This is a genomic window from Streptomyces sp. NPDC004610, assembly GCF_040609715.1.
Classification (GTDB): domain Bacteria; phylum Actinomycetota; class Actinomycetes; order Streptomycetales; family Streptomycetaceae; genus Streptomyces.
In genome coordinates this window covers 57243-113591 of the sequence record NZ_JBEXLA010000028.1, presented here as the reverse complement: position 1 = coordinate 113591, position 56349 = coordinate 57243, and the positions used below count along the sequence as shown (strand labels likewise).

General features: G+C 72.6%; 56 protein-coding genes (2 of these 56 running past the window's edge). 21 read left to right on the top strand and 35 right to left on the bottom strand.

Translation table 11 applies throughout. From position 1 onward, the window contains the following. Positions 1-224, bottom strand: partial view of an AAA family ATPase gene (locus ABZX40_RS28245; RefSeq protein ID WP_355736045.1) — the beginning only. Its footprint begins 1858 nt before the window's first position; 224 of the gene's 2082 nt are visible here — the first part of the coding sequence; its start codon is at positions 222-224; its stop codon lies off the left edge, out of view. 105 nt (positions 225-329) lie between these two features. Further along, positions 330-746, bottom strand: coding sequence for an ATP-binding protein (locus ABZX40_RS28240; RefSeq protein WP_355736042.1), 417 nt, complete (start codon positions 744-746; stop codon positions 330-332). Between the two features lie 120 nt (positions 747-866). Between ABZX40_RS28240 and ABZX40_RS28235 the strand changes: the two genes are divergently transcribed. From ABZX40_RS28235 to ABZX40_RS28220, 4 genes are all read left to right on the top strand, one after another. Further along, positions 867-1811 carry a helix-turn-helix transcriptional regulator gene (locus ABZX40_RS28235; protein ID WP_355736039.1) on the top strand — a complete coding sequence of 315 codons (945 nt, stop codon included), beginning with the start codon at positions 867-869 and terminating at the stop codon, positions 1809-1811. Continuing rightward, positions 1768-1893 (top strand): DUF397 domain-containing protein, encoded by a 126-nt coding sequence (locus tag ABZX40_RS28230; RefSeq protein ID WP_355736037.1) that lies wholly within the window; start codon positions 1768-1770, stop codon positions 1891-1893. The genes ABZX40_RS28235 and ABZX40_RS28230 overlap by 44 nt, the downstream gene beginning before the upstream one ends. A gap of 259 nt (positions 1894-2152) precedes the next feature. Beyond that, positions 2153-2965, top strand: coding sequence for a hypothetical protein (locus ABZX40_RS28225; protein ID WP_355736034.1), 813 nt, complete (start codon positions 2153-2155; stop codon positions 2963-2965). Between the two features lie 25 nt (positions 2966-2990). After that, positions 2991-3647, top strand: coding sequence for a DUF433 domain-containing protein (locus tag ABZX40_RS28220; protein WP_355736032.1), 657 nt, complete (start codon positions 2991-2993; stop codon positions 3645-3647). A gap of 93 nt (positions 3648-3740) precedes the next feature. Here ABZX40_RS28220 and ABZX40_RS28215 read toward each other — a convergent pair whose 3' ends face one another. The 4 genes from ABZX40_RS28215 to ABZX40_RS28200 form a co-directional block, all read right to left on the bottom strand. Continuing rightward, the gene (locus tag ABZX40_RS28215) at positions 3741-4409 is read right to left on the bottom strand and encodes a thioredoxin domain-containing protein (RefSeq protein ID WP_355736029.1); all 669 of its coding nucleotides are present in this window, start codon (positions 4407-4409) and stop codon (positions 3741-3743) included. Further along, on the bottom strand, positions 4406-6460 hold the full coding sequence (locus tag ABZX40_RS28210; RefSeq protein ID WP_355736027.1) for a cytochrome c oxidase assembly protein: 2055 nt from the start codon (positions 6458-6460) through the stop codon (positions 4406-4408). Before ABZX40_RS28210 ends, ABZX40_RS28215 begins: the two co-directional genes overlap by 4 nt. Beyond that, a complete protein-coding gene (locus tag ABZX40_RS28205; protein ID WP_355736025.1) occupies positions 6450-7097 on the bottom strand; it encodes a copper resistance CopC family protein in 648 nt (215 codons plus the stop codon). The genes ABZX40_RS28210 and ABZX40_RS28205 overlap by 11 nt, the downstream gene beginning before the upstream one ends. Positions 7098-7183: 86 nt before the next feature. Next, positions 7184-7831 carry a hypothetical protein gene (locus ABZX40_RS28200; RefSeq protein WP_355736022.1) on the bottom strand — a complete coding sequence of 216 codons (648 nt, stop codon included), beginning with the start codon at positions 7829-7831 and terminating at the stop codon, positions 7184-7186. Between the two features lie 529 nt (positions 7832-8360). On the opposite strand from ABZX40_RS28200, the gene ABZX40_RS28195 reads away from it, so the two are divergent. Beyond that, positions 8361-12407 carry a hypothetical protein gene (locus ABZX40_RS28195; protein WP_355736020.1) on the top strand — a complete coding sequence of 1349 codons (4047 nt, stop codon included), beginning with the start codon at positions 8361-8363 and terminating at the stop codon, positions 12405-12407. Between the two features lie 203 nt (positions 12408-12610). On the opposite strand, the gene ABZX40_RS28190 is transcribed toward ABZX40_RS28195, so the two are convergent. Next, a complete protein-coding gene (locus ABZX40_RS28190) occupies positions 12611-14491 on the bottom strand; it encodes an ABC transporter ATP-binding protein (RefSeq protein ID WP_355736019.1) in 1881 nt (626 codons plus the stop codon). A 105-nt stretch (positions 14492-14596) separates the two neighbouring features. Between ABZX40_RS28190 and ABZX40_RS28185 the strand changes: the two genes are divergently transcribed. Continuing rightward, positions 14597-15202 carry a TetR/AcrR family transcriptional regulator gene (locus ABZX40_RS28185; RefSeq protein WP_355736017.1) on the top strand — a complete coding sequence of 202 codons (606 nt, stop codon included), beginning with the start codon at positions 14597-14599 and terminating at the stop codon, positions 15200-15202. 167 nt (positions 15203-15369) lie between these two features. Further along, complete coding sequence (locus tag ABZX40_RS28180) at positions 15370-15591, top strand: DUF4287 domain-containing protein (protein WP_355736015.1); 222 nt, start codon at positions 15370-15372, stop codon at positions 15589-15591. Between the two features lie 24 nt (positions 15592-15615). On the opposite strand, the gene ABZX40_RS28175 is transcribed toward ABZX40_RS28180, so the two are convergent. Genes ABZX40_RS28175 through ABZX40_RS28160 form a run of 4 tightly spaced genes read right to left on the bottom strand, consistent with a single transcriptional unit; the run spans position 15616 to position 19232 of the window. After that, positions 15616-16416: a class I SAM-dependent methyltransferase gene (locus ABZX40_RS28175; protein WP_355736013.1), complete on the bottom strand. Its 801-nt coding sequence runs from the start codon at positions 16414-16416 to the stop codon at positions 15616-15618. Between the two features lie 52 nt (positions 16417-16468). Continuing rightward, positions 16469-17479 carry a transporter gene (locus ABZX40_RS28170; RefSeq protein WP_355736010.1) on the bottom strand — a complete coding sequence of 337 codons (1011 nt, stop codon included), beginning with the start codon at positions 17477-17479 and terminating at the stop codon, positions 16469-16471. Then, positions 17476-18696 carry an ATP-binding cassette domain-containing protein gene (locus ABZX40_RS28165; RefSeq protein WP_356162719.1) on the bottom strand — a complete coding sequence of 407 codons (1221 nt, stop codon included), beginning with the start codon at positions 18694-18696 and terminating at the stop codon, positions 17476-17478. The genes ABZX40_RS28170 and ABZX40_RS28165 overlap by 4 nt, the downstream gene beginning before the upstream one ends. Then, complete coding sequence (locus tag ABZX40_RS28160; protein WP_355736007.1) at positions 18693-19232, bottom strand: GntR family transcriptional regulator; 540 nt, start codon at positions 19230-19232, stop codon at positions 18693-18695. Before ABZX40_RS28160 ends, ABZX40_RS28165 begins: the two co-directional genes overlap by 4 nt. A gap of 363 nt (positions 19233-19595) precedes the next feature. Between ABZX40_RS28160 and ABZX40_RS28155 the strand changes: the two genes are divergently transcribed. The 6 genes from ABZX40_RS28155 (at position 19596) to ABZX40_RS28130 (ending at position 25751) form a co-directional block, all read left to right on the top strand. Next, positions 19596-21485 carry an NAD-binding protein gene (locus ABZX40_RS28155; protein ID WP_355736005.1) on the top strand — a complete coding sequence of 630 codons (1890 nt, stop codon included), beginning with the start codon at positions 19596-19598 and terminating at the stop codon, positions 21483-21485. 507 nt (positions 21486-21992) lie between these two features. Further along, the gene (locus tag ABZX40_RS28150) at positions 21993-22511 is read left to right on the top strand and encodes a hypothetical protein (protein WP_355736002.1); all 519 of its coding nucleotides are present in this window, start codon (positions 21993-21995) and stop codon (positions 22509-22511) included. Between the two features lie 98 nt (positions 22512-22609). Next, positions 22610-23452: a DUF4097 family beta strand repeat-containing protein gene (locus tag ABZX40_RS28145; RefSeq protein ID WP_355736000.1), complete on the top strand. Its 843-nt coding sequence runs from the start codon at positions 22610-22612 to the stop codon at positions 23450-23452. Between the two features lie 41 nt (positions 23453-23493). After that, a complete protein-coding gene (locus tag ABZX40_RS28140; RefSeq protein WP_355735997.1) occupies positions 23494-24510 on the top strand; it encodes an ATP-binding cassette domain-containing protein in 1017 nt (338 codons plus the stop codon). Beyond that, the gene (locus tag ABZX40_RS28135) at positions 24507-25298 is read left to right on the top strand and encodes an ABC transporter permease (protein WP_355735994.1); all 792 of its coding nucleotides are present in this window, start codon (positions 24507-24509) and stop codon (positions 25296-25298) included. The genes ABZX40_RS28140 and ABZX40_RS28135 overlap by 4 nt, the downstream gene beginning before the upstream one ends. 129 nt (positions 25299-25427) lie before the next feature. Beyond that, positions 25428-25751, top strand: coding sequence for a DUF6191 domain-containing protein (locus ABZX40_RS28130; RefSeq protein WP_355735991.1), 324 nt, complete (start codon positions 25428-25430; stop codon positions 25749-25751). Positions 25752-25770: 19 nt separating this feature from the next. Here ABZX40_RS28130 and ABZX40_RS28125 read toward each other — a convergent pair whose 3' ends face one another. Beyond that, positions 25771-27636 carry a prolyl oligopeptidase family serine peptidase gene (locus tag ABZX40_RS28125; RefSeq protein WP_355735989.1) on the bottom strand — a complete coding sequence of 622 codons (1866 nt, stop codon included), beginning with the start codon at positions 27634-27636 and terminating at the stop codon, positions 25771-25773. Positions 27637-27853: 217 nt separating this feature from the next. Between ABZX40_RS28125 and ABZX40_RS28120 the strand changes: the two genes are divergently transcribed. Next, positions 27854-28654 carry an SURF1 family protein gene (locus ABZX40_RS28120; RefSeq protein WP_355735987.1) on the top strand — a complete coding sequence of 267 codons (801 nt, stop codon included), beginning with the start codon at positions 27854-27856 and terminating at the stop codon, positions 28652-28654. A gap of 31 nt (positions 28655-28685) precedes the next feature. Here the strand turns inward: ABZX40_RS28120 and ABZX40_RS28115 are convergent, their stop codons facing one another. The 7 genes from ABZX40_RS28115 to ABZX40_RS28085 all read right to left on the bottom strand — a co-directional run bounded on the left by ABZX40_RS28115 (position 28686) and on the right by ABZX40_RS28085 (position 35859). Then, positions 28686-29729, bottom strand: coding sequence for a hypothetical protein (locus tag ABZX40_RS28115; RefSeq protein ID WP_355735985.1), 1044 nt, complete (start codon positions 29727-29729; stop codon positions 28686-28688). Between the two features lie 134 nt (positions 29730-29863). Further along, positions 29864-30535, bottom strand: coding sequence for a SigE family RNA polymerase sigma factor (locus tag ABZX40_RS28110; protein WP_355735983.1), 672 nt, complete (start codon positions 30533-30535; stop codon positions 29864-29866). A 1085-nt stretch (positions 30536-31620) separates the two neighbouring features. Beyond that, positions 31621-32688, bottom strand: coding sequence for an aspartate-semialdehyde dehydrogenase (locus ABZX40_RS28105; RefSeq protein WP_355735980.1), 1068 nt, complete (start codon positions 32686-32688; stop codon positions 31621-31623). Then, a complete protein-coding gene (locus tag ABZX40_RS28100) occupies positions 32685-33962 on the bottom strand; it encodes an aspartate kinase (RefSeq protein ID WP_355735978.1) in 1278 nt (425 codons plus the stop codon). The genes ABZX40_RS28105 and ABZX40_RS28100 overlap by 4 nt, the downstream gene beginning before the upstream one ends. A gap of 218 nt (positions 33963-34180) precedes the next feature. Continuing rightward, positions 34181-34843 carry a DUF5063 domain-containing protein gene (locus tag ABZX40_RS28095; RefSeq protein ID WP_355735975.1) on the bottom strand — a complete coding sequence of 221 codons (663 nt, stop codon included), beginning with the start codon at positions 34841-34843 and terminating at the stop codon, positions 34181-34183. Next, on the bottom strand, positions 34836-35435 hold the full coding sequence (gene recR / locus ABZX40_RS28090) for a recombination mediator RecR (protein WP_355735972.1): 600 nt from the start codon (positions 35433-35435) through the stop codon (positions 34836-34838). The genes ABZX40_RS28095 and recR overlap by 8 nt, the downstream gene beginning before the upstream one ends. 85 nt (positions 35436-35520) lie before the next feature. After that, positions 35521-35859: a YbaB/EbfC family nucleoid-associated protein gene (locus tag ABZX40_RS28085; protein WP_355735970.1), complete on the bottom strand. Its 339-nt coding sequence runs from the start codon at positions 35857-35859 to the stop codon at positions 35521-35523. A gap of 235 nt (positions 35860-36094) precedes the next feature. Here ABZX40_RS28085 and ABZX40_RS28080 point away from each other — a divergent pair, with 235 nt between their 5' ends. Next, positions 36095-36880 carry an SLATT domain-containing protein gene (locus ABZX40_RS28080; RefSeq protein WP_355736321.1) on the top strand — a complete coding sequence of 262 codons (786 nt, stop codon included), beginning with the start codon at positions 36095-36097 and terminating at the stop codon, positions 36878-36880. A 68-nt stretch (positions 36881-36948) separates the two neighbouring features. On the opposite strand, the gene ABZX40_RS28075 is transcribed toward ABZX40_RS28080, so the two are convergent. The 4 genes from ABZX40_RS28075 to ABZX40_RS28060 all read right to left on the bottom strand — a co-directional run bounded on the left by ABZX40_RS28075 (position 36949) and on the right by ABZX40_RS28060 (position 39842). Further along, the gene (locus ABZX40_RS28075; protein WP_355735968.1) at positions 36949-38385 is read right to left on the bottom strand and encodes a M28 family metallopeptidase; all 1437 of its coding nucleotides are present in this window, start codon (positions 38383-38385) and stop codon (positions 36949-36951) included. A 68-nt stretch (positions 38386-38453) separates the two neighbouring features. Then, positions 38454-38699 (bottom strand): GntR family transcriptional regulator, encoded by a 246-nt coding sequence (locus ABZX40_RS28070; RefSeq protein ID WP_355735966.1) that lies wholly within the window; start codon positions 38697-38699, stop codon positions 38454-38456. Between the two features lie 43 nt (positions 38700-38742). After that, positions 38743-39225, bottom strand: coding sequence for a MarR family transcriptional regulator (locus ABZX40_RS28065; RefSeq protein ID WP_355735964.1), 483 nt, complete (start codon positions 39223-39225; stop codon positions 38743-38745). Then, positions 39222-39842: a type 1 glutamine amidotransferase family protein gene (locus ABZX40_RS28060; protein ID WP_355735962.1), complete on the bottom strand. Its 621-nt coding sequence runs from the start codon at positions 39840-39842 to the stop codon at positions 39222-39224. Before ABZX40_RS28060 ends, ABZX40_RS28065 begins: the two co-directional genes overlap by 4 nt. A gap of 199 nt (positions 39843-40041) precedes the next feature. Between ABZX40_RS28060 and ABZX40_RS28055 the strand changes: the two genes are divergently transcribed. The 3 genes from ABZX40_RS28055 to ABZX40_RS28045 all read left to right on the top strand — a co-directional run bounded on the left by ABZX40_RS28055 (position 40042) and on the right by ABZX40_RS28045 (position 43550). Further along, positions 40042-41418 carry an aspartate aminotransferase family protein gene (locus ABZX40_RS28055; protein ID WP_355735959.1) on the top strand — a complete coding sequence of 459 codons (1377 nt, stop codon included), beginning with the start codon at positions 40042-40044 and terminating at the stop codon, positions 41416-41418. Positions 41419-42022: 604 nt separating this feature from the next. Further along, a complete protein-coding gene (locus ABZX40_RS28050; RefSeq protein ID WP_355735957.1) occupies positions 42023-42724 on the top strand; it encodes a GntR family transcriptional regulator in 702 nt (233 codons plus the stop codon). A 175-nt stretch (positions 42725-42899) separates the two neighbouring features. Further along, entirely contained in the window at positions 42900-43550 is a 651-nt protein-coding gene (locus ABZX40_RS28045; protein ID WP_355735954.1) for a hypothetical protein, read from the top strand. A 9-nt stretch (positions 43551-43559) separates the two neighbouring features. On the opposite strand, the gene ABZX40_RS28040 is transcribed toward ABZX40_RS28045, so the two are convergent. From ABZX40_RS28040 to ABZX40_RS28015, 6 genes are all read right to left on the bottom strand, one after another. Further along, complete coding sequence (locus ABZX40_RS28040; protein WP_355735952.1) at positions 43560-43829, bottom strand: hypothetical protein; 270 nt, start codon at positions 43827-43829, stop codon at positions 43560-43562. Continuing rightward, positions 43829-44098, bottom strand: a complete 270-nt coding sequence (locus ABZX40_RS28035; protein WP_355735949.1) for a hypothetical protein — start codon at positions 44096-44098, stop codon at positions 43829-43831. The genes ABZX40_RS28040 and ABZX40_RS28035 overlap by 1 nt, the downstream gene beginning before the upstream one ends. 187 nt (positions 44099-44285) lie before the next feature. Further along, a complete protein-coding gene (locus ABZX40_RS28030; protein ID WP_355735947.1) occupies positions 44286-44477 on the bottom strand; it encodes a DUF397 domain-containing protein in 192 nt (63 codons plus the stop codon). A gap of 12 nt (positions 44478-44489) precedes the next feature. Beyond that, on the bottom strand, positions 44490-45341 hold the full coding sequence (locus ABZX40_RS28025; protein ID WP_355735944.1) for a Scr1 family TA system antitoxin-like transcriptional regulator: 852 nt from the start codon (positions 45339-45341) through the stop codon (positions 44490-44492). A gap of 47 nt (positions 45342-45388) precedes the next feature. After that, positions 45389-45577, bottom strand: a complete 189-nt coding sequence (locus tag ABZX40_RS28020; RefSeq protein WP_355735941.1) for a DUF397 domain-containing protein — start codon at positions 45575-45577, stop codon at positions 45389-45391. 173 nt (positions 45578-45750) lie between these two features. Continuing rightward, positions 45751-47034 carry an adenylosuccinate synthase gene (locus ABZX40_RS28015; RefSeq protein WP_355735938.1) on the bottom strand — a complete coding sequence of 428 codons (1284 nt, stop codon included), beginning with the start codon at positions 47032-47034 and terminating at the stop codon, positions 45751-45753. Positions 47035-47220: 186 nt separating this feature from the next. On the opposite strand from ABZX40_RS28015, the gene ABZX40_RS28010 reads away from it, so the two are divergent. Then, entirely contained in the window at positions 47221-48117 is an 897-nt protein-coding gene (locus tag ABZX40_RS28010; RefSeq protein ID WP_355735935.1) for a diacylglycerol kinase, read from the top strand. A gap of 72 nt (positions 48118-48189) precedes the next feature. On the opposite strand, the gene ABZX40_RS28005 is transcribed toward ABZX40_RS28010, so the two are convergent. Beyond that, positions 48190-48711 (bottom strand): MarR family transcriptional regulator, encoded by a 522-nt coding sequence (locus ABZX40_RS28005; RefSeq protein ID WP_355735932.1) that lies wholly within the window; start codon positions 48709-48711, stop codon positions 48190-48192. Positions 48712-48824: 113 nt separating this feature from the next. On the opposite strand from ABZX40_RS28005, the gene ABZX40_RS28000 reads away from it, so the two are divergent. Together ABZX40_RS28000 and ABZX40_RS27995 are read left to right on the top strand one after the other, a co-directional pair. After that, on the top strand, positions 48825-49721 hold the full coding sequence (locus ABZX40_RS28000) for an ABC transporter ATP-binding protein (RefSeq protein ID WP_355735929.1): 897 nt from the start codon (positions 48825-48827) through the stop codon (positions 49719-49721). Next, positions 49718-51376 (top strand): ABC transporter permease, encoded by a 1659-nt coding sequence (locus ABZX40_RS27995; RefSeq protein ID WP_355735926.1) that lies wholly within the window; start codon positions 49718-49720, stop codon positions 51374-51376. Before ABZX40_RS28000 ends, ABZX40_RS27995 begins: the two co-directional genes overlap by 4 nt. Positions 51377-51392: 16 nt before the next feature. On the opposite strand, the gene ABZX40_RS27990 is transcribed toward ABZX40_RS27995, so the two are convergent. The 5 genes from ABZX40_RS27990 to ABZX40_RS27970 all read right to left on the bottom strand — a co-directional run. Further along, positions 51393-52622: a cytochrome P450 gene (locus tag ABZX40_RS27990; protein ID WP_355735923.1), complete on the bottom strand. Its 1230-nt coding sequence runs from the start codon at positions 52620-52622 to the stop codon at positions 51393-51395. 160 nt (positions 52623-52782) lie between these two features. After that, entirely contained in the window at positions 52783-53448 is a 666-nt protein-coding gene (locus tag ABZX40_RS27985) for a response regulator transcription factor (protein WP_355735920.1), read from the bottom strand. Continuing rightward, a complete protein-coding gene (locus ABZX40_RS27980; RefSeq protein WP_355735917.1) occupies positions 53445-54821 on the bottom strand; it encodes a histidine kinase in 1377 nt (458 codons plus the stop codon). Before ABZX40_RS27980 ends, ABZX40_RS27985 begins: the two co-directional genes overlap by 4 nt. A gap of 212 nt (positions 54822-55033) precedes the next feature. After that, entirely contained in the window at positions 55034-55714 is a 681-nt protein-coding gene (locus ABZX40_RS27975) for a hypothetical protein (protein ID WP_355735914.1), read from the bottom strand. A 309-nt stretch (positions 55715-56023) separates the two neighbouring features. After that, positions 56024-56349, bottom strand: the 3' portion of a protein-coding gene (locus tag ABZX40_RS27970) for a response regulator transcription factor (protein WP_355735911.1). Its footprint extends 349 nt past the window's final position; 326 of the gene's 675 nt are visible here — the last part of the coding sequence; the start codon falls outside the window, past its right edge; it ends in the stop codon at positions 56024-56026.

Here is a 56349-nt window from a genome sequence, read left to right as displayed (position 1 = left end):
AGGTCGACGGAGCGGACGCCGTCCGCGAAGCGGTCCCGCAGGACCCGGGCGAGCAGCCGGGCCAGCTCCGTCTTCCCCATGCCCTGCGGCCCGCTGAGGGTCACCATCAGCGGTCTGGACGATCCAGAACGTCCCGTCCACTCGTCCACGGCCCGCAGGACCCGGTCCCGCTCCTCGTACCGGTCCACGAAGTACGCCGGTTCCGGCGGAAGCTCCACCCTCATATGACCCGACTCGCCCTCTCTGCCTCGAACCGATCCGGACTCCAAGTCCAACCAACCATGCACCATGGACGATCGGTTGGCGGTCGGATCAGCCGGACCCCGACGTCATCCGGCGGCCAGGTCCAGTTCCGCCCACACCGTCTTCCCCACGGGATGCCGTGGCACCGACCCCCACCGCAGCGCCAGCGCGTCCACCAGCAGCAGTCCCCTGCCGGACTCTCCCTCCGGGTGCGCGGTCGGCGCCACCGTGGGCAGCCGCTTCTCGGCAGCGGCGTCCGCGACCTCCACGCGCAGCACGCCCTTGGCCGGGTCGAGCGCCAACCGCAGACCGCACGCGTGGCCGGGCACCCGTCCGTGTTGTACGGCGTTCGCCGTCAGTTCCCCGACGACGAGCGCGACCGCGCACGACGCGTCCGACGCCTTCGGGTGACCCTGCTCCGCCATCCACAGGACGGCCAGCCGCCGGGCCCTCCGGGCGCCTCGCGCGGAAGAGGGGAATTGCAGGGTCGTCTCTGTCAACACGGCTTGCCCGTCGCCTTCCGTCGAGTCGTCACGTTCCGTACTCAAGAGTCGACGCAGCGCCCTACGCTCACCAGGTGACACAGCATTAACGCTCCGCTCGTAAGGAACGGAAGTGACGCTTTGGCCAAGGAAATTGACACGAGTGTGTCCCTAGCCGTGCTCTTCGGCAGGCGGGTGTACAAGCTCCGCAAAGCGGCGGGACTGACACAGGCCGAGTTGGGCGCGCTGGTTCATGTGGTGAGCACGCGGATCACGCAGATTGAGCGGGCGTCCGGCGCGAAGCCCACGCTGGAGCTGACCCGGGCGTTGGACTCCGTCCTGGGCGCCGATAACTTGCTGATTGAGTTGTGGCCTTATGTGCATCGGGAGTCGTTCCCGGACTGGTCGCAAAAGTACATCGCTGAGCAGAGACGGGCACGGGTCATCCGGGAGTACGCAGCTCATCTGGTGCCGGGTCTCTTGCAGACCGAGGCGTACGCGCGAAGGGTGCTGAGTGCCGGTGACACGCTCACCAGCGAGAAGCATCTGGAAGAGCGGGTCGCCCTTCGTCTGGGACGGCAGCTTCGCCTCACCATGCCCGATCGACCGAAGCTCTGGGTGATCCTGGACGAGGCCGTGCTCAGGCGTCCTATTGGTGGTCTGACCGTGATCCGTGAGCAGATGACCCGGCTGCTCGAAGCGGCGGAAGAGCCTCACATCACCCTCCAGGTACTGCCGTTCGAGCAGACGGCGCACGACTTCTTCGGCGGCTCGCTCTCGCTGCTCGACCTGCCGGATGACTCCGAAATCGCCTACACCGAGAGTTCGCACTACGGCCACCTCATCGAGGAGCCAAAGGAGATCCGTTCCTTTGCCCTGTCCTACGATCGCCTGAGAGCGGTGGCTCTGCCCCCACGCATGTCTCTCGACATGATCCGATCCGTGCTGGAGGTCAATCACCGTGGTGTGAGAATCCCCAGCCCAGTTGAACGACGCCGTCTGGCGAAAGAGCAGTTACAGCAATCGGGAGGGCTGCATTTGCGTGGAGGTCGCCATCGGAATCCCGACCGTCGTCCCCGCCCGTGACAGCAAGGTCCCCAACGGCCCTGCGCTCCACTTCTCCGCCCTCACCTGGGCCGCATTCATAGGCGAGTTGAAGAACAACTAGCAATCCTCCGCCGCCGGACCCCCGTCCACGAGGGTCCGGCGGCCCCCCAACCCCCTTAAAGAACTGGGGTAAAGAACTCCCGCCCACCCACCCTCCCCCGCCCCGCCGCGAGGCGCCGTCACCCGTTTGTGTGACCCGCTTGCGAGTTTGGGACACGGACCGTTACGTTCACCGCAACAACCTCACACAAAGACGGCCCCCGCCGGGACTGGCATCCCGAACGAGGGCCTGACCGCTCAGGAAGAAGTCGAGCTTCCCGATGGCTGAATCGCAGTCTAACGCGCCCTCGCGCGCCCGCGCCGGTGCTCCGACCTCCGGCGTCATTCACATCCGCACCCGGCTGACCGCCGATTTCACGGTGCTCTCCAACGCCCTCGCCCAGCGGCGCGGCAGCGCGGTCACCATCGGTGTCGCCGCGTACATCTCCTCCCTCCCCGACGGGGCTCCCGTCTCCATCACCGCCCTCTGCGCGCACTTCAGCGAGGGCGAGATCCTGATCTCGCGGGCACTGCGGGAACTGGAGGCCGCCGGGTATCTGGAGCGGCGGCGCGAGCGCCTGCCCTCCGGGCAGATCCGTACCCGTACGTACTTCTACGACGTTCCCGGCGGCGGCGATCCCGAGCCGGACGGGCCGACGCCGGAGCCGCCGTCCCCGCCCCCGGCGCGGAAGCCGGACGCGCCCGGAGAGCGGGCGCTCGCCGATGCCGACCCGCAGGCCATCGCCGTACTCGCCTCCCTCCGCCGGGTCGATCCACGGCTCATGCTGTCCGAGCGGGAAGCGGCACGGCTGGTGCCCGGCGTGTGCCAGTGGCTCGCGGCCGGGGTCACGCCCCACCAGATCACGGCGACACTCACCGACCGGCTCCCGGATCACTTCCTCGGCCGCCCGGCGGGCATCCTCGCCTTCCGGCTCCGTGAGACACCCATGCCAGCCCCGCCGCCCGCCCCGCCTCTCTCGGAACGGCCGCCCGTGGTTCCCCTCCAGACCTGCGACGGGTGCGAGCGTGCCTTCCGGGCGCCGGTGGCGGGGCGGTGCCGGGACTGCCGGGAACCTGTGCGGGCCAGCGCGTGAGCCGGTGATGGCGGGATCAGCGGAGGTGAGCGAAAGGTTCACCGAAGGGCTTCTGACGCCTACAGAAACGGCCTCCTACCTGGAGATTCCGCAGTCGACCCTGGCCTCGTGGCTGAAGGTCAGGGCCGCCGGGGCACCTCTGGTTCATCAGGTCGAGCCGGTCCGCAAGGGGCAGCCCTCGGTGCCGTTCATCGCGGTGGCCGAGGCGCATGTACTCCGTTCCCTGCGTTCGCTGGGGCTCCGGATGAGTGAGATCAGGGAGGCGGCGGCAGCCATACGGGACGCGTTCGCCACGCCGTACGGCCTGGTGTCGAAGCGGATCGCGACGGACGGGGTGGGCATCCTCGTCGAGCACGGGCTCGGGGATCTCCGCAGAGCCCGGGATGGTCAGGCGCCCATCCACGAGGTGGTTTCCGACTGTCTCCGCCATCTGAACTGGGAGCCCGACGACGACTTCCCCACCAGCCTTCGGCTCAGGCAGTACCCGGAGTCCGTGCCCGTGGTGATCGATCCGAGGTTCGGGCAGGGGAGGCCCGTAGTGGCCGCGAATCGGGTCACGGTCAAGGCCATCACCGACCTCTGGGAGGCCGGGGAGAGCGTCGAGGACATCGCGTACGACTTCGAGATGACTCCGGAGCAGGTGGACGCGCTGTGCGAGGCAGTGGTGCGCCTTGCCGCCTGAGTTCTTGGGCGGGGGGCCGTGCTCTTCTACCCGGACCGGGCCAGGCTCAAGGCCCCGGCCCCGGCCCCGGCCCCGGTCAGACCCTCCCCGCCCTCACTCCCCCAACCCCTCCTCGATCACCGCCGCGAACTCCTCATAAGACCCCGGATTCGCGATCTTCTCCCCGTCCACGAAGAACGTCGGCGTCGAGTTCACCCCCAGCCCCACCCCGTCCTCCTGGTCCGCCAGGACGCGGCCGGCGGTTTCCGGGTCGGCTAGGTCGGCGTCGAAGCGGGGCATGTCCAGGCCGAGATCGGCGGCGTAGCCGCGGAAGACGTCCTCCTTCCAGTCCTGGGACTCGCCCCACTCCTTCTGCGTGGTGAAGAGCTTGTCGTACATCTCCTCGAACTTGCCCTGGCGGGCCGCCGCCTCCGCCGCGCGGGCGGCGAGTTCGCCGTTGCGGTGGCCCGGCATGGGGAAGTAGCGGGCGACGAAGGTGACCCGGTCGCCGTACTCCTTCTTCAGTTGTTCCACGGCGGGGTAGTAGGCCGCGCACGCCTCGCACTCGAAGTCGAGGAATTCCACGACCGTCAGTTCGCTGCGTTCGGGGGTGGTCATGCGGTGGCTGGAGGGGCGGACCGGCTCCGCCTCGGCGGCGGGGCGGACGTCCAGGGTGGTGGTGCCGGTGCCCTCGGGGGCGAGGAGGAGATAGACGCCGTAGGCCGTGGCGAAGCCGACGATCAGTACGGCGGCGGCGATGAGGTTCTTCTTCAGCTTGGTCATGGGGTCTTCCGGTCGGGGGAGTGGGCGGGTCGGTGGTCTCGGGCGTGCAGGCTCGCCAGGTAGGCGTTGTAGGCGGTCAGGGGGTCGTTGCCGTCGCCCCGCTCCAGGCCCCGGTCGATACGGCGGTCGATGCGGCGGGCCTCGCGGCGGTCCGCGCGGATCCACTGGGCGGCCAGGACGACCGTGGTGAGCAGGACGGGGATGTCCCCGGTGGCCCAGGCGATCGCACCGGCGTCGTACTGGTCGTCCAGTGGCTCGGTGACCCAGGGGCGGTCGAGGGCGTTCCACCAGCCCGCGCCGATCAGGGTGCTGGAGCTCATCAGCGAGATGCTGAACCAGGAGTGGAACGGCATCGTGAGGATGAGGGCGAAGAGGCGGCCCAGATAGGGCGGGCGGCGCGGGCCCGGGTCGATGCCGATGACCACCCAGAAGAACAGCAGCCCGACGGCCAGGAAGTGCACCAGCATCACCACATGGCCGAGGTGACTGCGCATCAGCGTCTCGAAGAGCGAGGTGTAGTAGACGGCGTAGGCGCTGCCGATGAACAGGATGCTCGCCACCACCGGATGGGAGATCAGCCGGACGTAGCGGCTGTGGAGGAGGGTGAGGAGCAGTGCACGGGGGCGGGCCCTGGGCAGGGCGCGCAGGGCGAGGGTCGCGGGGGCGCCCAGGACCAGGAGCAGCGGGACCGTCATGGCCAGGATCATGTGCTGGCCCATGTGCACGCTGAACAGGACTTTTCCGTAGGTCGACAGGCCGCTCATGGTCGCCAGGACGGTGACCGCGAGACCGGCCAGCCAGGCCGTCGTCCGGCCGGGCGGCCAGCGGTCGCCCCGGCGGCGGAGGGTGCGGACACCGGTCAGATAGAGGGCCGCCGCAGCCGCCGTGCCGAAGGCGAAGAGGGGGTCGAAGTGCCACTCGGTGAACAGGGGGGTCCAGGGGAAGTTCCCCAGGGGTGGGGGCATGGGGAAGCCGAGGAGTTCCTCGGTGCGGGTGAGGGGGGTGGTCGTCCCGCCGGGGGGCGGGGTGCGGGAGAGGGCCACGGCGAGGCCGGTCGTCGCGGCCATCAGGAGCAGTTCGGCGGCGGCGAGGCGGAGGAAGGGTCTGCGGCTGCCCGTCCGCAGGGCCGGGAGCGTCCGGCGGCGGTGCCACGCCCCCGCCGCCGCCAGCCCGCCCAGCGCCACCACCTTGCCCAGCAGCATCAGGCCGTAGGGGGTGGTGAGGAGATCGGTGAAGGAGGGGAGGCGGACGGCCGCGTTGACGATGCCGCTCGCCGCGACCGTCAGCAGCGCCCCGCCCGCCAGCGCCCCGAAGCGGCGTACGGCGGTCTCCGTCCCCTCCTCCCGCCGCACCGCCACCACCAGCACGAACAGCAGCCCGCCGACCCAGACCGCCGCCCCGGCCAGATGCAGGGCGAGGCTGGTGACGGCGGTGTCGTGGTTGCCGGAGGCGGCGGAGTGGCCGGTGAGGGCGGGGGGCAGGAGGCCGGTCAGGGCGAGCAGCAGCGCGGTGCGGGCCCAGCGGGCGGTGGACAGGCCGATGGCGAGGGTCGCGACGAGTGCGGCGACGGCCGCCGTCACGGCGTACGCCCTGCCTCGGGCGTCGGTGGCCACGAAGTCGGCGACCACCTCCGGGGTGAGGAGCCCGGACCCCAGCAGCGGGCGGGCGAAGAGGTCGGAGAGGGAGAGGAGGAGGGTGGCGAGGGACAGCAGGGCCCAGGCGGCGGCGGACGCGATCACCCAGTCGACGTACCGGAGCTGGGCCGCGCCGAGCCGTCGGCCGCCCGGCAGCAACACCGCCACCAGCAGCAGCGCCCCTACGGTGGTCACCCCGGCGGCATCGGTGAGCACCCGCGCCACCGGCAACGCCCACGCGGTGAACGGCCCGGCGTCCTCGATCCCGGGGACGTTGCCCGTCCGGGCCCCGCCGCCGGCCCAGAGGGCGACCAGGGTGACGGCCACGGCGGTGACGGGGGCTGCGGCGAGGAGGAGGGGGAGGGGGAGGGGGAGCGTCAGACGCCGGTCCCGGGCCCGGTTCGGGTCAGTGGGCATCGTCGCCGCCCCCGGTCCGTCCGCGCCGCCGCCGACGTACGCCGTACGCGAGGGCCGCCGCCCCGCCGACCACGGCGAGCGCCGCGCCCCCGGCGAGGAGGGGGGTCCCTGGGCGGCCGGGCTCCGCCGCGACCGGCGAGGGGGAGGGCGATCCCGCCTCAGACGCCTCCGCCTCCGGCGCTTCCGACGGCTCCGACGCCTCCGGCGGTGGAACCGGTGTCGGCGCAGCCGCCGCCCCCTCCACCACAAACACGTACGACCCCGCCACCGGATGCCCGTCCTCCGACACCACCCGGTACCCGACCGTGTACCGCCCGCCCTCAAAACCGTCACCCCCGGTGGCGAGCGCGAGGGACACCGTCCGGCCGTTCACCCGCGGAGCGCCCCGCCCCACGGATGTGCCGTCCTCGGCGGTGACGGCGAGTTGTGCGTAGGTCTCGCTCATCTCGTCGGTGAAGGTGAGTGTGATGTCCGGGGGCGGCGCGGTGAGGGTGGCGTCGGCGGTGGGGGTGCTGGTGGTGAGTTCGGTGTGGGCCGCGGCGGGTGGCGCGGCGGTGGCCAGGACCGCCAGTGCGGCGGCGGGTACGGCGAGGGCGCGGGCCGTCGTACGGACGGCACGCCTGTCGGTGATCTGCATGATCGATCGGGCGCTCTCTGCGGGCCCCGGTGCGGGGCGGGAGGGACCGGCGCGCGCCGCACGGCACGGCCCTCGGGGCACGCCCGTCAGGGCAGCGCGGGACCGCCGATCGGCATCGGCCGGAAGGGGATCGGGTGAGTGAGGTCGGCACCCCACGACCCCGGGGGCGCCCGCCCCGCAGGTCGCCGTACCCGCGTCGCCGACCGCAGCGGTGTCGTCTCCTCGACGGCGACGACCCGCGGCCCGTTCCCGTACCCGGGGGCGAGGCGGGGCCACACGAACACCAGCAGCCGGTGGACGGCGGCCAGTACCGGCCCGCTCTGCCACAGCAGCCGTTCGCCGAGGCCCAGCAGCCGTGCCGCGAGAAGGGCGGCGACCAGATGCCCGGCGAACAGCACCCCGGAGGGCGGCCCGCCGCCGTGCTCCAGCAGCGCGGCCGAACCGTCACCGCCGGGCAGCGCGTACGCCGAGTGCGCGGCGATCTGGGCGGCGGCGAGGGCCCCGATCACCTGGGCGTCCGTCAGCCGCCGCCGGGTCAGCAGCAGCGCCCCCGGCACGGCCACGCCCGCCACGGCCGCGACGATCAGCCAGCCCGGCGCATGGCAGCGGGCCAGCACATGCCCCATCAGCGGCAGCAGCACGCACACCGCCGCCAGCACCCCGGCCCGCAACCCCCGCAGCACCCCGGACGCCGGTGAACCGCCTCCGGCGGAACGGGCGGCGGGCGGCTTCATGGGCGGGACCTCGGGGACCTTCGGGACGGGGGTACGTTCCGGCAGCGTACCGAGGCCCTTCCGGGCCGGTGTGCGGTACCCCGTCGCCCGGCACCGGTCCCTCCCCACGTGGAGACCGGTGCCGAGCGACGTGTCTGGAGGGACCCGGGGCCCGGGGGCGGGCGGGGCGGGTCCGGGGGTGGGGTGCGAGGGAGGTGGGTGGGGTGGGGCGGGGGCCGAGAGCCGGGTTCTAGGGTGCTGTCGCCGGGCCGGTGCTGTGCGCTCGTACCGCCTGCTGAAGTTGACCCAGAACGTGCGGCGTCATCAGGTGCCTCTCCGAGCGCTGTGCTGGTGACCTGCCCTGGCTGCGCACGGGGGGTGCGCCGTTGGGTCGTGATCCTGCCAGTCGGGGCCGCCCGCGGAGGAGGTTCCGGACTTCGCGGAACCGCTTCGTCGCAGGTCAGCCATATAAGGTGAGTTTTCCGGTCCGGACGGACCCGGGGTGAACCGGAAACAGGCGAGTGGTGAAGGACCGGCGGAGGAGGGCGTGGTGGGGGCCGATTCCGAGGCGCGCGCGGCGTTCGCCGAGCGGCTCGCGCTGCTCTACCGGGAGGCCGGGAACCCGCCCCTGAAGAGCGTGGCCGAGGCCGTCGTCCGGTTGCAGCGGGTCGATGAGCGCGGGCGGCCGGTCCGGGTGTCGGCGCAGCGGATCAGCGACTGGCGGCGGGCCAGGAACGTTCCCGCGCAGTTCGCCGCGCTCGCCGCCGTGCTCCAGGTGCTGATACCCGCCGCCCGGCGGGCCAGGCCCGCCCCCGTCTCCGCCGGGCTCTACGACCTGCCCCAGTGGCAGCGGCTGTGGGAGCTGGCCGTCGCCGATCCGGTCGCCTCCCGGGCGCCCGCCGAGGACGCCGCCGCCGAGGTGCCCAGCAGTCTGTGTCCCTATCGCGGGCTCGCCTCCTACCGGCAGGAGGACGCCGGGTGGTTCTTCGGGCGGCGGCGCTCCACCGAGACCCTCGTCGACCGGCTCCGGGACTCCGAGCGCACCGGCGGGATCGTGATGCTGGTCGGTGCCTCCGGCGCCGGGAAGTCCTCCCTGCTCAACGCGGGGCTGCTGCCCGCCCTGGAGAGCGGGGTCCTCGGCGGGGAACGGGCCGTCATCCGGCTGGTGCCGGGCAGTGATCCGCTGGGGGAGCTGGTCCGGGGGGTGCCCGATCTCCGGCCGTTCCTGCGCGACGGCACGGCCGAGCTGCCGGAGCTGATCGGTGTGGTGGGCGGGGGGCAGGACATGGGCGATATCGCCGGTATGCCGGGTACGTCTCGTCCGCCGCGAATAACCGGGGCGGCCAACACCGCCGACACCGACAGATCATCCGACGCCGACAGTTCCTCCGACGCCCCCGCAACACCACCCCTGCCTCCCGTTCTCATCGTCGATCAGTTCGAGGAGATCTTCACCCTCTGCCCGGACGACGACATCCGCCGCGCCTTCGTGCGGCTGCTGCACACCGCCGCCTCCCCGCCGGCCGGTGGCGGGCCCGCCGTGCTGGTCGTGCTCGGGATACGGGCCGATTTCTATGAGCGCTGCCTGCGCCACCCCGAGCTGGCCGACGCCCTCCAACACCGGAGCATGGTCCTCGGGGCGCTGACCGCGGCGGAGTTGCGGGACGCCGTGACCGGGCCCGCCAAGGCCGTCGGGCTGGAGCTGGAGCCGGGGCTCGCGGAGCTGATCGTGCGGGAGGTGAGCGCCGACGGGCCGGGCGGCGCGCATGACGCGGGGGTGCTGCCGCTGCTGTCGCACGCGCTGCTGGCCACCTGGCAGCGCAGGAAGGGCGGGCGGCTCACCATCGGCGGGTACCGGGCCGCGGGCGGCATCCAGGGGGCCGTCGCCGCCACCGCCGAGCGGGCCTGGTCGGGGCTGGACCCGGCGGCCCGGACCGCCGCCCGGCTGCTGCTGCTGCGGCTGGTGCGGGTCGGCGAGGACACCGCGGCCACCCGGCGCCGCGGCACCCGGCGGGAACTGGCGGCGGAGGCCGCCGATCCGGGCAAGACCCAGGAGTCGCTGGAGGCGCTGGTCCGGGCCCGGCTGGTGACGCTGGACGCGGAGAGCGTGGAGATCACCCATGAGGCGCTGCTGCACGCCTGGCCCCGGCTGCGCGAGTGGATCGACGAGGACCGCGGCGGCAATCTGCTGCGCCAGCGGCTGGAGGAGGACGGCCGGGCCTGGGAGGTGGGCGGCCGGGACACCGCCCTGCTGTACCGGGGTTCCCGGCTGGAGCAGGCGCACGGCTGGGCCGGGACCGTCGGGGACACCGCCCTGACCCGGGCCGCCGTGGACTTCCTGGCCGCCTCGGTGCGGCTGCGCCGCCGTACCGTCTGGCTCAGCCGGGGCGCGGTGGCCGCGCTGATGGTGCTGGTGGTGGTCGCGGTCGGCGCGGCGGTGCTGGCCTGGCAGGAGCGCGACGACGCGGTGTTCGCGCAGGTCCTCGCGGAGGCGGACCGGGTGCGCGACTCCGATCCCTCGCTGTCCGCGCAGATCGACCTGGTCGCCCACCGGCTGCGCCCGGACGACAAGGACACCTGGAACCGCCTCGTCTCGATCGTGAACGCCCCGCTGGCCACCTCGCTCGCCGGGCACACCGGCGCGATCTATCTGACCAGCTTCAGCCCCGACGGCCGCACCCTCGCCACCGCCGGGTACGACCGGACCGTACGCCTGTGGGACGTGTCCGACCGGCACCGGCCGAAGGCCCTGGGGACGCCGCTGACCGGGCCCGAGAGCTGGGTGTCCACCGCGGTCTTCAGCCCCGACGGGCGCACCCTCGCCACCGCCTCCGACGACGGCACCATGCGGCTGTACGACGTCACCGACCCGGCCCGCCCCCGCCCCCTCGGCCCGCCCTGGACCAAGCAGGACGGCACGGTCTATCTGCTGGCCTTCAGCCCGGACGGCCGTACCCTCGCCGCCGCGACCGAGGAGCGGGTGGTGCGGCTGTGGGATGTGGGCGAGCCGGACCGGCCCCGGTCGCTGGGGGTGCTCGAAGGGCACACCGCCGCCGTCCGCTCCCTCGCCTTCAGCCCGGACGGGCGCACCCTCGCCTCCGCCGGGGACGACCGCTCGGTACGGCTGTGGGACCTGGCCGACCGGCACCGGCCCGCCCCGCTCGGCACCGCCCGCACCGCGCACCGGGCGCTGGTGCACTCCGTCGCCTTCAGCCCCGACGGGCGCACCCTGGCCAGCGGCAGCGCGGACGACACCGTCCAGCTGTGGGACGTCTCGGACCGGGCCCGCGCCCGGCCGATCGGGATGCCGATCATCGGGCACACCGGGCCCATCTGGTCGGTGGCGTTCAGCCCGGACGGCTCGCTGCTCGCCGTGGCCAGCGCGGACAGCACCGCCACCCTGTGGAACGTCAGCAACCCGGCCCACCCCTCCCAGGTCGGCGAGCCGCTGGCCGGGAGCAGCGGGGAGATGTACGCGCTGGGCTTCAGCCCGGACGGCCGCACCCTCGCCACCGGCACCGGGGACGGCCGGGTCCGGCTGTGGTCGCTGCCCACCTCCGACATGGTGGGCCGGATCGGCGCGTTCCGCCCGGACGGCCGGGTGCTCGCGACCGCCGCCCGCGACCAGAGCCTGCGGCTGTGGGACGTACGGCGGCCCGGCCGTCCGGTGCGGCTGAGCGAACCGTTCCGCCCGGCCGGCGACGAGGTGAAGTCCCTGGTCTTCTCCCCCGACGGCACCACCCTCGCCGTGCTCGCCGGGCCCGACGCGGTGCAGTTGTGGGACGTCTCCGACCCCGCCCGGCCCGTCCCGCACGGCCCGCCGCTCACCCTGCACACCCGGTACGCGGGCCCCGACGCCCTCGCCTTCAGCCCCGACGGCACCACCCTGGCCACCGCCTACGACGACCGCACCATCCGCCTCTGGGACGTCACCGCCCCGGCCCGCCCCCGCGCCCTCGGCGCACCCCTCACCGGGCACACCGGGTACGTCAACACCCTCGCCTTCAGCCCCGACGGCACCACCCTGGCCAGCGGCAGCGCGGACACCACCATCCGGCTGTGGGACGTGTCCGACCCGGGGCGGGCGACCGGTGGGCGCGAGGCGTTCGCCGGGCATCGCGGCGCGGTCAACGCCCTCGCCTTCCGCCCCGACGGGCGGACCCTGGCCAGCGGCAGCGACGACAACACCGTACGGCTGTGGGACACCGCCGGGGCGGGGCGGGCGGAGCCGCTGGGCGGGGAGCTGACCGGGCACACCGAGGCGATCGTGTCGCTCACCTTCAGCCCCGACGGGCACACCCTGGCCAGCGGCGGCAACGACGACACCGTACGGCTGTGGGACGTGGGGCGGCCGGAGGCGGCCGTGTCGCTCGGGCAGTCGATGAGCCCCAACGCCAAGACCGGCAATTTTCTCTCCTTCAGCCCCAACAGCCGGATGCTCGGGGTGTCCAGCGGCTCGGGCACGGTCCGGCTGTGGGACCTGGACGTGGAGGCGGCCGAGCGCCGGATCTGCGCGGCCACCCGATCCGTCCTGACCAGGGAGAAGTGGGACGAGTACCTGCCCCGGCTGGACTATGAACCGCCCTGTGGGCCGTAGCCGCGCGCCCGGCGCCGCCCCCCTCCACTACGTGATCCCGGTCACACACCGGCGCCACTCCCGAGCAGTCGGTCCCCATGGTGGCAACCGGCTTGTTAGGCTTGGCCATAGCCCGATCGCTGGTGCATCCCCCGTCGCCAGCGATCGGGTTTTTCTTGTGCCCTCGGCCGTGTCCTCGGCCATGTCCTCGGCCGTGCCTTCCCTTATGCCCGGGAGGGTGTCCCGGGCTCCCTCTCCATCTCCGGCTCCGGCTCGGACTCCGGCCCCGGCTTCGGCTCCCGCTCCGGTGCCGCCAGGCGCAGGGCCGCCACCATGTCCCGGTAGAGACCGTCCGTGGTGAGCAGTTCGGCGTGTGTGCCCGTCGCCCGGACCCGGCCCTTCTCCAGCACCACGATCCGGTCCGCCTCCACGACCGTGGACAGCCGGTGCGCGATGGTCACCACCGCCGCCCGGTCCGCCCGGTCCCGGATGAAGGACTGCACGGCCGCCTCGGTCAGCCCGTCGAGCTGGGCCGTCGCCTCGTCCAGCAGCAGGATCTCCGGGTCGGCGACGAACGCCCTGGCCAGCGCGACCCGCTGACGCTCGCCCCCGGAGACGGTGGCCCCGGCGAGCACGGTGTCCAGCCCCTCGGGCAGTTGCTCGGCGCGGCCGGTCAGCCCGACCGCGTCCAGCGCCGCCCACAGCTCGGCGTCGGTGGCGGCGGGGCGCAGATAGCGGAGGTTGTCGGCGAGGGTGCCGGGCAGCAGCGGGGTGTCCTGCTCGACATAGGCGATCCGGCGGCGGGTCTCATAGGCGGGCCACTCCTCCAGCGGATGGCCGTCCAGGACCAGTCGGCCGGTGTCCGGGCGCAGGAACTCCAGCATCAGGGAGAACGCGGTGGTCTTGCCCGCGCCGGAGGGGCCGACGATCGCGGTGTGCCCATGGCGCGGCACGGCGAAGGAGACACCGTCGAGCACCGGGGGGCCGTCGGGGGCGTAGCGGGCGGTGACCTCCTCGAAGGCCAGGACATGCGGGGTGGGGCCGGAGCGCGGCGCGGCCGGGTGGGGTACGGCGACGCGGGTGTGGCCCTCCTCCATCTCCAGCTTCTGGATCTCCGCGATCCGGGCCGCCGCCGCGATACCGGACTGGAGCTGGGAGAACTCCTGGGCCAGTTCGGTGGCCGGGCCGAGCAGCTGGAAGGCGTACAGCAGGAAGGCGATCAGGCTGGAGACGGCCAGTGCGCCCGAGTCCACCCGGAACGCGCCGATCGCCAGGATCAGCAGGATCGCCAGTTGCACCCCGGCCAGGGTGATCGTCCAGACGGTGGCGTCGATACGGACCGCCTTGACGCTGTGCGCCGCCGACGCGTCCGCCTCGGCCACGATCCGCTCGGTCTCCCGCTCCTCGGCGCGCGCCGACTTGACCGTACGGATCGCCCGCAGCGCCCCGTCCAGGGCCGCGCCGAGCCTGCCCACCGACTCCTGCGCGGCGCGCTGGGTCTTCGCCAGCCGGGGCATCAGCAGCGCGACCAGCACGCCGACCACGGCGAGGCTCGCGAAGGTGACGGCGAACAGCACCAGGTCCAGCAGCGCCATCATGACCAGCGCGCCGACCAGCCCGATCGCCCCGTTGACCAATTGGGTCAGGCTGGACGCGGCGGCCTCGCGCATCAGCACGGTGTCGGAGGTGACCCGGGTGACCAGCTCGCCGCCGGACCGGCCGCCCAGCGCGCCGATCTTCAGCCGGAGCAGCCGCCGGACCATGGAGCGCCGGGCGTCGCGCACCACGTACTCCCCCATCCGCCCGAGCAGGATCCACTGGACGTACTGGGTCACCGAGCCCACCACGATCAGCGTGGACAGTGCGACGACCGCCGGGGCGATCGAGCGCGACGCGGCGAGTCCGTCGAGCACCCACTTGGTGGCGAGGGGGGTCGCCAGGGTGGTGGCGGTGACGAAGAGGCCGAGGAACAGCCCGGCGGCGAGGGTGCGGCGGTGGGGGCGGACGAAGGACCAGAGCAGACGGAGGTTGGGGAGGGTGGGGGGCGCCTTCTGGGGCGCCTTCTGAGGCTCCTTCTGGGGCTCCTCGGTTTCGATGTTCGGCACAGCGGGCTCTCCCCCTGGGATTGCGTAACTTACTTTTGGGACACTCACGTCCCATTTTCGAGTATGCAGATTTCATAGTGAGGTGTCCAGCGATATATTCGGCACATGAGCACGACGTCCCCCGCCACCGAGTCCGGCACCCGCAACCGCACCCGGCGCGCGATCCTCGACGCCGCCGCGGCGGTGCTGGCCCGGGACCGCCGGGCCACTCTCGCGGAGATCGCCAAGGCCGCCGAGGTGGGCCGCAGCACCCTGCACCGCTACTTCCCGGACCGCGATCGGCTGCTGCACGCGGCGGTGCTGGACTCCCTGGAGATCATCGACCGGGCGGTGCACGACGCCGCCACCGAGCAGGGGCCGCCGGACGAGGCGCTGCGGCGGCTGGTCACCTCGGTGGTCGGGGTGGGCCACCGGATGCTGTTCGCCTTCGGCGAGACCCAGCTCTTCGAGGAGGCGACCGCCGGGCAGCCGGACGGCGAGGACGACACCGAGCGGCTGGTCCTCGCGCTCATCGAACGCGGCCAGCGCGACGGCGTCTTCGACGACGGGGTCTCGGCCACCTGGATCATGCAGGTGCTGTGGTCCCTGACGTACGCGGGCGCGGAGGCGGCACAGCTGGGCACGGTCCCGGCGCCGGGGGTCGCCGCGCATGTCGTCCGGACGCTGGAGGGCGGGGTACTGGCCCGGGGCGGCGGCGGCCGGGAGGTGTGACGGCGGCGGCCGGGAGGTCTGACGGCGGTACCCGGGAGGTGTGACGGCGGCGGCAGCCCGCAGATGTGACGCGGGGCACATTCGGCCCGCGATCACTTCCCGCACGTCAGGGCGTCTATCCCTCTGACAGACATCGCCGTACGCATGAGCATGAAGGAGCCGTCGTCATGGCCGACGCCGTCGTCAAGGGTCCCGCCAGCTACTTTCCCGCGATCGAGAAGAAGTACGGGCGGCCGGTCTCGGAGTGGCAGGAGCTGATCCGGGCCGCGCTGCCGGCCAAGCACATGGAGCTGGTGAAGCTGCTGAAGGAGGAGCACGGGGTGGGGCACGGCCACGCCAGCGCGCTCGTCGCCCACACGCTCGCCGAGCAGAGCGGTGGGCGATCCTGAGCGCGGGCTCCGGGGCGCGGCGGGTCAGCCGGGCAGCGGGCTCCGGCTGACCCGGATCTTCGACTGGCCGTGCGGACGCGTCTCCCAGTCCGCCATGAACCGGGCGTGCAGCCCATGGCTCTCCGCCAGCTTCAGCAGGGTCTCGGTGCGGTAGTAGAAGTCCTCCCGCAGGACCTGGTGCTCGGTGCCCTCGGTGCGGTCGAAGGTGAAGTCGAAGAAACCGTCCGGCGTCAGCACCCGCCCGACATGGGCGAGGCACTGGTCGATCATCCCCAGCGGCGAGTGCGAGAAGACACTGTGGGCGTGGACGACGTCGAAGTGCGCGTCGGGCAGGAAGTCCAGGGTGAGATCGCCGGTGATGGTCAGATGCGGCAGCTTGTCCTGGAGGCCGCGCTCGGTGAGGGTGCGCTTGGCGGCGACCAGGATGTCCGGCGAGATGTCGATGCCGTAGTAGCCGCCGGTGCCGAGATGGTCGATGAACCGCCAGCCGCCGCGCAGATTGCCGCAGCCGATGTCCAGCATCCGGTGCCCGGGGCGCAGCCCGTGCTCGACGAGATAGTCGAACTGCATCTGCCCGAGGGCCAGCCAGCGGTCATGGGTCTTGCTGCCGACGGCGGCCTCGGGGCTGCGGCGGGTGTCGGAGGCCATGACCGCGCGGTAGTAGCCGACGTGGTCGGGGTGCTTGACGCGCAGCCAGGCGTCCCGGGTGGCCCGCCGGACATAGGGCACGACCTTGGCGGGGTGGCGCAGCGCGTAGCCCGCCTTGTGGGTGAGGGAGGCGCGATTGCTGCGCAGCTTCTTCGGTGACGTGGCGTCCGCGGGCATGACGGGATGACCTCCGTGCGGTGAGGTGAGGGGGATGGGAGGGAAAGGGGTTCTACGCGGCCCGGCGGCGCAGGATCAGCACCGTCGCCAGGGTGAGCAGCAGGGCGGCGCCGGCCAGGATGCCGGTGTCGAGCCACTGGAACGCCCAGTAGTCGGAGGGCGGATTGGCCTGGTAGAAGCGGGAGACATAGCCGTTCTCGGCCATGCACCGCCGCAGTTCGGCGCCGGACGGGTAGGGGCAGCTCATGACATCGTCGCGGCGGCCGTCGGCGGTGATCAGTCCGTAGGTGCCGGTGGACCACTTCTCGCCCATCGGCGGCTTGGGGCTGCTGCCCGCGCTGAGGTAGGACCGCGGGGGCACCAGCGCCCGGGTCTTGTGGGCGAGTTCGAGCAGGACGACGGTCAGCCCGGTGGCGAGCAGGGTCAGCCCCATCGCCGCCAGCACCCGGCGGGTGAGCAGCCCGATGAGGGTACCCACCGCGAGACCGAACAGCGCCGCGGCGGCGACCCGGGGCCCGGAGCCGCTGAGGGCGCTGGTCTCGTACCAGAAGAGGCCGTAGTTGCGGTCGGCGGCCGGTTCCCGCCACCAGGCGAACAGCCAGGAGAGCAGCCCGGCGCCGGTGACCGCGCAGACGGCGGCGAGGCCGTAGCGGGCGGTGAACCACTGGGCGCGGCTGATGCCCTGGGACAGCACCAGGCGGTGGGTGCCGAGTTCGAGGTCGCGGCCGAGCAGCGGGGCGCCCCAGAAGACGCCGATCAGCACGGGCAGCGCGATGTTCAGCAGGCCCAGGTACTGGAGCGGGGCGATGTCCAGCAGCAGCGGGAGCCCGTCGCCGGGGCGGGAGCAGTGCAGGGGGCCGGTCTCGCAGTGGTCGAAGCGTCCGCTGGCGAGGTCGTCGAGCATCCCGGCCCGGGAGTACGCGGCGACCGCGGCGGCGACGAGGAGGACGGCGACGCCGACCACGATCGGCACCCGGGCCTGCCGCCAGGCCAGCCACAGGGCGCCCCGCGCGGTGTGCCGCCGGACGGCGGAGGCGCTCGGCCTCAGGTCGAGGGCGCTCACGCGGCCACCTCCGCCGGGGTGCCGGGGACGGGGCCGGGATCGTCGTCGCGGAGGTGGGCCATCAGGACGTCCTCCAGCCGGGGCCGTTCGACATGCCAGCCGCCGGGCAGCGGACCGCACCGCCGGATCAGCGCGGTGAGCTGCCGCCCGCTGGTGCTGCGCCGGACGACGATGTGGTCGGCGAGGTCCTCGGCCCGGTCGGCACGGCCGGTGACCAGGACATGCGCCTCGCGCAGCGCGTCGGCGTCCTCGCACAGCGCCGCCCGGCCGTCCTGGAGGAGCAGCACCCAGTCGCAGGTCTGCTCCAGCTCCGGCAGGACATGGGAGGAGAGCACGATGCTGGTGCCGTGCTCGGCGGCCTCGGTCATCAGCGCCGCCATGATCTGGCCGCGCACCACCGGGTCCAGGTCGGCCATCGGCTCGTCCAGGAGCAGCAGTTCGGGGCGCTTGCCGAGGGCGAGGGCGAGGGCGACGCGGGTCCGGCGGCCGGGCGACAGCTCGCCGAGCCGCGCGGTGAGCGGGATGTCCCCCTCGGCGACCAGGCGTTCGGCGGCGGCCGGATCCCAGAGGGGGTTCAGCCGGGCGCCGAGCCGCAGGGTGTCGGCGACGGTGAAGCGCGGGTAGAGCGGCTTGTCCTGGGTGACCAGGGCGACCCGGGTCCGCGCGGCGGTCGTCCCGGGTACGGCGTCCAGCACCCGTATCTCTCCGGCGCGGGGCCGCAGCAGGCCGCCGGCCAGGTGCAGCAGGGTGCTCTTGCCGACACCGTTGCGGCCGACGAGGGCGGTGATCCGGCCACGGGGGACGGTGAACTCGCAGTCGCGCAGGGCCCAGGGGGCGGTGCTCTGGCCGCGCGGGCTCGGGTGGTCCGGGTGGCCCGGGTGGCTCGGGTGGTCCGGGTGGCCCTGGTACCCGGGGTGGCCCGGGTGGCCCGGGTGGTCCGGGTGGCTCTGGTGGCCCGGCTGGCCCGGCTGGCCCGGCTGGCCCGGCTGGCCCGGCTGGCCAGGCTGGCCAGGCTGGCCAGGCTGGCCAGGCTGGCCAGGCTGGCCAGGCTGGCCAGGCTGGCCAGGCTGGCCAGGCTGGCCAGGCTGGCCCCGATGGCTCGGGCGACTCAGGGGGCTCCAGTTGCTCCAGGTGCTCCAGTCGCTCCAGTTGCTCCGGTAGCGGAATCCGAGTCCCGTGGCGCGCAGGGCGGTGGCCGGCGCGTCGGGCGCGGTCATGCGTCCTCCTGGTGGCGTGCGGGGTGGGGCTGTCGTGGGGGGCGGGGCCCGCGCGCGGCGGGGGTCTCGCGCGGGGACGGGCCGGGGGCGTGGGCGGCATGGGCTTCCGGGGCGGCTGCGGGCCGCGCGGAGGTGTCATGGCCGTCATGGGCGGCCTGGGCGTCGTACGCGTCCAGCGCCGCCGTGACCAGGGCGAGCACATCGGCCCGCTCCAGTCCGGCCCGGCGGGCGCGAGCCGTCCAGTCGGCCAGCTCGGTGCGGAGCGGGGAGTCGTCCTCGGCGCCGGGCCGGGCGAGCGACCGGGTCACAAAGGTGCCGAGGCCGCGGCGCAGCTCCACCAGCCCGGCCGCCTCCATGTCGCGGTAGGCCCGCAGCACGGTGTTGGGGTTGACGGCGGTGGCCGCGACGACCTCCTTGGCCGTCGGCAGCTTGTCGCCGACCTTCAACGTGCCCATGCGCAGGGCCCGTTCGGTCTGCTCGACGAGCTGCACATAGGCCGGGACGCCGCTGCCACGGTCGATCCGGTACTCGACCACGTCACCTTCGCTTCTTCCGTAGTTCCATTAATGAATTAGCACAAGCATGGAAGGGGGGCGGGACAGATGTCAAACCAGGGCCGGGCCACCCCGGGCCACCCGGGGGCGCCGCACCCGCTCCCCTCCGGGGCGCCCCCTGGAACCGGCGTTCCGGCTGCGGCAGTCTGAGACCTTGTGGCGAGCATTCCGGGACAGGGACAGGCACACGGATCGGGCACGGGGTCGGGGTCGGGGTCGGGAGCAGGCACGGGGCCCTGGAGTCCGGGTCCCGGAAGCCCAGGCCCGTGGACCCCGAGTCCGTGGAGTCAGGGTCCGGTGAGCCCTGGGCCGGGAAGCCCGGGTCCGGGACGGGCGGGCCCGCCGATGATCGTCTGCGGGGACGACGGGCTGGCCCACCGGCTGGCCGCCGAGCTGCGCGGGGTCTACGGCGAACAGGTCACCCTGGTCGTCCCGCCCACCGGACCCCGGGTGCGCCCGCCGGTGGTGGGCCGGGCGCGGGCCGCGTCGGCGGCGCTGCTGGACCGGGTGGGCGCGGCGGTCGGCGGCCGTTTCCCGGTGACGGCGGCGGGGGTGGTGGCCGGGGCCGGTGACGGCGGCGGGGAGCGGGTGGTGGAGGCCGCCGAGCCGACCGAGGCCGTGCTCGCGGAGGCGGGGGTGGACCGGGCGGCGGCCCTGGCGCTGGTGTACGACGACGACGAGACCAATATCCGCGCGGCGCTCACCGCCCGCCGTCTCAACCCCCGCCTGCGGCTGGTCCTGCGCCTCTACAACCGCCGTCTCGGCCAGCACATCGAGGAACTCCTCGACCAGGCATCGGCGCTGGCGACCGGCGCGGACGGGACGGCGGCCGGGGCGGAGGCGACGACGGTGGTCCTCTCGGACGCCGACACGGCGGCGCCCGCGCTGGCGGCGACGGCACTCACCGGCACCAGCAAGGTGGTCCAGACGGACGGGCTGATGCTGCGGGCGGTGGAGCGGCACCCACCGGCCCCGGGCCAGGTCGCCGACCCCGGGCTGGCCACCCTCGCGCTGCTCTCCTCCACCAGCAACGACCCGGCGGGCGCGGACGGTTCGGACGCGAGCGGTGAGCAGGGACCGCAGCTCCTGCCGGACGCGGCGGCGGTCCGGGCGGCGACGGGCCGGGCGACGATCGTGCTGGAGCAGGTGTCGTACTCGGGCCCCCAGCTGTCCACGGCCCGCACCGGCGTCCCGCTGGCCTCGCTCTTCTCCCGGCGGCTGCGCTGGTCGCTGGCGGGGCTGGTGGCCTGTGTGATCGCGCTGGCGGTGGCGCTGATGGTGGTGACGGACGATCACCCGCTGCACGCCACGTACATCACCCTCCTGGACCTGTTCGCCATCAACGAACCGGCGGTCGAGGCGTCCGTCGGCGAGCAGATCCTGCAACTCCTCTCCGGCCTGGTGGGGTTGCTGCTGCTGCCGGTGCTGCTGGCGGCGGTGCTGGAGGGGCTGGGCACGTTCCGCACCGCGTCCGCACTGCGCAAGCCGCCGCGCGGGCTGAGCGGTCATGTGGTGCTGCTGGGCCTGGGCAAGATCGGTACGCGGGTGCTGACCCGGCTGCGTGAACTGCACATCCCGGTGGTGTGCGTGGAGTCCGACCCGGAGGCGCGCGGGATGGCGACGGCCCGGCGGCTGCGGGTCCCGGTCGTCCTCGGCGATGTCACCGAGGAGGGCGTCCTGGAGGCCGCGAAGATCCACCGCGCGTCCGCGCTCCTCGCGCTGACCAGCGCCGACACCACCAATCTGGAGGCGGCCCTGTACGCGCGCTCGCTCCGCGCCCAGCTCCGCGTGGTGCTGCGCCTGTACGACGACGGCTTCGCCACCGCCGTCTACCGCACCCTGCGCGCCGCGCACCCCGACGCCCCGACCCGCAGCCGCAGCGTCTCGCACCTGGCGGCCCCGGCCTTCGCGTCGGCGATGCTCGGCCGGCAGATCCTGGGCGCGATCCCGGTGGAACGGCGGGTGCTGCTGTTCGCGGCGCTGGAGGTGGGCGGCCGACCCCAGTTGGAGGGCCGCACGGTGGCCGACGCGTTCCGCGCCGGGGCGTGGCGGATCCTGGCCCTGGACACGGACGCCTCGGGCCGCCACCGCACGGGCGACGGCACGCCCCTCCCGTCGGGCCTGGTCTGGGATCTGCCGGACACGTATGTCCTGAACTCCGGCGACCGGGTGATCCTGGCGGCGACGAGGCGAGGGCTGGCGGAGCTGCTGGGGCGGGGGGCGTCGAGGGGGTAGGTAGGGCGGGGGGCGTCGCCGGTGCGGTGCGGCGCGGCACTGGTAGGCGCGGCGCGGCGCGAGTAGGCGCGGCCCGGCGCAGTGCGGCCCCGGATAGGCGCGGCCCGGCGCGGTGCGGTGCGGCCCGGATAGGCGCGGCGCGGCGCGGCCCGGATAGGCGCGGCCCGGCGCGGTGCGGGGAGTGATGAGCCGCCGCCCCTGCCCCCTTGGCTCCGCCCCCGACCCCCTTGGCTCCACCCGCCCCCCGTCGGCACGCCCCTCACCCCCCTTGGCGCCATCTGGCGCCACCCCCACCCCCACGGCGCCAGTCGGCCCCACCTGGCGCCACCCGCACCCCACCACCGGACATTTCCGACCCCCACCCGCACCCCACTCCACCCGGCGCCACCCCCACCCCCACCATTTTCCCCGCATAAGCCCAGCTCACCGCACCCCCCACCCACCCGGCGCCCCCTTCGGCGCCAATCAGGGTTGCGCATGGCGCCATGACGGTGCCATGATGACGTCATGAACCTCACCCCGTACGTCGACACTCTCCACCGGGAACTCACGGTGGCAGCGCAGGCCGATGGGGACGATGTCCGCGAGCTGGTCGAGCGGCTCATCGCGCCCCTGGAGTCGGCGACCCGTCTGAGCATGCTCAATCTGCTCTCCGCCGCGATGGACGAGATCACCCGCGAACTGGCCCCCGGCTCCGTCGAGGTTCGGCTGCGCGGACTCGACCCGGAGTTCGTGGTGACGCCACCCGCCGGTGACGGTGGCGCCATCGCCGCCGAGGCGGAGACGGTGGCCCCCGTGCTGTACCTCGCCGACGGCGACGACAGCACCCCCGCCCGCGTCAATCTGCGGATGCCCGGCCGGCTCAAGGCCCGCGTCGAGGAGGCCGCAGGCCGCGAGGGACTGTCCGTCAACGCCTGGCTGGTGCGGGCCGCCTCCGCCGCAATCGACGGCAGTGGCGCCACCCGGCCCAGGACGCCCGAGCGCCCCCGAAGCATCGGACACACCTTCACCGGCTGGACGCGCTGACCGCGACCCAGCCCCTCCCCCTTCCCCTCTCCCTCCCCCTTCCCCTCCCCCATCCCACGCACATCGACGGCTCGCCGAGCCGAGAGGACGGAACCGCCATGCCTTCTTTCGACACCCCCACCGCCATCTCCGTCACCGCCCATGTGGAGGCCGGTTCCCTCCAGTTCACCGCCGGGGACCGCACCGACACCGTCGTCCGGGTCACGCCCCGCGACCCGAAGAAGGACATCGACACCAAGGCCGCCGCCCAGACCGAGGTGAGCTACGCCGGGGGCGCGCTGACCGTGCGGACGCCCAAGGCCGGGCTCCTCGGGCGGACCGGGGTCGTCGATGTCACCGTCGAACTGCCCACCGGGTCGGCCGTCGAGCTGACCGGCGCCTGGACGCAGATCCTCGGCGAGGGGCGGCTCGGGGAGGTCCGGGTGAAGACCTCCTCCGGCGATGTCCGGCTCGACACCACCGGCCCGCTGTGGCTGACCGCGTCGCACGGCTCGATCGCCGTGGAGCGGGTCGAGGGCGCGGCCGAGATCGGCACCAGCTCCGGCAGCCTGCGCGTCGGCACCGTCACCGGGGACGCCGTCCTGAGCAACTCGCACGGCACCACCACCGTCGGCGCCGTCACCGGCGAACTGCGGGTGAAGGGCGCCAACGGTGACATCGACATCACCCGCGCCGCCGCCTCCGTCACCGCCACCACCGCCCACGGCACCCTGCGCGTCGGCGAAGTCGCCTCCGGGACGGTGGAGTTGAAGACCCAGTACGGCGCCATCGACGTAGGGGTCAGGCACGGCACCGCCGCCTGGCTCGACATCGACGCCGGCTCCGGCCAGATCCGCAACTCCCTCGCCGCCTCCGGCGCCCCGGAGCAGAGCGAGAAGACCGTACGCGTCCACGCCCGCACCCGGCACGGCAACATCGACGTCCGCCGCGCCCGCGTCTGACCTGCCTCTCCCGACCGACTCCCCTGAAACGGAACCCCGTCATGCCTTCAGCCGCCCGCGCCCGCCACCACCAGGACAGCGGCCCCCGGTCCGCCCTCGCCGTCTCCGCCACCGATCTGCGCAAGTCCTACGGCGACAAGACCGTCCTCGACGGCGTCGACCTGGCCATCCCCACCGGCTCGGTGTTCGCCCTGCTCGGCCCGAACGGGGCCGGCAAGACCACCGCCGTGAAGATCCTCTCCACCCTGATCCGGGCCGACGGCGGGCAGGCCATGGTCGCCGGTCACGATCTGGCCCGCGCCCCCCAGTCCGTACGGGCCGCGATCGGGGTCACCGGGCAGTTCTCCGCCGTCGACGGGCTGATCACCGGCGAGGAGAACATGCTGCTGATGGCCGATCTGCACCATCTGGGAAAGGCCGAGGGCCGCCGGGTCACCGCCGAACTCCTCACCCGCTTCGATCTCACCGCCGCCGCGAAGAGGCCCGCCTCCACCTACTCCGGCGGGATGAAGCGGCGCCTGGACATCGCGATGACCCTGGTCGGCGACCCGAAGATCATCTTCCTGGACGAGCCGACGACCGGGCTCGACCCCCGCTCCCGGCACAACATGTGGCAGATCATCAAGGAACTCGTCAGCGGCGGGGTGACGGTCTTCCTCACCACCCAGTACCTCGAAGAGGCCGACCAGCTCGCCGACCGGATCGCCGTCCTCAACAACGGGAAGATCGCCGCCGAGGGCACCGCCGAGGAGCTGAAGCGGCTCATCCCGGGCGGCCACATCCGGCTCCGCTTCACCGACCCCGCCGCCTACCGCGCCGCTGCCGCCGCCCTGCGCGAGGTCACCCGCGACGACGAGGCCCTCGCCCTGCACCTGCCCAGCGACGGCACCCAGCGCGAACTGCGCTCCCTGCTCGACTGGCTCGACTCCGCCGGTGTCGAGGCCGATGAACTCACCGTCCACACCCCCGACCTCGACGACGTCTTCTTCGCCCTCACCGCCACCACCACCGACATCCCCGGCCCGGCCGCCGGTCACGACAAGGAGAACGCCCGATGAGCAGCTCCCTCACCCTCGCCCTGCGGGACTCGTCCACCATGCTCCGGCGCAACCTCCTGCACGCCCGGCGCTACCCCTCCCTCACCCTCAATCTGCTGCTCACCCCGGTCATGCTGCTGCTCCTCTTCGTCTACATCTTCGGCGATGTGATGAGCGCCGGCATCGAGGGCGGCGTCGACCGCTCCGACTACCTCGCCTATGTCGTCCCCGGGATCCTGCTGCTCACCATCGGCGGCACCACCATCGGCAGCGCGGTCTCCGTCGCCACCGATATGAACGAGGGCATCATCGCCCGCTTCCGCACCATGGCCATCCATCGCGGGTCCGTCCTCATCGGGCATGTCCTCGGCAGTGTGATCCAGTGTGTGATGAGCGTGCTCCTGGTCGGCGCGGTCGCCGTCGCCATCGGCTTCCGCTCCACCGACGCCACGGTCCTGGAATGGGTGCTCGCAGTCGGACTCCTGGCCCTGATGGCCTTCGCCCTCACCTGGATCGCGGTCGGGATGGGCCTCGGCAGCCCCAACGCCGAGGCGGCCAGCAACAGCGCCATGCCGCTGATGATCCTGCCCCTGCTGTCCAGCGCCTTCGTGCCGGTCGACGCCATGCCGGGCTGGTTCCGGCCCATCGCCGAGTACCAGCCCTTCACCCCGGCCATCGAGACCCTGCGCGGCCTGCTCCTCGGCACGGAGATCGGCAACAACGGCTGGATCGCCGTCACCTGGTGCCTGGCCCTGGCCGTCCTCGGCTACTTCTGGTCCAAGTCCCTGTTCCACCGGGACCCGAGCTGATCCCCGGGACCCCAGCTGATCCCCGGGGCCCTCCCCGGGGGCCCCACCCCCACCCCCTCCCCGCACCCCAGTTCGACCACTTCCCCCAACCCCCTCCCCCCGCGGACTCCATGGGCGCACACTGGCCCCATGGAGTTCGCCGTTTTCGTCACGCTTCCGGGGCTGGTCATCCTGCTCACGGTCATCGCCTTCGTGGACCAGCTGCTGCTCAGGATGGGCCGGGCCGGGCTGCTGCCATGGCGCAACGGGGCCCGCGCCGGGCAGGTGTCCGCCACCGGGTTCGAGCAGTTGCACGGCGCGCTCTCCCCGGGCAAGGCGCACGAGCTGAAGGAACGCCAGTCCTCGCTGCTGATGCGGGACGACGAGGAGGACGGGGCGCCCCCGAACCGCACCCGTGTCGATCTGGAGAACGGCGTGGCGGTGGTCCGGCTGCCACCGCCACCCGCCGGCTAGGCGCGCGGAGCGCGGAGCGTCAGCCGACCTTCACCGCGCCCGGACCCGCGCCCGCGCCCCGCACCCCCTCCAGGTGCCGCCGGGCGAAGTCCAGCTCCAGCCGGACCTGCTTGATCCGCTCGTCGACCACCAGCGAGCCGTGCCCCGCGTCGTAGCGGTACACCTCGTGGTCGGCGCCCCGGGCCTCCAGCCGCTTGACGTAGTTGTCGATCTGGCGGATCGGGCAGCGCGGGTCGTTGACCCCGGCCGAGATGTAGACCGGCGCCTCGACCTCCTCCACATAGGTGAGCGGCGAGGACGCCTCGAAGCGGTCCGGGACCTCCTCCGGCGTACCGCCGAGCAGGGTGCGGTCCATGGCCTTGAGCGCTTCCATCTCGTCGTAGTACGCGGTGACGTAGTCGGCGACCGGCACCGCCGCGATGCCCACCGTCCAGGACCCCGGCTCGGTGCCCAGGCCCAGCAGGGTGAGGTAGCCGCCCCAGGAGCCGCCGGTCAGGATCAGCCGGGCCGGGTCGGCGAGCCCCGAGGTGACCGCCCACTCGCGGACCGCCGCGATGTCCTCCAGCTCGATCAGGCCCACCCGGTGCTTGAGGGCGTCCGTCCAGGCGCGGCCGTAGCCGGTGGAGCCCCGGTAGTTGACCCGGACCACCGCGTAACCGTGATCCACCCACGCCGCCGGGCCCGCGGCGAAGGCGTCACTGTCGTGCCAGGTCGGGCCGCCGTGGATCTCGAAGACCGTCGGCAGCGGACCGGTCGCGCCCACCGGCTTCTGCACCAGCGCGTGGATCCGCCCGCCCGGCCCGTCCACCCACACGTCCTCCACCGGCACCGACCCCGGGGACTTCATCCCGGGCGGGTCCAGCACCACCGAGCCGTCCGTGGAGCGCACCGCCGGCGGCTCGGCCGCCGACGACCACAGGTACTCCACCGACCCGTCGGGCCGGGCCGTCGCCCCCGACACCGTCCCCGGCGGGGTCGGTACGCGCTCCAGCGCGGCGCTCGCCAGGTCGTACCGGAAGAGTTCGCTGCGGGCCTCGAAGCTGTGCACGATCAGCAGTCCCGTGCCGTCCGGGTACCACTCGGCGCTGACATCGCCGGGCAGCTCCAGCGACAGGTCCGTCTCCGTGCCCGCCGCCACGTCCCACACCAGGGGCTCCCAGCGGCCCCGCCGCTGATGGCCGATGAGCAGCCGGGTGTCGCCGTCCACCGGGGCGAAGCCCAGCACCTCCAGGCCCAGTTCCTCGGTGCCGCCCTTGGTGTCGTCCAGCTCCGCGACCGTGGTGCCGTCGGGGCGGACCACGCGCAGCGCGGAGTGCATCGCGTCCCCGTGCTCGGTGTGCTCGATGGCGATCAGCGCCCCGTCGTGCGAGAGGTCGCCGACGCCCGCCGACTCGCGGTGCCGGTAGATCAGCACCGGTGCCTCGCCCGAGCGGGCCAGATGGATGCTCGTGCCCTCGTCGTCCGTCGAACGGCCCACCACCGCCGTCCGCCCGTCCCGGCCCAGCGCGAGGCCCGCGGGGTAGGAGGGGTCCAGGCCCGGGGTCGCCGGGTCGTCGGGACCGCCCTCGAAGGGCTGGCGGCGCCATACCCCGAACTCGTCGCCGTCCTTGTCGTCGAACCACCAGACGAAGGCGCCGTCCGGGGAGAGCACACCGTCCGTGGTGCCGTTCGGCCGGTCGGTGACCTGGCGCTGCGCACCGGTCGACCGGTCCCACGCGTACAGCTCGTACGTCCCTGTCGCATTGGAGACGAACAGGGAGCGGTCAGGCGCGTCCTCCGCCCAGTCGGGCAGGGACACCCGGGGCGCCCTGAAGCGCTTCTCCCAGTCCGGCATGGACACACGTTGCTGATGATCCGGCGAGACGGACCCGTTGCTCTCAGTCATGGCCCCATAGTGCCCGTCCGGACCGACATCGCGCGCCCGAGCCCCTCAGCCTGTGGATAACTTTGCCCAACCACTCACCGACCTCACACCTTGCCGCCCCGGCCGGGCCGTCCGCACCCGCCCCACCGGCCCCGGCAGCCCCACCCGTGCCCCCCACCCGTGCCCCGCGACCGACCCCCGCGCCCGGACCCCCGCCCCGCCCCCGTACCGTGGGGGCGTGTACCGGTTTCTGCTGACTCCCCGCTGGTGGGGGATCAACGTCTTCGTCGTGCTGGCCATCCCCTTCTGCGTCTTCATGGGGTCCTGGCAGCTGAGCCGGTTCGAGGAGCGGATGGACACCCACCGCTCGGCGACCGAGGAGCCCACCGGCGAGAGCACCGGCGCGGCCCGGCCGCTGACCGAGCTGCTGCCGGTGGACAAGGAGACCTCCGGCGACCGGGCCACCACCAGCGGTGCGTACGCCGAGCAGTTCCTGGTCCCGGACCGCCCCCTGGACGAACAGCCCGGGTACTACGTCATGACCCTGCTGCGCACCGACGACGGCCGGGCCCTCCCGGTGGTCCGCGGCTGGCTCCCCGGCACCGCCGACGCCGCGAAGGCCCCCGCCCCGCCGTCCGGCGAGGTCACCGTCACCGGCGCGCTCCAGGCGTCCGAGACCCCCGGCAGCAACGGCGTGCCCGCCCTCAGCGGACTGCCCTCCGGCCAGACCGGCGCGATCAGCTCGGCCTCCCTGGTCAATCTGGTGCCGTACGACCTCTACGACGCCTGGATCACCCTGGACGAGGGCGACTCCGGGATGCGTGCGGTGCCCGCGGCGGCTGCCGCCGACACCGGCCTCGACCTCAAGGCGTTCCAGAATCTCGGCTACACCGGTGAGTGGTTTGTCTTCGCGGGCTTCGTGGTCTTCATGTGGTTCCGGCTGCTGCGCCGCGAGGTGGAGTCGGTACGGGACGCGCGGATGGGCCTCGCCGACGCCCCCGAGGAGCACCGGGAACCGGCCCCGGCCGCCGCCCCCTAGGCGCCCCCCGGGCGCCCCTGGGCGGGACGCGCTACGACCCCGCCAGCACCCCGGTCCGGTACACCGTCCCGACGCACGCGTCCGGCACCACGACCGACACCGACTCCGAACCCGCCTCCGGGGTGTACGACACCTGGACGCTGCCGTCCGCCGTGCCGTCCTCGGTGAGCAGTTGGGTGCTCGTGCCGGTGTCGCCGCCGCCCGTGGTGCCACCGGTCGTCGTACCGGGGTCGGAGCTGGGGGACGGATCGGGGGACGGGCCGCCGGTGCCGCCCGTGCCGCCGCCCTCGACGGGGCAGGTCTCGGCGGGCACCCAGGCGAACCGCACCTCGTAGGCCGCGCCCGGCAGCAGCACCAGCTGACCGGTCTCGGTGGACGGGTCGGGGAGTTCCGCGGCCACATCGCCCGAGGCGTGCTGGGCGACGGAGATCCTGGCCGGGTCGGCGGCGCCCTGCGGGATCGGGGTGACGGTGCCGGGACCGGTGACCGTACAGCTGTCGCCGGAGACATTGCTGATCCGGAACATGCCGTAGACCGTACCGGCCGAGTCGGGGACGTCGGCGGCGGCCGTGCCCCCGCCGAGCTGGGCGGCCGTGCACACCGGGGTGGTGGGGACCGCGGAGGGCGACGGGCCGCCGGGCGGGGCCCCGGGGGTGGTGCCGGGGCTGCTGCCGCCGCTGGGACCGCCCTCCTGGTCGCCCTCGTGGCCGGTGGCGGGGCCGCCCCCGGTGGAGCCGCCGACGGTGCCGGAGCCGCCGTCGGGGCCCGCGCCCTCGCTGGCGCCGCCCGTGGCGTCCTGGCCGAGCCCGGCGATCGAGGGGTCGGCGCTGGAGCCGTCGGAGCCGGAGACATGCACCAGGGCGGGCACGGCGGTGCCGAGGAACAGAGCCGCCGCCGCCACCCCGACCGCGGCCTGCCGCTTGCGGGCGCGCCGCGCGGGCACCGCCCGGCGCAAATGGTCCAGGGTGCCGTCGCGGGGCTCGATGTCCTGCACCGCCTGGTGCAGCAGACCGCGCAGCTCCAGCTCGTCCGAGTCGAGCCCCCCGGGGCCCTGGTCGTCGAGAGGGTCGTTCACGGTGGCGCTCGTTCCGTTCCCAGTGTGCCGGTGCTCATGAGGGTGTTCCGGGCCGGACGAGGGCGGCTCCCCGGGCACCTGGAGAGGGCGCCGCTCCCGGCCCCCGCTCTCCCGGCCCTCGCTGCCGTCGCCGCTCATACGGGTGCCTCCATCGCCAGCCGCAGGGCCGCGATACCGCGCGAGCCGTACGCCTTGACCGAGCCCAGCGATATGCCGAGCGACTCGGCGACCTGCGCCTCGGTCATATCGGCGAAGTAGCGCAGCACCAGCACCTCGCGCTGGCGGCGCTGGAGGCCCTTCATCGCCTTGATCAGGGAGTCCCGCTCCAGCTGGTCGTAGGCGCCCTCCTCGGCACTCGCCATGTCCGGCATCGGCTTGGAGAGCAGCTTCAGGCCCAGGATGCGGCGGCGCAGCGCGGAGCGGGAGAGGTTGACGACGGTCTGGCGCAGATAGGCGAGCGTCTTCTCGGGGTCACGGACCCGTTTGCGGGCCGAGTGGACCCGGATGAACGCCTCCTGGACGACGTCCTCGCAGGAGGCGGTGTCGTCGAGGAGCAGGGCGGCGAGACCGAGCAGCGAGCGGTAGTGCGTGCGGTAGGTCTCGGTGAGGTGGTCGACCGTGGTCCCCGCGGCGATGTCCTCGGTGGACTCGCGCTGGCCGGGGATGGGCGTGGGCTGCGCTGCGGGCATGGGCGCGATCACCGGCATGCCACCGGGCCCGCCGCCCGTTCTGGGCCGACGGCGCGGTACGGGCGGTCGCAGTGCGGTGCCGCGCGCCGCCGATGTGAAGTCGAGTACCTCTGCCACGCCAGTTGGACACGCCTGCCCCCATGAGGGTTGTACGTGCCGGGCGTCACTTTTGCGCCGTGGTGCGCGGCCGACATCGTTCTCTCGCCGGACTGCACAGCTGACGGTGCCTCAGTTGACCACATGCGTCCCGCTCTTCCCCTATGTCCACCTGAAGCGGGCGTCCCCACGCCCGCGGCACGGCGTCCCCACGCCGGTCTACACGCGTCTCCACGCCCGGTAGGGCACGGATAAAAGCCCGGACGGGCGACCGCATAGACGCTTACCGCCCTTCGCGCGGTTGCGGAGGGCGGGAGGAAATCTTCGAACGGCACAGCCCACCGGTTCAAGTGGTCAGGACCATTACCCGGCTCACACGCCGAACACAGATCCTACAAACCGATCCGGCGAACGCCAGGACAAATATCGGTCCCGACCCGGCCGGGCCACCGATTCCCCACCTGGGAGCGCGCCCAGCACTCCGCGCCTCGCCCGGTCCTGCCCTGCCTTGCCCTGCCCTTCCCTGCCGGGACAACAGCGGCGCGGCCCTGCGCGGCCCGACGCGACCCGGCGCGGGGCCGTCACGAACACTCCGCCCGCCTGTGCCCCGCCTTACGCCCGTGGCCCGCCTTTACGCCCGTGACCGCCACCCGGCACGACCGGCACCGCCGCCTGGCACGACCGGGCACCACCGCCCGGCGCCACATCCCCGCGCGCTTGCCGCGCCCGCACCGCTTGCCCGGACAGCCGCGCGCCTGCGCTGGGGCGGCTGGGAGGGCTGACGGGCGGTGCCGGACGGCACCACAACGCTCCCGCGACACCCCTCCCGCCTCCGCGCCAACCCCCACACCACCGCCGGGACGGCCCGCGCGGCCCGCCAGGACAGCGCCACACCACCGCCACACCACCACCCCCACACCACCGCCGCGACAGCCCCGCAAGCCCTGCCCCACCCCGTACCGCCACCACTCCGCCAGCCGCACCCCGCCGGAACGGCCCCCGCCGAGACGGCCCCGCCGGGATCAGCGCTCACCGGCACGGCATCCGGCATCACCGCTCGCCCGCACGGCATCACCGCTCACCGCTCACCGCTCACCGGCACAGCATCAGCGACTGCCCGCGGCCCCCGACTCCGCCGCCACCAGTTCCGCGATCTGCGCCGTGTTCAGGGCGGCGCCCTTGCGGAGGTTGTCGCCGCAGACGAAGAGTTCGAGGGCGGTCGGGTCGTCCAGGGAGCGACGGACCCGGCCGACCCAGGTGGGATCCGTGCCGACCGCGTCGGCGGGGGTGGGGAACTCCCCGGCGGCCGGGTTGTCGACCAGGACCACACCCGGCGTGGTGGCGAGGATCTCGCGCGCCCCGGCGACGGTGACCTCGCGCTGGAAGCGGGCGTGGACGGTGAGGGAGTGGACGGTGACCACCGGCACCCGGACGCAGGTCACGGCGACCGGCAGCGCGGGCAGGCCGAGGATCTTGCGGGACTCGTCCCGCACCTTCATCTCCTCCGACGACCAGCCGTCCTCGCGCAGCGACCCGGCCCAGGGGACGACGTTCAGCGCGACCGGCTCCGGGAACGGCCCCGTGCGCTCGCCGACGGCCCGGCGCAGATCGCCCGGCGCGGTCCCCAGCTCCGTACCGGCCACCAGGGCGAGCTGTTCGCGCAGGGTGTCCACCCCGGCCCGCCCGGCCCCGCTGACCGCCTGGTACGAGGAGACCACCAGCTCGCGCAGACCGAACTCGGCGTGCAGCGCGCCCAGGGCGACGATCATGGACAGGGTGGTGCAGTTGGGGTTGGCGACGATGCCGCGCGGGCGCATCCGGACCGCGTGCGGATTGACCTCGGGGACGACCAGGGGGACGTCCGGGTCCATCCGGAAGGCGCCGGAGTTGTCCACGACCACCACGCCCTTGGCGGCGGCGATCGGCGCCCACTGGGCGGACACCTCGTCGGGCACGTCGAACATGGCGATGTCGACACCGTCGAACGCCTGCTCGCTCAGTGCCACGACCTCGACCTCCTCGCCGCGCACGGCCAGCTTGCGGCCGGCCGAGCGCGGGGAGGCGATCAGACGGATCTCACCCCAGATGTCCGCATGCTGGGACAGGATCTGGAGCATGACCGTGCCGACGGCCCCGGTCGCTCCCACGACCGCGAGCGTCGGGCGGGCGGTCATCGGCCGGTGCCCCCATAGACGACGGCCTCGTCGCTGTCGGAGTCCAGCCCGAACGCGCTGTGCACGGCCCGGACGGCCTCCGGTACGTCGTCGGCCCGGGTGACCACCGAGATACGGATCTCGGATGTCGAGATCAGCTCGATATTGACGCCCGCGTCGGACAGCGCGGTGAAGAAGTCCGCGGTGACCCCGGGGTTGGTCTTCATCCCGGCGCCCACCAGGGAGATCTTGCCGATCTGGTCGTCGTAGCGCAGGGCGTCGAAGCCGATGACGGCCTTGGCCTTCTCCAGGGCGTCCAGGGCGCTGCGGCCCTCGCTCTTGGGGAGGGTGAAGGAGATGTCGGTGAGCCCGGTGGACGCCGCCGACACATTCTGCACGATCATGTCGATATTGATCTCGGCATCCGAGATGGTCCGGAAGATCGAGGCGGCCTCGCCCGGCTTGTCCGGTACCCCGACGACGGTGATCTTGGCCTCGGAGGTGTCGTGCGCGACACCCGAGATGATGGCCTGCTCCACCTTCTGGTCCCCTTGATCGATCGGCTCGCTGCTGACCCAGGTGCCCCGCAGCCCGCTGAAGCTGGACCGGACATGGATCGGGATGTCGTAACGGCGGGCGTACTCCACACAGCGGTGGAGCAGCACCTTGGAGCCGGACGAGGCCAGCTCCAGCATGTCCTCGAAGGAGATCCAGTCGATCTTCTTCGCCTTCTTGACCACCCGCGGGTCGGCGGTGAAGACGCCGTCCACATCGGTGTAGATCTCGCAGACCTCGGCGGCCAGCGCGGCGGCCAGCGCCACCGCCGTGGTGTCGGACCCGCCGCGCCCCAGCGTGGTGATGTCCTTCTTGTCCTGGCTGACACCCTGGAAACCGGCGACGATCGCGACGTTGCCCTCGTCCAGCGCGGTGCGGATCCGGCCCGGGGTGACATCGATGATGCGGGCCTTGTTGTGGACCGAGTCGGTGATGACCCCCGCCTGGCTGCCCGTGAACGACTGGGCCTTGGCGCCCAGCTGTTTGATCGCCATCGCCAGCAGCGCCATGGAGATCCGCTCCCCGGCGGTCAGCAGCATGTCGAGCTCGCGCCCGGCAGGCTGCGGGGAGACCTGCTCGGCGAGATCGATCAGCTCGTCCGTCGTGTCGCCCATCGCCGAGACCACGACGACCACCTGATGGCCGTTGTTCCTGGTCTCCACGATCCGCTTGGCGACGCGCTTGATGCCCTCGGCATCGGCTACGGAGGAGCCTCCGTACTTCTGCACGACAAGGCCCACGTGCGCTCCTCGCTCAGTCCGTTGTGTCGGCTCAGTCTAACGAGCGGCCGAAAACGACCTTCCGGATATCGCATGGTGAGATACGCCGTCCGGCCCTGTCGCCCGCCCGTTCCAGCAGGGCACATGCCCGCGGCTCACCGCCGTCACTCGGAAAAGTGCCGGGCATCACAGTGATCACGCGGAACAGCGGAACAGCGGAACGCGGGAGGCGTCCGCCGTCACGTGGCCGAGCGCAGCCCCAGCGGGCCCGCGATCTCCTCCGCCATCACCTGGCCCGCCTCGAACTCCAGCGTCTCGTCCCCCATCAGCGCCTCGTCCGTGTCCAGCCCGTCCAGCTCCCTGAGCGGCTGGTCCAGCCGGACATGGGCCAGCACCGAGTGCAGCGCGCGCAGGGTGGCCGACGCGGTGGAGCCCCAGTTGGAGAAGTACGAGAACTGCCACCACCACAGCGCCTCGGTGACCCGGCCGGCCCGGTAGTGGGCCATGCCGTGGCGCAGATCGGTGATCACATCGGCGAGATCGTCGGAGATCCGGGCCGGGACGGGGGCGGTGCGCGGTTCGTAGGGGTCGAAGACCTCGGAGTACACGTCCACCGGCTCCAGCAGCCGGGCGAGGTTCTCGCGGAGCTGGTCGACATCGGGCTCGGGGCCCAGATCCGGCTCGTAGCGCTCGTCCGGGACGATGTCCTCGTGCGCGCCCAGCCTGCCGCCGGCCAGCATCAGCTGGGAGACTTCGAGCAGCAGAAAGGGAACCGCCGAGTCCGGCTCGTCGCCCCTGGCGACCTCGGTGACGGCGACCAGGAAACTCTCGATCTGGTCCGCGATCTGCACCGCGAAGTCGTCCGGGTCCTGGCTCGTGGCGTGCAGCGTGGCGTCAGACATCTAGGAGTCGTCTCCCCTCGAAGGCGCGGCCGAGGGTCACCTCGTCCGCGTATTCCAGGTCGCCACCCACCGGGAGGCCGCTGGCCAGGCGGGTGACCTTGAGGCCCATGGGCTTGATCATGCGCGCGAGGTACGTCGCCGTCGCCTCGCCCTCCAGATTCGGGTCCGTGGCCAGGATCAGCTCTGTGACCGAACCGTCGGCCAACCGCGCGAGAAGTTCCCGTATCCGCAGATCGTCGGGTCCGACGCCCTCGATGGGGCTGATCGCGCCGCCGAGCACGTGGTACCGGCCCCGGAACTCACGCGTCCGCTCGATCGCGACGACGTCCTTGGGCTCCTCGACCACACAGATGACCGCGAGATCCCGGCGCGCGTCCCGGCAGATCCCGCACAGCTCCTCCTGCGCCACATTGCCGCAGACGGCGCAGAACCGGACCTTGGCCTTGACCTCCAGCAGGGCGTGCGCGAGCCGCCGGACATCGGTGGGCTCGGCCTGGAGGATGTGGAAGGCGATCCGCTGGGCGCTCTTGGGACCGACGCCGGGCAGCCGCCCCAGCTCGTCGATGAGGTCCTGGACCACGCCTTCGTACACGGACTGCCGTCCTTCCTGGGACACCTGGGGTGTCCGGGATACCTGCGCGTACCTTGCTACGTACGGTAGAGGGCGGGCGCCCGGTTTAGAAAGGCAGGCCGGGGATACCGCCGCCGAGGCCCTGGGCCAGCGGGCCGAGCTTCTGCTGCTGGAGCGCCTGGGCGTTGTCATTGGCCGCGTGGACGGCCGCGACGATCAGATCGGCGAGGGTCTCGGTGTCCTCCGGGTCCACCGCCTTCGGGTCGATCACCAGGCCGCGCAGCTCACCGGCGCCGGTGACGGTCGCCTTGACCAGGCCGCCGCCGGACCGGCCCTCGACCTCCGTCCGTGCCAGTTCCTCCTGCGCCTGCGCCAGGTCCTGCTGCATCTTCTGCGCCTGCTGCAGCAGCTGCTGCATATTGGGCTGGCCACCACCGGGGATCACGATCGGCTCTCCTTGTCCGTACGGGTTTTCCCGTTCGGCACGAGCCTACGTGGTCCGCGCGGCCGTCGCCCCGCCACTCTTTCGAGTGAGCCGACGGTGATTCCTATACCTGATCAAGGCCCACTTCCGGGCGGAAAAGTCGTGAAACCGTCATCTTCGCCACCCATTGGGCGGTAATAAGGGTCCGGCGCATCAGCATCAGGAGTCACGCACCGTGATCAGTAGGGAGTGCCGGGTGGGTCAGCCGGAGATGCAGCCCGAGGGTCCGCCGCAGGACGGGCGGGGCGGCGAGGGGGCGGCCGGACCCCGGCCGGGCGATCTGACCGGGCGGGAGTTCCCGTCCGGCGACTGGGGGGAACCCGCGGAGCGGCTGGAGGAGCTGTACCGGTGGGTGGAGCACGGGGCGCTCCAGACGGTGACCTGGTACCTCGCCGGCCGGGTGTGGAAGCGGCGGGGCGCGCGGGTGCTGCGGGCCGGGGCGGCGGGCGGGGCGGTGGTGGGCGCGGCCCTGCCGCTGCTGGATCTGACCGGGACGCTGGCCGGGGCGGCGGCCTGGGGATATCTGGCGCTGGTGGTGGCGGTGGCGTGCGCCGGGGTGGACCGGGGCTTCGGGGTGACGTCCGGGTGGATGCGGGACGTGGCGACCGCGCAGGCGGTGCAGCGGCGGTTGCAGCTGCTGCAATTCGAGTGGGCGTCGGAGAACGTGCGGGAGGTGCTGGGCCCGACGGACGGCACGGCCGGGGAGGCGGCGGACCGGTGCCTGGGGGTGCTGCGGCGGTTCTCGGAGGATGTGGCGGAGCTGGTGCGGGTGGAGACGGCGGACTGGATGGTGGAGTTCCGGACGGGCGGCGCGGGGGGCGCTCCGCTCGGGATGCAGGGGGTGGGGGTGGGGGTGGGTTTCGGTCTGGGTCTGGGGTTAGGGGTGCGGGATGCGGGGACGGGGGTGGGGCGGGCCGCGGGGCCGCCTTCCGGGCCTGCGCGGCCGAACATGCCGCGGCAGAGGCCGCCGGAGGCTCGGTGAGCCCCTGAGAAGCAGGGCGTTGCCGTCGCCCGGCACCTGGGCCCGGTCGTGTGACGCCCCCGGCAACGTCACACCGACGGCGACGGAAAAGTCACCGGGCTGCGCAACCCCGCCCTGTTCACCGCCCGTACGCCGAAGAAGACATTGTCCTTGGACAGGTCCACCTCGTGCCGGGTCACGTCACCGACCGGGACCGTATGCGTCCAGTCCGGGGACGTCGTCTCCCGCCAGACGATCTCGTACCCCTTCAGATCCGGCTCGTCCCCCCGCGTCCAGGTCAGCTCGGTCGAGTTCGTGAGCGTGGATGTGACGATCTCGGCGTCGCGCGGAGCGTCCGGTGCCTGGGCCAGGGTCCACAGGGCCGCCCCGTTCACCCTGGCCACCCGCGCGATGTACGCCCAGTCGCAGAACTCGGGCAGGTCCCCGTACTGCCGGCCGTCCTGCTCGCGGACGTCCTGGTGCTGGTGGGCGTAGTTCTCGGCGGGCTCGGTGAAGCGGGCGGCGGCGAAGCCGCGTTCCAGGAACGGGATGTGGTCGCCGCCGCGGCGGTACCGGTCGCGCCGGTGGATCACCCGGACCCGCATCCCCGTCGCGTCGTTCTCCGCGACCTCTCTGACGAACCGGGCGAGCTGCCGGGTCGCGGAGTCGTTCTCGCCGCCCACCGAACGCCGTAGCGCGGCCTCCTCGGGGGTCTCGGAGGAGGGGACGCCCTCGGCGAACAGCCGGACCACGCCGGGTTCGCGGGTGCCGTCGTCCGCGGTCGGGCTGCCGACGATGTCATTGGTGAACATGGCGCGGACGGCCGTGCCGTCGTCCTTGAACCGGCCCGCCAGGTGCGCGGCCCCGTACAGACCCTGCTCCTCCCCCGCGACCGCCGCGAAGACGAGGGTGGCGGCGGGGCGGCGCCCCGCCATCACCCGGGCCAGTTCCAGGACGACGGCCACGCCCGAGGCGTCGTCGTCGGCGCCCGGCGCGTCCGAGGTGGCGTCGAGGGGGTCCGAGGCGCGGGAGTCGTAGTGCCCGGAGACGACGTAGACCCGCTCCGGGGCGACCGAGCCGCGCAGGGTGGCGACGACGTTGGTGACCCGGGTGGCGGTGGGGACGCGGTTCGCGGGCTGCTGGACGTACGACTGGAGGGCGACGGTCATCCGGCCGCCGGAGGCGGTGGCGTACCGGCGGAACTCCGCGCGCAGCCAGTCGCGGGCGGCACCGATGCCGCGGGCGGGGTCGTCCTGGGCGGAGAGGGTGTGCCGGGTACCGAAGGAGACGAGCTTGCGGACGGTGGCTTCGATGCGGTCGGGGTCGATCTCGGCGAGGAGGGCGCGGAGTTCGGGGGTGGGGGGTTGGTGGGTCGACGTGGAGGAAGGGGAGCGCGAGGGGGACGGGGGCGGGCCGGTGTCCGGGGTGGGGTCGTCGGAGGGCGCCGCGCAGGCGCTCGCCGTGGTCGACGCGGTCACGGCCGCCGTCGCGGTCGCGGTGAGGAGGGACCTTCGCGTGGGGGCCATGGTCCCCATCGTCAGACAGGTGCGGGTGGGGGGCAAGGGTCACTCAACTCACCCCGGCCACTGGGGAGTCAGATGTCGGCGCGGCCGTCCACGACGTAGATGCCCATGCCCGTCACGGTCTCCACGAGACCTTCGTCCTTCAGGACCTTCACGGCCTTGCGCAAGGTGTCGCGGGCGACACCGAACTCCGCTTCCAGTTCCACGAGGCTGGGGATGCGGCGGCCGGGCGGGATGCCCCCGTCCTCGATACGGGCGCGCAGGATCCGGGCGATCTGGCGGTACGGCGGGACTGGGCCCTCCCGGTCAATGGTCACGGGCGATGACGATAGCCCGTGACCGGGCCCGTCCCCGGGGTCGCTACTGGCCGGTCTCCGCTCCGGCACCCCCCGCCTCCGGCGGCCCCGACTCCTCCAGCGCCGCCGACAGCCGTTCCAGCAGCCGTACCGCCTCCGCGAGGTCCCCGTCGTCGCCGAAGGCGTCCGCCAGGCGGTCGGCGTAGGCGGCGTGGCCGGGGTTGATGCGGCGGATCGCCGCCACGCCCTCCCCGGTGGCCGCGAGGAGCTTCGCGCGGCGGTGGGCCGGGTTCGGGCGGTACTCGGCGAGGCCCTTCTCGACCAGCAGATCGGCGATGCGCTGGACGCTCTGCCGGGTGATGCCCATCACGCGGGCGATCCCCGCCACCGGCAGCGGATCGGGCAGCACCGCGCCGAGCACCTGCCACCAGGCAGCGGTCAGTCCGGCGGGCCGGGCCAGTTCCTCGGCGACCGCCAGGAACTGCCCGTTGAGGCGGAAGCTGGCGAGGGCGGCCCGGCTCAGCAGGTACTGGCGTTCCCGGCTCACGCCGCGCCCGCCGCCGCCAGGACCTCGTAGGCGCTCGGGTCGGAGTGGTGGAAGAGGCGGTACCAGGCGTCCAGGACCTCGCCGTCGAAGACGCCGAGGAGGCCGAGGATCTCGCGGGCGAAGGCGACCGGCTCGGTGGGCCCGGCCGTGATCAGGCCGCCGTCGGTGACCGCGTCCGTCTCGATGTACCGGGCGCCGCCCGCGTAGCCGGTGGCCGCGAGGTAGAAGGAGACCGCGCCGGTGTGGTCGCGGTCGTCCAGGAGGCCCTCGCGGGCGAGTCCGGCGGTGGCGCCGCAGATGGCGGCGACCGGGGTCCCGGCGGCCAGGAAGGCGCGGGCGGTGCGGGCGAAGGGGGCGAGGTCGTCGGACGTGTCCCAGAGGTCGGCGCCCGGGAGGATCAGGAGGGACGAGTCCTCGGGGCGCAGGTCGGCGAGGGCCAGGTCGGGGGTGATGCGCAGCCCGCCGATGCTGGTGACCGGGGCGGTGGTGGGGCCGACCGTGCGGATCTCGTACCCGGCGCGGGCCAGGTGCGCGGTGGCGTGGCCGGTCTCCCAGTCGGCGAGCGTGTCGTAGACCGCGAGGTGGACGGGCTTGCGGGGGTTCTCGGTGGCGGTCATGGGTTCGGCTCCCTCGTGTGGCGTTCTCGTTGTGTCTGCGCCGCTCTCGGCGGCTTCATGACAGCAGACTGTCATTACGACAGCATCCTGTCAAGCACTCCCCGGGGACCCCGTCTTCGACAACGTGTCGTGGAAACCGCCGGACCCCGAGACAGGGCGCCGATACCGCGTCCGCATCACGGACATTTACGCTCCCCGCATGACCCCTCAGTCCACTCCGCCCGTCCAGCCCGACCCGCGGGCCGGTGCCGCCGTGAAGGCCGCGGACCGCGCGCATGTCTTCCACTCCTGGTCCGCCCAGGAACTCATCGACCCGCTCGCCGTGGCCGGCGCGGAGGGGTCGTACTTCTGGGACTACGACGGCAACCGCTATCTCGACTTCACCAGCGGCCTCGTCTACACCAACATCGGCTACCAGCACCCCAAGGTCGTCGCCGCGATCCAGGAACAGGCCGCACACCTGTCCACCTTCGCGCCCGCCTTCGCCGTCGAGGCCCGCTCCGAGGCGGCCCGGCTGATCGCCGAGCGCACCCCCGGCGACCTGGACAAGATCTTCTTCACCAACGGCGGCGCCGACGCCATCGAGCACGCCGTACGGATGGCCCGGCTGCACACCGGCCGTCCCAAGGTGCTCGCCGCCTACCGCTCGTACCACGGCGGCACCCAGCAGGCCATCAACCTCACCGGCGACCCGCGCCGCTGGGCCAGCGACACCGGCACCGCCGGGACCGTCCACTTCTGGGGCCCGTTCCCCTACCGCTCCCGCTTCTACGCCGACAGCGAGGAGCAGGAGTGCGCGCGGGCGCTGGAGCACCTGGAGACGACGATCGCCTTCGAGGGCCCGGCCACCATCGCCGCGATCGTGCTGGAGACCGTCCCCGGCACCGCCGGGATCATGGTGCCCCCGGCCGGCTATCTGGCGGGCGTACGGGCGCTGTGCGACCGGTACGGGATCGTCTTCGTGCTGGACGAGGTGATGGCCGGGTTCGGGCGCACCGGGCACTGGTTCGCCGCCGACCACTTCGATGTCGTACCGGACCTGATGACCTTCGCCAAGGGCGTCAACTCCGGGTACGTCCCGCTGGGCGGGGTCGCGATCTCCCCGGCCATCGCCGAGACCTTCGGCAAGCGGGCCTACCCCGGTGGGCTCACCTACTCCGGGCACCCGCTGGCCTGCGCCGCCGCCGTCGCCACGATCACTGTCATGGCGGAGGAGGGTGTCGTGGAGAACGCGGCCCGGCTCGGCGAGAGCGTCGTCGGCCCGGCGCTGCGGGAGCTGGCCGAGCGGCACCCGTCCGTGGGCGAGGTGCGCGGGCTCGGCATGTTCTGGGCGCTGGAGCTGGTCAAGGACAGGGAGACGCGGGAGCCGCTGGTGCCGTACAACGCGGCGGGCGAGGCCAACGCGCCGATGGCCGCGTTCGGCTCCGCCGCGAAGGCCGCCGGGATCTGGCCGTTCGTGAACATGAACCGCACCCATGTGGTGCCGCCCTGCAATGTCAGCGAGGCCGAGCTGAAGGAGGGCCTGGCGGCGCTGGACACGGCGCTGTCGGTGGCGGACGAGTTCACGACGGGCTGAGGGCGGTCGGTCGCGTGGTGAGCCGGGGTTGCGGCCGGCTCACCCCCGGTGCGGTCACCGGCGCGGTGTGGCCATCGGCCCGGTGCGGCCATCGGCCCGGTGCGGTCACCGGCCCGGTGCGGTCACCGGCCCGGTGCGGCCATCGGCCCGGTGCCGCCGCTGGCCCGATGCTGGCGCTAGCCCGATGCTGGCGCTAGCCCGATGCTGGCGCTGGGGTGCCGCCGCTGGCCCGGTGCCGCCGCTGGCCCGGTGCGGCCATCGGCCCAGTGCCGCCGCTGGCCCGGTGCTGGCGCTGGCCCGGTGCCGGCCCTGGCCGCTGCTCGCCCTGGCCCGGTGCCCCCGCTGGCCCCGTGCTGGCCCTGGCCCGCTGCTCGCCCTGGCCCGGTGCCGCCGCTGGGACACCGGGCCCCTGCGCCGCCGTGCCGCTGCGCCACCGGGCCGCTGCCCCGCCGGGCCGCTGCGCCGCCGTGCCGCTCGTGGCTGCCCGCCGGGGCAGGAGGTCGGACAGCGCATCCTCTCGGGAGCCTGAACGCGTAAGGTGACGTGCTCGTAGACACACGTACGAGCACGCCATCCGCGTATCCATGGAGAGGACGCCCGGACCATGCCCGGCAGCAGTGGCAACGGCGCGGTGACCCGCAACACCCTGCGGCAGCAGATCGCCGACGCGCTACGCGACGAGGTGCTGGCGGGACGGCTGCCGCCGGGGCAGGCGTTCACGGTCAAGGAGATCGCCGAGCAGTACGGGGTGTCGGCGACGCCGGTGCGGGAGGCGCTCGTCGATCTCTCCGCGCAGGGGCTGCTGGAGGCCGACCAGCACCGGGGGTTCCGCGTCCGGGAGTACTCGGTCGCCGACTTCCGGGGGCTGGTCGAGGCGCGGGCGCTGGTCACCGACGGGATGTTCCAGGCGCTCGGCACCGGGCGCCACGGGTTCCGGGACCCCGCCGATCCCCGTACCGCCGGGGCGCTCGCCGGGGTGCGGCGGCGCGGCGAGGAGGCCCAGCGGGCGGCCCGCGCCGGGGACCTGACCGTGCTCATCGGCTACGACCTGCGGTTCTGGCGGGAGCTGAGCGCACTGTTCGGCAACCCCTATCTCGCGGACTTCCTGCACCGGCTGCGGGTGCAGTCCTGGGTGTGCGCGGTGCAGCGGCTGCGTCCGCTGGCCGATGTGCGGGGGCTGCTGTGGGCCGGGCACACGGACCTGGTCGACGCGTTGCGCGGGCGGGACGTGGAGGCGGCGCGGGGCGTCGTCGCCGCGTACAACGCGCACTCGCTGGCGCTGATCGAGCGGCTGTCGGCGGACTGAGGCCGCGCCGGGGCGTTTTGGCTGGCGGCATATGCGGTGCGGGCGTCACGGAGTGGGTAAGGGACCGGCACCGAACGTGTGCGCGGGAGGGGCGGGGGCGGGGCGGACCGATTACGCTTCCCTGACCGGCGTGCCGCCCGCGCACCACCCGTGGATTCCGTGGAGGAGTTGTCCGTTGGCCTGTGACCTGTGGCTGGTACCTCTCGTCGACGTGTTGTGCCACACCCCCGAAAACCCCTTCGCCGAGGAACTCGCGCAGTACAACAAGGTGCTCGCCGAGGCCGGACTGCCACCGGTGCCGGTCTACCAGTACATGCCGGGGCTGTCCGGGGATGTCGCACCGGTCGCCGGGTTCGACTACGACGCCCTGCACTTTCTGCGCCGGGCCTTTCTGCTCCAGGTTCGCGGACTGCCGGTGACCCCGGTCGATGAACTCGGCGGGGACTACGAGCAGCTCCTGGAGATGTTCGAGACCACCGCCCAGCAGTCCCATCTGGTCTGGCACTACGACCACGCGGGCGCCTATGTCCCGGTCGACTTCCCGCACCCGCTCTCCAGCGACGAACTCCTCGCCGGGGGCGGCCCGCTGGGCTCCGCGCAGGGTCTGCTGCGGGACCTGGAGCAGGTCGCGCCCGCGATCGGCATCGACCCGGCCAACCCCCCGGCCCCGCCGCAGCCGCCGCTGGCGCCCACGGAGCTGGAGGAGCCGGCCGTACCCGCCCCCTACGACCCCAGCCCCTTCGCCCGTGAGCGCCATGTCTGGCTCGGCCTGCACGCCGCCGCGACCCGGAGCCTGGCGCAGGGCTCGATGATCGTCTTCAGCTGAGGCTTCTGCTCAGAGGGCCCTGTGGTCGGCGGCCACGCCCTTCCGGCATTCGGGCCGCCGGGTCCCCGGCCCGACGGAGGTGTCGGCGTCGTCGTCGAGCACGAAGCAGAGCTGGGCGTGGAGCGTTTCGGCCTCGGCGGGTGTGAGATGCAGCGTCGCGTCCGTGTCGAAGGCGCCGTCGCGGCAGAGGTCGATGGCGAGGCGTCCGTCGTCCCGACGGCGGACGGGCTTGCTGGGTACGCGGCTCACGGTGATCCGCGTGTTCGGTGTGGCGTCCATCAGGCGGCCACCCCCAGGAACAGGGCGGGGGCGCCGGTGCGGCGACCGGGGGTGGCCTCCGGCGCGAAGCAGATCCCTTCGAAGCCGAGGACGAGGGCGGGGGGCTCGCTGCCATGGCTGCGAACGGCGCGGGGCCGGGGCAGGGCCCAGGGGGTGCGGGGCGCGGCGTGGGCCCGCTTGGGGCGGCGACGGCGGCCGGTGGCGGGGAGGAGGAGGGAGAGGATCAGGGCGAGTGTTCGTACGAGGGCATGCCGGATAGGCTGAGCCATGCTGACGCTCCTTTGTGGCGTTGGCCTGCCCCGGGGTGGTCGCTCACCGCCGGGGCACTCTTGTGTGTTCACAGCCCGCCCGACCGTCACGGAAAGGACGTCGAGCACTACACACAGTACGCGCGCAATGAGGTACGAAACAACACGTTGCCCGAAATGCCGGAAGCTGGCATATGCCGCAGACCGGTCAGGTCGCGAACGGGTCGAACTCGCCGGCCTTGACGCCCTCGATGAAGGCGCGGAGCTTGCGGGGTGTGGTCCGCACGATCACCTCCGGATCGTCGCCCTCGCGCAGGAAGATCCAGCCGTCTTGTTCCGCGACTTCTATGCAACTCCCGGTGTCAGCCGAAAAGGATGACTTACGCCAGTGCAGTTCCACTGAATCACTACCTCAGATCTCTTCTGCGACGTCCCGGATGAAGGAGATGGACTCGCCCGGACCCAGGGCTCGTTCGCTCATCCGGTTGAGTACGGAACGGTAGTTGACCAGGTAGGTCTCAGCGTGCAGGAAGGCAACGCCGGTGGGCACATCGATCTGCACCGTGTCCAACTGGGGCACCGGACCGCAGGCGTAGAGCGTCGAGCTGCCCGCGTTGGCGAATCCTCCGGCCCTGAACGGCACCACTCGCAGCGTGACATTGGGACGTTCGGACTGCGTCAGCAGGTACTCGATCTGGCGCAGCATCACCTCACGATCCCCGAACCGCGTTCGCAGGGCCCCTTCATGGATCAGGATCTCGCACTGCGGCCCATCCGGCCGGTCGAGGATCTTCGCCCTGCTCCGCCGGAAGTCGACGTGCCGTTCGAGATCGGCAGGCGACATGGCGGGAACCGCTTCCGCGAAGATGGCCCGCATGTAGGCAGGCAGTTGCAGCAGGCCAGGCATGTGCATGATCTGCGCGAACCGCAACGCCGTCGCGTGGTGCTCCATCTCCGCGAGGTCCAGCAGCCCGGCAGGCAGCGCACCCCGGTGCTCGTCCCACCATCGCGGTCCGCGCTCTCTGGCCATCTCCGCGAGGGCGTCGATGTATCCGGCGTCCGGGCACCGATAGTTGGCGGCCCACACCCGGACGCGATCCGCGCTCACTCCCGAGCGGGCCGACTCCGTATTGCTCACCGTGGTCCGGTCGGTGCGGTGCACCAGCGCGGCTTCGTTGATCGTCATACCGATGTGCTCACGCATCCTGCGCAACTCGGCGCCAAGGCGCCGCTGGCGCTCGGTAGACGGCTTCCTGACCGTCAACGCCCTCCCCTACTCCATCGCTTGGTTCCGGAAATCATCGCCCGGCGTCAGAGCAGGTCGTCGAACTCGCCCGCCTTGGCTCCCGCGAGGAAGGCGGCGAGCCTGGCGCGTGTGGTCCTGACGACGACGCCGGGCTCGTCACTCTCCCGGACCAGCACCTGGCCGTCGACCACGGCCAGCTCCAAGCAGTTGCCCGACTGCTCGGAGTGCGATGCCTTGCGCCACTGAATGTCCATCCGATTCACACCCTCACGTTGTGTGCAGCACGTTAGGCACGAAGTTACGCGAGGGTCCGGGCTCCAGGGGCCGCCGCTTCCGGACGGGCATGAGCTTCCTCTCGGGGTTTCCAGGCCCCGGAAGCTCATGCCGCGCCGAAAGGATCCGCGCCGGAAGGATCCGGAATGAGCGGCTACAGGAACGAGTTGATCTCGATCGTCTCGTCCCGCCCCGGGCCCACCCCGATCGCGGAGATCGGCGCTCCGGACATCTCCTCCAGGGCCTTCACATACGCCTGCGCGTTCTTCGGCAGGTCGGAGAAGGACTTCGCGCCGGTGATGTCCTCGGACCAGCCCGGCAGGTTCTCGTAGACCGGCTTGGCGTGGTGGAAGTCGGTCTGCGAGTACGGGAGTTCTTCGACGCGGCGGCCGTCGATCTCGTAGGCCACGCAGACCGGGATCTGCTCCCAGCCGGTGAGGACGTCGAGCTTGGTGAGGAAGAAGTCGGTGAGGCCGTTGACGCGGGTCGCGTAGCGGGCGATCACCGCGTCGAACCAGCCGCAGCGGCGATCGCGGCCGGTGGTGACGCCGCGCTCCCCGCCGATCCGGCGCAGCGCCTCACCGTCCGCGTCGAACAGCTCGGTCGGGAAGGGACCGGCGCCGACGCGGGTGGTGTACGCCTTGAGGATGCCGATGACCCGGCTGATCTTCGTGGGACCGACGCCGGAGCCGGTGCAGGCACCGCCCGCGGTGGGGTTGCTGGAGGTGACGAACGGATACGTACCGTGGTCGATGTCCAGCAGGGTGCCCTGGCCGCCCTCGAAGAGGACCACCTTGTCGTCGTCGAGGGCCTGGTTGAGGACCAGGACCGTGTCGGCGACGTACGGCGCGAGCTTGTCGGCGTAGCCGAGCAGTTCCTCGACGACCTGCTCGATGGCGATCGCGCGCCGGTTGTAGAGCTTGGTCAGCATCTGGTTCTTGGCGTCGAGCGCCGCCTCGACCTTCTGGGTGAGGATCGACTCGTCGTAGAGGTCCTGGACCCGGATGCCGACCCGGTTGATCTTGTCGGCGTAGGTCGGTCCGATACCGCGTCCGGTGGTCCCGATCTTCCGCTTCCCGAGGAAGCGTTCCGTCACCTTGTCGACGGTGACGTTGTACGGGGTGATGATGTGGGCGTTACCGCTGATCAGGAGCTTGGACGTGTCGACGCCCCGCTCGTTGAGACCGCTCAGCTCGGAGAACAGCACCGAGGGGTCCACGACGACGCCATTGCCGATGACCGGCGTACAGCCGGGGGACAGGATTCCGGAGGGGAGAAGATGCAGGGCGTACTTCTGGTCGCCCACGACCACCGTGTGGCCGGCGTTGTTGCCGCCCTGGTAGCGGACGACATAGTCGACGGAGCCACCGAGCAGGTCGGTGGCCTTCCCCTTGCCCTCGTCACCCCACTGAGCACCGAGCAGCACAAGTGCGGGCACGCGCGTACACCCCTTCCGGGCGGGGCATGTCCAAGGTCAGGGGCGTACGCGGCACGGCGTGTGCCTCGTACCCGGCGACCCTCGTCGGCCGCAACCCGTCGGACCGGATGCCCCGGAATAGACGAAGCCCCTGGCGCAATAGCGCAAGGGGCTCTTGCACAAAGATGCTACCCGAGGAAGCGAGGCATGGCCGAGGTGGCGACTTTCGCGACTTCCGATCAGCTGCTGGTGGTCATCGATCCGGTCGCCCGACAGACCGACGGGGAGTCGGTACGGATCGCGAAAGACGTGCTCAGCGCGGGTGCGGCGACCAAGGTCTGTCTGCCGGACGGGCCCGAGGAATTCGCGCGGGCGCTGGAGCGCAGGGGGTCGCGGCGGCCGGTGGTGATCGGGGACGACCGGGCGCTGGCCCGTGCGGTGACGCTGCTGCACCGGCAGCGGGAGCTGGCCGGATGCGCGCTGTCCGTGGTGCCGGTGGGGCCGCTGCTGGGGATCGCGCACGCCCTGGGGGTCCCGGCGGGCGCGGTGGCGGCGGCGCGATCGGCCCTCGACGGGGCGGTCCGGCGGCTGGATCTGCTGGTGGACGACAGCGACGGGGTGGTGCTCGGCGCGCTGAGCATCCCACCGCTGGACGAGGCGGGCCCGGACGGCGTCCCCGGCGGTGATCCGGCGTCCCGTGCGGAGGAGCTCGCTGCGATGGGGACCTGGCTGCGCTCGTGCCACTCGCTGGTACGGAATCTGGTGGCCCCCCGTCCGGCGCGGGGCGGCGGCGGCCCGGCGTTCGGGGGCGGCGGCGGTCCGTCGGCCCGGCTGCGGGTGGAGGTGGACGGCGACACCCTGGTCGATCTGGAGCAGCCGGTGGAGGCGGTGTCGGTGATCCCGGGCGGGGCGGGGTCGGCGGCGGTGGAGGTGCGGCCGGTGTCGGTCGGCGCGGCGGCGACCCCGCTGCGGGCGGCCGGCCGGCGCGTCACCATCTCGGGCCCGGACTTCCGCTACCGGGCGGACACGGCGGTGTCGGGCCCGGTACGGCGGCGGACCTGGACGGTGTGGGAGGACGCGCTGGGGCTGGTCCTGCCGGGGTAGGCGGCCGTCGAACCCGCCCGCACCGGTAGCCAGATTTCACTTCCGCAACAGCATTGCGGAAGTGCCGTTCGCCTACCCCCCGCCCCCCGCCTGCCCCCCGAGCTGCTGCTCCCGGTGCTCCCGCCAGCGCTCCATCAGCTTGCCGATCTCCCCCTGGAGGTACTCGAAGAACGCCAGCGTCTCGGCGACCCGCTGTCCGCCGGGGCTGTCGGCCCCGAGCAGGTCGACACCCTCGCGCAAGGTGCCCTCCCAGCGTTTGAGCACGGCGTCCCGGTTGGTCAGCGCCTCGTACCACTGGTCGCTGTGCACCCGGTACCGCTCCCGCCGCGAGCCCGGTTCGCGCTCGCGCGCGACCATGTGGACCTGGGCGAGATAGCGCACCGCGCCGGACACGGCGGCGGGGCTGACCCGGAGCTGCTCACCGAGTTCGGCCGAGGTCATGGCCCCGGAGTCGGAGGCGAGCAGCGCGGCGAAGACCCGGGCGGGCATCCGCTGCATCCCGGCCTCGACCAGTTGCGCGGCGAACGCCTCGACGAATCTGGACACGGTCTCGGGGTCCCGCTCGGGCGTGACCCCGTCCCTCGTTTCCGGCATCGTCCGATCATCTCCCCTGCATCCGCCCCGCTCAGCCGCCTCCCCGAGTCTATCCGCGATTCATACGATTCCTTAACTTCACAAATTTGTGAAGCTAGCGTACGTTCAAAATCATGACCAAGGCAATCAGCGTCTCCGGGCTGCACAAGTCGTTCGGCCGGACCCATGCGCTCGACGGCCTCGACCTGGAGGTCGAATCCGGTGAGGTGCACGGCTTCCTGGGCCCCAACGGCTCCGGCAAGTCCACCACCATCCGCGTCCTGCTGGGCCTGCTGCGCGCCGACTCCGGCGCCGCCCAGATCCTCGGCCGCGATCCATGGACCGACGCGGTGGAGGTCCACCGCCGGATCGCCTACGTCCCCGGCGATGTCACCCTGTGGCGCAACCTCTCCGGCGGCGAGGTCATCGACCTCTACGGCCGACTGCGCGGCGGCCTCGACCCGGCCCGGCGCACCGACCTGATCGAACGGTTCGAACTCGACCCGACGAAGAAGGGCCGCACCTACTCCAAGGGCAACCGGCAGAAGGTCGCCCTGGTCGCCGCCTTCGCCTCCGATGTCGATCTGCTCATCCTGGACGAGCCGACGTCCGGTCTGGACCCGCTGATGGAGGAGGTCTTCCAGCGCTGTGTCGCCGAGGAACGCGCGCGCGGCCGGACCGTCCTGCTCTCCTCGCACATCCTCAGCGAGGTGGAGGAGCTGTGCGACCGGGTCAGCATCATCCGCAAGGGCCGCACCGTGGAGACCGGCTCGCTCGCCGACCTGCGGCATCTGACCCGCACCAGCATCACTGCCGAACTCGCCGGCCCGCCGGGCGGCCTGCTCCGGCTGCCCGAGGTGCACCACCTCGACATCCAGGGCAGCCGGGTCAGCCTCCAGGTCGACTCCGACCAGTTGGACGCCGTACTGCGCGCCCTCGGCGAGTCCGGCGTACGGTCCCTGACCTCCTCCCCGCCCACCCTGGAGGAACTCTTCCTGCGCCACTACCAGGACGAGGTGCCGTCCCGATGACCCGCCCCACGAGCCCCGTCACCACCCCGCGCGCGGTGACCGGCCGGCGCCCCCCGGCCGCCTTCGCGGTCCGGGCGGGCGGCGCCCGCCCGCTTGCCGGCACCGGCACCCTGCTGCGCTTCGCGCTGCGCCGCGACCGGCTGATGATCCCGGTCTGGACCGCGGTGAACGCCCTGATGGTGCTGTCCATGCCCAACACCCTCTCCTCCATGTACGGCACCGCCGCCGAACGCGCCGCCCTCATCGGGCAACTGGAGACCAACGCCTCCCTGCGCGCGCTGATCGGCCCCGTCTTCGGCGACTCCCTCGGCGCCCTGACCGCCTGGCGGGTCGGTGTCTACGCCGCCGCCCTGGCCGCGGTGACGAGCCTGCTGATCGTCGTCCGCCACACCCGGGACGAGGAGGAGAGCGGACGGCAGGAACTGGTCGCCTCCGGGATGGTGGGCCGCCGCGCCTCCCTGACCGCCGCGCTGCTGACGGCCGGTGCCGCCAACGCCGCTCTCGCCCTGCTGCTCGTGGCCGGCCTCGCCGGGCAGGGACTCGCGGGCGCCCTCGCCCTCGGCCTCGGTATCGCCGGTGTCGGCATGGTCTTCGCGACGATGGCGGCCATCGTGGCGCAGCTGACCGAGAGCGCCCGGCTGGCCCGGGGACTGACCGCCGCCGTCCTGGGCACCGCGTTCGTGCTGCGCGCGGCGGGCGACTCGGCCGCCACCGACGGCTCCTCCGTCCTGACCTGGCTCTCCCCGCTGGGCTGGCTGGAGAATCTGCGCCCCTACGCCGCCGAACGCTGGTGGGTGCTGCTCCTGATCGCCGCCGCCGTCGCCCTCCAGGCCCTGGTGGCCTACGAACTGACCGGCCGCCGCGATGTCGGCATGAGCTTTCTGCCCACCCGCCCCGGCCCGCCCACCGGCCGCCTCGCCACCGCCGGCGCCCTGGCCTGGCGCCTCCAGCGCGGCACGGTCCTCGGCTGGAGCATCGGCTTCTTCCTGGCCGGGGCCGTCTACGGCGGTCTGACGGACGGCGCGGTCGAACTCCTCGGCGACAACGAGAGCGCCCGCGAGATCATCGAACGCATGGGCGGCCAGAGCGGGGTCACCGACGCGTTCCTCGCCGCCATGGTCGGCATGCTCGGCCTGATCGCCGCGCTGTTCATCGTCTCCTCCGTGCTGCGCCCGCACGGCGAGGAGACCTCGGGCCGCGCCGAGCCGATCCTCGCGAACGCCGTCGGCCGTCTGCGCTGGGCCGCCGGCCATCTCCTCATCGCCTACGGCGGCTCGGCCCTGATCATGCTGATCGCCGCCCTCGGCTTCGCCGCCGGTTACGGCCAGGATCTGGGCGCCCTGCTCGCCGCCTGCCTCGTCCAGCTCCCGGCGATCTGGCTGATCGGCTCCCTCGCCGTCCTGCTCTACGGCATCTCCCCCTCCCTCGCCCCCGCCGCCTGGGGCGTCGCCGGCGCGGTCCTGCTGATCGGCTGGATCGGCCCCGCCCTCGACATCCCCCAGGTCGTCCTCGACCTCTCCCCCTACGGCCACCTCCCCAAGCTCCCCGGCGCCGACCTCAACTGGCCCCCGGTCCTGATCCTCCTCGCCCTCTCGGCGGCGTTCACCGCGACCGGCCTGGCGGCCCTCCGCCGCAGGGACATGACCAGCGGCTGACCCGCCCCTCCTGCTCCTAGACCTCCACCCTGAGCCCCTCCAACCCCCGGATGACGAAGTTCGGCTTGCGGTCGGGCTCGGCGGCCAGGCGCAGCCCAGGCGCCCGTTCCAGCAGGGCGGTCATGGAGGCGGCCAGTTCGATACGGGCCAGCGGGGCGCCGATGCAGTAGTGGATCCCGGCGCTGAAGGAGATGTGCGGGTTGTCGGCCCGGGTGAGATCGAGCCGCTCAGGCCCGGTGAACACGGCCGGGTCATGGTTCGCCGAACCGAAGAGCAGCGCCAGCTCGGACCCGCGCGGAATCACCTCCCCGTCGATCTCGATGTCGTCCAGCACCCACCGCTCGAACAACTGCAACGGCGTGTCGTACCGCATCAGCTCCTCCACCGCCGACGGCACCAGCGAGTGGTCCGCCCGCAGCGCGGCCAACTGGTCCGGATTGCGGAACAGCGCCCACCATCCATTGACCGTCGCGTTCACCGTCGCCTCGTGCCCGGCGTTGAGCAGCAGCACCGCCGTGGAGATCATCTCCTGCTCGGTCAGCCGGTCCCCCTCGTCATGCGCCTCGATCAGCCCGGAGATCAGATCCTCCCCCGGCTCCTTGCGCCGCTCGGCGATCAGCTCCCGCAGATACTCCGAGAACTCCACCGACGCCCGCACCGCCCGCCGCGCCGTCTCCGGCGACGGGGCCAGCTCGTACATCCCGCAGATGTCCGCCGACCAGGGCCGCAGCGGCGCCCGCTCGCCCTCCGGGATCCCCAGCATCTCCGCGATCACCGCCACCGGCAGCGGCTCCGCCACATCCGCCAGCAGATCACCCCCGCCCTCCCGCACCAGCCCGTCGACCAGCTCCCCCGCCAGCCGCTCCACATACGGCTTCAGCCGCTCCACCGTCCGCGGGGTGAACGCCTTCGACACCAGCCTTCTGATCCGGGTGTGGTCCGGCGGCTCCAGGTCGAGCATCCCCTGGTCGTTCAGCGTGTGGAAGGGCTCCTGCTCGGCCGGCGGCGCCGTCCGCCCGAAGTCCTCGTGCGAAAACCGGTGCTGATAGGACCGCCCCAACCGCCGGTCCCGCAGCAGCGCCGACACATCCGCGTGATGCGGCACCAGCCACTGATCGCTGGGCTCGTACCGGAGCACCCGCCCCCGCGCCCGCAGCTCCGCGTACGCCGGATACGGATCCGCCAGAAAGGCCGGGTCCCACGGGTCGAACATCTGCGAAATCTCACCCTTTGCCATCTTTGCCATGCCCGGACGCTAGCCCGCCGCCCACCCCCCTGACCAGACCGTTCCCGACGCCCCCGGTCCCCGCCGGGCCCCCCGGTCCTCGCCGGGCCCCGCAGGGCTCCGCGGGGCTCCACCCGGCCCCACCCCGGCCCCGCCCGGCCACACCCGGGCCCCGCCCCGGTCAGCCGGGGGTCACGAGCCGGGCCTCGTAGGCGAAGACGGCGGCCTGCGTGCGGTCTCTCAGCCCGAGTTTCACCAGGACCCGGCTGACATGGGTCTTGATCGTGGACTCGGCGACGACCAGCCGCCCGGCGATCTCCGAGTTGGACAGCCCCTGCGCGATCAGCACCAGCACCTCCGTCTCCCGCTCGGTCAGCTCCCCGTAGGCCGCCTGGGCGGCGGCCATGCCCCGCGGGGCATCGGACAGCTTCGAGAACTCGGTGATCAGCCGTCGGGTGACCGACGGCGCCAGCAGCGCCTCCCCGCCGGCCACCACCCGCACCCCCTCGGCGAGCTGCCGCGCCGAGGCGTCCTTGAGCAGAAACCCGGAGGCCCCCGCCCGCAGCGCCTGGTACACGTACTCGTCCAGGTCGAAGGTGGTGAGCACCAGCACCTTGGCCCCGCCGTCCGCCGCGATGATCTCCCGGGTGGCCTCGATACCGTTCATCTCGGGCATCCGGATGTCCATCAGCACCACGTCCGGCGCCAGCTCACGCACCCGGTCGACCGCCTCCCGGCCGTTGACCGCCTCGCCGACGACCTCGATGTCCGGCATCGCGTTCAGCAGCACCGAGAAGCCCTCGCGCACCATCATCTGATCGTCCGCGATCAGCACCCGGATCGTCATGCCTCACCCCCCTCGCTCACCCGGGCGACCGGCAGGAACACCGCCACCTCGTACCCTCCGCCGTCCACCGCCCCCGCCGTCATCTCGCCGCTCAGCATGGAGACCCGCTCGCGCATCCCGGTGATGCCGTGCCCCGCGCCGGGTGAGGGCTTGATCAGGGACGGGTTGGGCGGCGGGTCGTTCACTATCCGCAGCCCCAGCCCGCCCAGCACATAGCCGACCTCGACCCGCGCGGTGGCGCCCGGCGCGTGCCGCAGCGTGTTGCTGAGCGCCTCCTGCACTATCCGGTAGGCCGACAGCTCCACGCCCTGCGGCAGCTCCCGCACCGCGCCGGTCACCGTCTTCTCCACCTCCAGGCCGGCGTCCCGGACGTTGTCGAGCAGCCGGTCCAGATCGCCGAGGGTGGGCTGCGGGGCGTCGGGGGCCTCGTAGTCCTCGGCACGGACGACACCGAGGACCCGGCGCAGTTCCGTGAGGGCGGAGACGGCGTTCTCCCGGATGGTGGCGAAGGCGCGCTCCAGCTCGGGCGGGGGGTTCTCGACCCGGTAGGGGGCGGCCTCGGCCTGGATGGCGACCACGGACATATGGTGCGCCACGACATCGTGCAGCTCGCGGGCGATGGTGGTGCGCTCCTCCAGCAGGGTGCGCTTGGAGCGCTCGTGCTCGGTGACGGTCTGCTGGGCGGTGACCTCCTGCTGGGCCTGTCTGACCTTGTCCTTGGCCTCGCGGCGGATGTGCCGCACGGAGACGGCGAGCAGGACCAGCGCGGAGACGAACAGCATCGGCCCGGAGGTGCCGCCGCTGTCGAACCCGGCGCCGACAATGGTGTCGGTGAGCAGCCCGTACAGCGCGGTCAGCACCCACATCCAGGCGGCGGTGCGCGGCCGGGTGCGCAGGGCGACCACGGTCAGCACGGCCAGATGGCTGGTGAAGGCGCCGGCCGGCCAGGGCCAGTCGTACCACTCGCCAATGAACATCGTGGCGATCGGGGTGGCGACCATGGACATCCAGAAGGCGCCGACCGGCCGCACCAGGGTCGCGAGCACCGGCACCAGGGCGAGCAGGGCGGTCAGCAGGGGGACGGGGCTGTAGGACCCGCTGAACCATCCGTTCAGAAACGCGATCAGGGCGAGGCCGCCCACCGCCGCGTGCGGTGCGTAGGCCATGTACTCGCGCGTCCGCCCCCGCAGCCGGCGGGTGAACGGCCCGTCCATGCTCAGCCGGGGCAGCGGCCGGTAGGCGAACGCGTCCTCCACGAGGTCCTGCCGCAGCCCTCGCAGGGCCTCCACGGCCGCCCGGACCTCCGGACTGCGCTGATACGCCCCGCCGTCGGCCTCCGGCGAGGGGGGAATCGTCTGGGTCGTCTCACTCACACAGAAAACGGTATGCGCCACCCCACCCCACCGTCGTCACCAGTGAGAGGGGTCGTGGGGGGTCCGTCTCAGGTACTACGGGGTGGAGGGGGGCCACAGGGTGGAGGGGGCCGGGGAGGGGGAGCGGGGAAGGGGGAGGGGGCCACGGGTGGACGGGGAACATCGCACACAGGTGGAGTGGAGGGGGAAGGCCGTGGCCGAGGTGCCGCAGCTCAGTCGGTTCCGTAGCGGGGAAGCCGTTCGGGCAGTGTGCGGGCCTCCTGGCAGTCGGCCGAGGCATAGGCGTGCGCGGCGAGCTGGTAAGAGAAGTCCGTCACCGCCTGGCGCAGCTCCGCGCCACTCGCCCTGCTGTCCCCGACCACACTGCCCTCGGCGATGACGGCGAAGGACTGGGAGGCATCACTCGCGTCCGCTCCTCGGGGAACACAGGCGACGTAGACGGATGACCATCCGTTGTCCGAGTCGAGTTGTGCCAGGGCTTCCACCCCGTCGGACGACACCTGCACGGCGTCGCCGCCCGACCCCACTCCGTTGTGGTTCTGCCAGGTCTGCACGGACGCGTCATCGATCCGCGCATGTCCCGAGAGGATGGAATCGGAGCTCGTCGCGATGCGGCAGGAGAATCGAAGATTCTCGCCCTCACCCTTCTGACTCGCTTCCTCCTCCGCCGTGCGGGCGGGGGGCAGAGCCCGCGTCACCGTTCCACGGTCCACCGCGTCGTCGCACACCCGCGCCGGAAGTCGCTCGACTCCCTTGGTGAAGATCTGAACGTATCCGAACCAGCCGCCTCCACCCAGAACGCAGAGAATGAGCAGACCGACGAAGAAATTCTTCGCGTTGTACTCGGTGCCGGGACCGGTACCGGTCACACCCGTGTTCGCCGTCTCAACCACGAGGACGCTCCTTGGAGTCGTTCAGGAACTCGGTGGAACTCTCCCACCCCTCATTGACCGCGACCCGGACGATATCGCTCGTCCCGTCCCTGGGGAGGTCCACCCGATGACGTTCCAATGCGTCCTGAACCGACCACTGGGTCTGCTGGCTCACCGAATCCCGTGTGCTGTAGAGGTCTTGACTCGTTCGGTACAGCGCCTCCCGGTGGTTCTCACTATGCCTTGCACGCAAGGCAGTTGACTCAAATCGCGCACTGGTCGCGTCTGAGGACCTGGCGAGCACCGCCGTGCCGGGGAGGAGCCCCGCCGTCAGTACCCCGTAGGCCGTACCACCCCCGACTCGTACGCGAACACCGCCGCCTGGGTGCGGTCGCGTAGGCCCAGTTTGACCAGGATGCGGCTGACGTGGGTCTTCACCGTCTGTTCGGCGACCACCAGTTGTCGGGCGATCTCCGCGTTGGACAGGCCGCGGGCGATCAGGGCGAGGACTTCCGTCTCGCGTTCCGTGAGGTCCGCCACGCGTTGTTTCAGGGGGGTCGACGGGGCCGCGTCCAGGCGGGAGAACTCGGCGATCAGGCGGCGGGTGATGCCGGGGGCCAGCAGGGCGTCACCGGCCGCCACCACCCGCACCGCCT

Coding starts and splice junctions, on each gene's coding strand:
- ABZX40_RS28175 (WP_355736013.1), bottom strand. CDS start 16,416: ATGCCCGCGGACGCCACGTCACCGAAGAAGCTGCGCAGCAATCGCGCC.
- ABZX40_RS28040 (WP_355735952.1), bottom strand. CDS start 43,829: ATGGACGCCACACCGAACACGCGGATCACCGTGAGCCGCGTACCCAGC.
- ABZX40_RS28215 (WP_355736029.1), bottom strand. CDS start 4,409: ATGACCAAGCTGAAGAAGAACCTCATCGCCGCCGCCGTACTGATCGTC.
- ABZX40_RS28145 (WP_355736000.1), top strand. CDS start 22,610: ATGCCTTCTTTCGACACCCCCACCGCCATCTCCGTCACCGCCCATGTG.
- ABZX40_RS28150 (WP_355736002.1), top strand. CDS start 21,993: ATGAACCTCACCCCGTACGTCGACACTCTCCACCGGGAACTCACGGTG.
- ABZX40_RS28225 (WP_355736034.1), top strand. CDS start 2,153: ATGGCTGAATCGCAGTCTAACGCGCCCTCGCGCGCCCGCGCCGGTGCT.
- ABZX40_RS28140 (WP_355735997.1), top strand. CDS start 23,494: ATGCCTTCAGCCGCCCGCGCCCGCCACCACCAGGACAGCGGCCCCCGG.
- ABZX40_RS28005 (WP_355735932.1), bottom strand. CDS start 48,711: ATGCCGGAAACGAGGGACGGGGTCACGCCCGAGCGGGACCCCGAGACC.
- ABZX40_RS27985 (WP_355735920.1), bottom strand. CDS start 53,448: ATGACGATCCGGGTGCTGATCGCGGACGATCAGATGATGGTGCGCGAG.
- ABZX40_RS28105 (WP_355735980.1), bottom strand. CDS start 32,688: ATGACCGCCCGCCCGACGCTCGCGGTCGTGGGAGCGACCGGGGCCGTC.
- ABZX40_RS28165 (WP_356162719.1), bottom strand. CDS start 18,696: ATGACCGCGCCCGACGCGCCGGCCACCGCCCTGCGCGCCACGGGACTC.
- ABZX40_RS28050 (WP_355735957.1), top strand. CDS start 42,023: ATGCCCGGCAGCAGTGGCAACGGCGCGGTGACCCGCAACACCCTGCGG.
- ABZX40_RS28155 (WP_355736005.1), top strand. CDS start 19,596: ATGATCGTCTGCGGGGACGACGGGCTGGCCCACCGGCTGGCCGCCGAG.
- ABZX40_RS28200 (WP_355736022.1), bottom strand. CDS start 7,831: ATGAAGCCGCCCGCCGCCCGTTCCGCCGGAGGCGGTTCACCGGCGTCC.
- ABZX40_RS28060 (WP_355735962.1), bottom strand. CDS start 39,842: ATGACCGCCACCGAGAACCCCCGCAAGCCCGTCCACCTCGCGGTCTAC.
- ABZX40_RS27990 (WP_355735923.1), bottom strand. CDS start 52,622: ATGGCAAAGATGGCAAAGGGTGAGATTTCGCAGATGTTCGACCCGTGG.
- ABZX40_RS28035 (WP_355735949.1), bottom strand. CDS start 44,098: ATGGCTCAGCCTATCCGGCATGCCCTCGTACGAACACTCGCCCTGATC.
- ABZX40_RS28095 (WP_355735975.1), bottom strand. CDS start 34,843: ATGTCTGACGCCACGCTGCACGCCACGAGCCAGGACCCGGACGACTTC.
- ABZX40_RS28020 (WP_355735941.1), bottom strand. CDS start 45,577: ATGGACATTCAGTGGCGCAAGGCATCGCACTCCGAGCAGTCGGGCAAC.
- ABZX40_RS28125 (WP_355735989.1), bottom strand. CDS start 27,636: ATGACTGAGAGCAACGGGTCCGTCTCGCCGGATCATCAGCAACGTGTG.
- ABZX40_RS28205 (WP_355736025.1), bottom strand. CDS start 7,097: ATGCAGATCACCGACAGGCGTGCCGTCCGTACGACGGCCCGCGCCCTC.
- ABZX40_RS28135 (WP_355735994.1), top strand. CDS start 24,507: ATGAGCAGCTCCCTCACCCTCGCCCTGCGGGACTCGTCCACCATGCTC.
- ABZX40_RS28055 (WP_355735959.1), top strand. CDS start 40,042: ATGACCCCTCAGTCCACTCCGCCCGTCCAGCCCGACCCGCGGGCCGGT.
- ABZX40_RS28185 (WP_355736017.1), top strand. CDS start 14,597: ATGAGCACGACGTCCCCCGCCACCGAGTCCGGCACCCGCAACCGCACC.
- ABZX40_RS28010 (WP_355735935.1), top strand. CDS start 47,221: ATGGCCGAGGTGGCGACTTTCGCGACTTCCGATCAGCTGCTGGTGGTC.
- ABZX40_RS28180 (WP_355736015.1), top strand. CDS start 15,370: ATGGCCGACGCCGTCGTCAAGGGTCCCGCCAGCTACTTTCCCGCGATC.
- ABZX40_RS28210 (WP_355736027.1), bottom strand. CDS start 6,460: ATGCCCACTGACCCGAACCGGGCCCGGGACCGGCGTCTGACGCTCCCC.
- ABZX40_RS27995 (WP_355735926.1), top strand. CDS start 49,718: ATGACCCGCCCCACGAGCCCCGTCACCACCCCGCGCGCGGTGACCGGC.
- ABZX40_RS28130 (WP_355735991.1), top strand. CDS start 25,428: ATGGAGTTCGCCGTTTTCGTCACGCTTCCGGGGCTGGTCATCCTGCTC.
- ABZX40_RS28075 (WP_355735968.1), bottom strand. CDS start 38,385: ATGGCCCCCACGCGAAGGTCCCTCCTCACCGCGACCGCGACGGCGGCC.
- ABZX40_RS28000 (WP_355735929.1), top strand. CDS start 48,825: ATGACCAAGGCAATCAGCGTCTCCGGGCTGCACAAGTCGTTCGGCCGG.